This window comes from Sinomonas sp. RB5 (assembly GCF_054063535.1).
Map to the genome: position 1 here is coordinate 388,296 of NZ_JBSSGJ010000002.1, position 56,742 is coordinate 445,037.

The window sequence follows — 56,742 nt, forward strand, 5'->3', positions numbered from 1 at the left end:
GGGTGCCTCGGTGAGGAGGCCCGCGGAATTCACGAGGACGTCCACCGTGCCGAACTGCTCGCGCACCGAGGAGAAGGCACTGCGCACGCTCGCCTCGTCTGAGACGTCGACCCGGATCACGTCCGCGCCATCGCTCCGGTCCAGGACCACTACGCGGTCCCCGTGCGCGCGGAAGGCCTCGGCAATGGCCCTGCCGATCCCGCTCGCGCCCCCGGTCACGACCACCGTCCGACCCGAGGCCCGGGACGGGATGTCCGCGCTCATGCGCGCATCTTGACGGTCAGTCCACCGTCCACCACGAGAGCCTGGCCGGTGATGTAGGTGGCCGCAGACGAGGTGAGGAAGCCGATGACCTCGGCGACCTCCTCTGGGCGCCCCACGCGGCCCCAGGGGATATCGTCCCCGGCCCGGCGCAGGCCCTCGGGGCCCAGCGAATTGACGGGGTCGAGGGATTGCGGCGTCTCGATGAGGCCAGGGATGACCGCATTGGCGCGGATCTGCCGCGGGCCGAGCTCGACCGCCACGCTCCGGACGAGCCCGAGGACGCCAGCCTTGGCCGCGGCGTAGTGCGCGTGTTCCTCCCACCCGTACACGCCGCCCGCGATGGAGGAGACGGCGACCATGGCCCCGCCGCCGGCCATCCTGGACGCGCCTGCGCGGAGGGTGCGCAGGACCCCGGTGAGGTCCACGTCGAGCATGTCGTGCCAGCGCTCATCGGAGAGCTCGCCGAGCGGGGCGTTGCGGAGGATGCCCGCGTTCGCCACTGCGTAGTCGAGCCGGCCGTACTCGTCCAGGGCGCGTTCGGCGAAGGCCTCCACGGACTCGGTGGCACGCACGTCGACCTCGTGGATCACCGCTTCTCCCCCTGCGTCCTTGACCTGTCGGAGGGTCTCCTCGGGGTCGTGGGGGTCTCCGGGGAACGTGCCGATCACGGTGCGGACACCGCGGGCCGCGTAGTGGACGGCGAGCGCCCGGCCGATCCCGCTGGCGGCGCCCGTGACGATTGCTGCCTTGGTCTCACTCATGGGGGTGGTCCTCCAGCAGGGCCTCGACAGGCGGCTTGGCGGCGATCATGAGGATGCCGGAGAGCAGCGTGCCGAGCGCGCCCACCCAGAGTGCGGCGGTCCCCGTTCCGGCGCCGGCCGCGAGGGCCGTGAAGAGCGCGCCGCCGATGATCGTGCCGGGCTGGCTCATCGCACCGATGAAGGTGGTCCCGGTGGCACGGCAGCTGACGGGGTAGCACTCGGCCATGAAGTACTGGATGGCAGCGTACGGACCGACCAGGAAGAAGAGCCCGGCACCGTAGGTGACGATGATCAGGAACGGGCTCGAGGCGATCGGGCTGAGCATGACCGCAAAGGAGAGGCCCGAGATGATCCAGCCGATGATGATCGTCTTCTTCCGGCCGATCTTGTCACCGAGCCAGCCATGGAACACATACCCGAAGTAGGCGAGCAGGTTGATGACGATCAGCATCCAGAATGCGTCCGAGAGCTCGACTCCCTTGGCGTTCTTCAGCACCGAGCTGCCGAGGACGCTGAAGATCGCGATGCCGAAGAAGTTGATGATCCAGGCCAGGGAGAACACGATCGTGTTCCGGCGCAGATGGGGCTCCCAGATGCGCTTGAGCGGGGCAGCCGAGGAGTGCTCGACACCGTAGGCTGCGGCGAGGGCGTGCGCCTGGTCGGACTGGCCGCCCTTCTCGAGTTCGGTGAGCTTGTGGTGCAGCTCGAACTGGGGGGTCTCCTTGAGCTTGCGCGCAATGAGCCACACGATGATCGCCGCGGGAACTGCTGCCATCACGTAGAGGCTCCGCCATCCCAGAGAGGGAAGGAACGCGAGCGCGAGGGCGCTGGCCAGGAGGAAGCCGAGGGGCCAGCCGCCCTGGATGAAGGAGTAGTGGAATCCGGGGCGCTTGCGCTTCTTCTCGTCCTCGGTGACCTGGTAGACCTCATTCATGTAGGTCGCGTTGACGGCCTGCTCGGAGAAGCCGAGGCCCCCGAAGGAGCGGACCACGGTGAGCAGGACGCTGCTGACGGCGCCCAGCCCGGCGGGGAGCGCCGCGGTCAGGGTGGAGACGACGGCGGTGCCGCCGATCGTCGTCATCATGCCCTTGCGGCGGCCGAGACGGTCGATGACGGGCCCGAGGCCGAACGCCACGATGGCCGTGCCCACGGCGATCCAGGTATTGATCGCGTACGCCTCGGACTCGCTCCAGCCGAAGGATTCCTGCATTGCCGGCAGGAGGGTGCCGAAGAGTCCGTAGTCGAAGACCGCCACGGTCCAGGCGAGCAGGGCCAGGATCGTGGCGATGCGGGTGGCGCCCATGGAGAAGGCCGGGAACCGTCGCTTCTCGTTCGCCGCAGGGGCAGTCAGGTCGAGGGTGGATCGGGTGCTCACTTCGAGGTGTCCTTTCGCGGGCTGCGGGCGAGGAACGAGTCGGCGATCTGGTCGAACTGCATCCAGGTGACGCCCTCGTGGCTGTTGATGTGCTCGATCAGGCGTTCGAGCATGAGGAGGACCTGCGGGCGCCCCGAGACGTCGGGGTGGACGGTCATGGTGAAGACGGCCTGGTCCATCTCGCGGTAGACCCAGTCGAACTGGTCGCGCCACATCTGCTCGATGTCGCGAGGGCTGACGAAGCCGTGGGAGTTGGGCGATGCCTTGATGAACATCATCGGAGGAAGGTCATCGAGGTACCAGTTCGCTGGGATCTCCACGAGGTCGGTCTCCTCGCCCCGCATCAACGGCTCCATCCAGGTCTCGGCGGGCTGGGTGTAGTCGATCTTCTTCCAGCTGTCGCCGACGCGGACGTAATAGGGCTCGAAGTCGCGGTGCATCAGCGAGTGGTCGTACTTGATCCCACGCTCGAGGAGGATCTCGTTGGTCACCGGGGAGAACTCCCACCACGGTGCGACGTAGCCCGTGGGGCGCCGGCCAGAAACCTTCTCGATGAGCTCGATCGAGCGGTCGAGGATCGCCGTCTCCTGCTCCCGGGTCATGGCGATCGGATTCTCGTGCGAGTAGCCGTGGACCCCGATTTCGTGCCCGGCATCGACGATCATGCGGGTGAGGTCCGGGAACGTCTCGATCGAGTGGCCCGGGACGAACCAGGTCGAGGGCAGCGAGTACTTCTCGAAGAGGCGGAGCAGGCGCGGGCCTCCGACCTCACCGCTGAAGAGGCCGCGGGAGATGTCGCAGGGCGAGTCCTCGCCGCCGTAGGAGCCGAGCATTCCGGCGACAGCGTCGACGTCGACGCCGAAGGCAACTTGAATGTCCTTGGTCACGGGTGAGCCTTTCTGAAGGGGGTGGAATCGAACGGGGTGGAACGGTGGCTGTCGGGAGTGCGTGGAGGTCGGGTCAGGCCTCGCCTCCTCTCTCGGCGAAGGCCTCGGCGATGTCCGCGCGCGACCTGCCGAGCCGCAGGAGGAGGGACAGGAGCACGAGCGACTGGGACGGACGGAGGAGGCCCGAGGGGATCGCCCCCGCCGCGAGCAGGTCCTTTCCACCGCCGGCGCCGTACACCGGGACAACGGGGCCTGCGTGCACGCGGGTGCTGGTGACGACGACGGCGCCCCGCGCCGTCGCGTCTGCCACCGCCCGGCACAGCTCGGGATTGGCGTTCCCGCTGCCCGTGCCCTGCAGGACGATCCCCGCAGCGCCGGCCTCGAGGGACGCCCTCAGGTGGGCAGCGTCGGCACCGGGGTAGGACGCGACCAGATCGACGCGGCAGGCGCGGCCTGCGTCAGGGGCAGGCAGCGGCATCGGCTCCCGCAGCTGGCGCGCCGCCTCCTCGAGGACGACGCCGCCGTCATCCCTGACGCTTCCGGCGAGTCCGAAGTCCGGGTTGCTGAAGGCCTGCCGGCGCACAGTCTCGGTCTTGCGCACTCCGCGCGCAGGGAAGACCTCCCCTGCGAAACAGAGCAGCGCTCCGTGCCCCCGGGCCTCTGCCGATCCCGCAAGCGCGATGGCGCGGGCGAGGTTGCCGGGGCCGTCCGGTGCCTCCGAGTCTGCAGCGCGCTGGGCGCCCGTGAAGACAACCGGACGCGGATCGCGGTGCACGAGGTCTGCGAGGAAGGCGGTCTCTTCCATGGTGTCTGTGCCATGGGTCACGACGACGCCCACCACAGCCGGATCGGCCAGGACCTCCTGGATCCGGGCGCACACCAAGAGCATGTCGTCGATGTCGAGGGCATACGAGCCGAGGCGCAGGACGTCGATCACGCGGACCGGGAAGGCCTGCTCGCCGCCGACGCTGCGGAGCAGGTCGTCCGCACCGTCGGACGCGACGGCGGCCCCGCCGAGGTCCTCCCGCATGCGGGAGGAGATCGTCCCGCCGGTCGCGAGCAGCACTACGTGCTCCTCACTCTGGCTCGTTGTCATGTCGTACTCCTGCTCCTGCAGCCTGCGCTTCCCCAACCGGCACCCAATCGATTGGGTTGTGCCGAGACTAGCGAGGCAATGTTTCATCAAGCTGACGGGGTTGGTTTCCGGACCGTTACGTTCCGAAGGGGGCGAAGTCCGGAGATCGCGTTTACCCAATCGATTGGGTACGCTGGATCCGACTTTACGATGTGGTCGGGATCACGGTCAAGGGTTTTGCGGGACCTTCCTTCCGCCACCTCGTTCGTTGTCGATGGAGAATGAGAAGGCGAACGCGAGAGAGCTGAGGCATGGAGAACAACACCAGCGAGAGGGCGGTGACCCTCAAGGACCTGGCACGCGAGCTGGGCATCCATCCCTCGACCGTGTCCCGGGTCCTCCACTCGGACCCGGCATCGGCGAGGGGGGCGGCGTCGGAGGCGACCGCCCAGCGGATCCGGGACCTGGCGGCCGAGGTCGGCTACTCCCCCGATCCACAGGCTACGAGCCTGCGCACGCGGCGCACCCGGCTGCTCGGCGTCGTGGTGCCACGGCTGTCCGACCTCGTGCTCGCCATCATGTACGAGGGGATCGAGGACGCCGCCGCGCGGGTCGGCTACTCCGCCTTCGTCACCAACTCGCGGGATGACGAGCGGGAGCAGCGCCGGAAGGTCGAGATGATGCTCGCGCGGAGGGTCGACGGGCTCATCATCGGCGACTCGCATCTCGACGGTGACGTGCTGCCCGATCTCAGGCGCCGTGCCGTGCCGTTCGTGCTCATGAACCGCCGCCATCCCGGCTTCCCTTCTGCGACCTGTGACGACATCCGAGGTGGGGAGCTCGTCGCCGAGCATCTCTGGGACAAGGGTCATCAGCAGGTGGCCGTCATTGCGGGCGAGCCGTACGCGAGCACAGCTGTTGACCGCACCTCTGCCTTCGTGGAGCGGTGGCGGGAGCTCGGTGGCGACATTGCAGAAGACTCCATCGTCTGGTCGCGGTTCGACACTCAGGGAGGGCGGGAGGCCGCGGAGAAGATCCTCGCATCGGGGAAGGCGCCGACTGCTGTCTTCGCCGTCAATGACTTCGCTGCCATCGGCGCGATGGGCGCACTCCGAGCCCACGGGCTGACCGTGGGCCGTGACTGCGCCGTCGTCGGGTACAACGACACCTCGCTCGCAGCCGAGCTGCCGATCCCGCTCTCGTCCGTCCGCTCCCCCATGGCCGAGATCGGCCGCAACGCGGTCCGGATGCTCCAGGGGGTGCTCCGGGGGGAGGACGTCGAGTCGGTCAGGCTCGAGCCGGCACTCCAAGTGCGCGAGAGCAGCGCCTGATTCCCATGTGGTGGGCCCACCGGCCGGCGGGCCCACCCCGCCCGGGGAACCGCCCGCCCTATGGCATGCCGAGGGCGGCGAGCGCGCGGGCGGTGAAGGCCGAACGTTCCTTGCGCGCCTCGAGGGCCTCATCGAGGGTCACTTCGACGAAGTGCGTCGAGGTCCCTGGGGCGGCGCGGGCCAACAGGTCCATGTCGGCGCTGATCACGGTCGCGACCATCGCGTAGCCGCCTCCCGAGACCGCGTCCCGGTGCAGGATGATCGGCTGGGTCCCGCCCGGGATCTGGATCGAACCGACCGCGTAGCCTGCGTCGACGATGTTCGAGGGGTCAGAGCCCGCCCCGAACGGCTGCTCGCGCTCGCGCCACTCGACGCCGGGGCCGGAGTAGCGGATGCCCATGCGATCGGCCACTGGGGTGACCTTCCACTCGCCCGACAGGAGGCTCTCGCGGCCGGCGGCGGTGAGCCGGTGGTCGTAGAGGCCCATGACAACCCGGACCGTCTGCTCCTTGCCGTAGGCGGGCCGGAACTCTTCAGGAAGGGTCGGGGCGCCCGCGGCGGGGGCGTCCGCCTGGCCGACCGGGACGACGTCGCCCGCCTCCAGCTTGCGGCCGTTCAGGCCCCCGATTCCGCCGAGGATGTACGTGGACCGGCTCCCCAGGACCTCGGGAACGTCGATGCCGCCGGCGAAGGCGATGTAGTAGCGGGTCCCGGCGCGCAGCGGCCCGAAGCTGAGCTCGTCCCCTGCCTCGAGACCCAGGCGCGTCCACTCCGGGCGCTCTTCGCCGTCGACCTTGATGGGAACCGGCGCCCCGGTCACCGCAATGGTCGCAGGGTCGGTGAACCGCAGGACCGGGCCGAGGTAGGTGCACTCGAGGACGGCCTCCTCCGCGGGGTTTCCGACGAGGGCGTTCGCCATGGCTGCCGAATACTGGTCCATCGAGCCGCCCTCGGGAATGCCCACGTTGTAGTACCCGGGGCGCCCCTGGTCCTGGATCGTGGTGGACAGGCCGGGGCTCTTGACCTCACATGCCATCGAGGGCCTCCATCAGTTCTCGGTTGTAGCGCTCCGGGTCTTCGAGGGCCTTGTTCAGCTCGAAGACAACAGGTGCCTGCCTGTAGCGGAAGGTTCCGTTCTCGACCTCGGCCTGGATCGCGGCGTACTCCTGCTCGGTGACCGGCTTGAACTTGACGATGTCGCCGGGTCGGAAGAAGACCATGAAGTCCTTGAAGTCGGCGAGGGTCTGTGCCGGGTCGTAGATCGGGGCCGCGGCGACGCCGAACATCTGGTATCCACCGGCGCCCCGGACCGAGTAGATGGCGCCGAAGCAGCCGCCGTGGCCTACAGTCAGCCGGGGGGTGTCGGTGCGGGGGCTCAGGTACTTCGGGACCTCGAGCTGCTTCTGCCGCTCCACGAGCTGGAACAGGAACGGCAGGCCGGCCACGAACCCGACCATGGAGACCAGCCACGGCTGCTCGTGGTGCCGCCGGATGAATTCGGCGGCGTCCGTGAGCCCGTTGACCTTGGCGGCGTAGTCGAGGTCGGTGCCTGAAGGCTCTTGGTGGAACCCTTCGCGGAACCGCTGGGCGACCTCGGCGGTGAACGGGTCGTCGTACCAGACCGGCACCTCGACGATGCGGGTCGCGAGCGTCTCGGCGCCCCCGCCCGCCGCGTCCTGCTCGAACCCGCGGACGGTCGCCTCGAGGACCGAGGGAGCGAGGACGTCCGGGTTGAAGCGGATGAGGAGGGATGCGTTGGCCGGGCAGATGTCGGTCACGCCCTCCAGGGCCGCCCCTGAGAGCTTGGAGGCCAGGGTCATGACCTTGAAGTTCGCGGCAAGGCTCATGGCCTCGTCCACTTCGACGAAGAGGAACTCGTCGCCGCCCCAGGTGTAGCGGGCCTCGCGTTCGAGGGCCGGGGTGCTCATGATGCCTCCAGCATGTCGGGAGCTGTCTCGATGAACTTGGAATGGTGGGCCACGTCCGCGAACTCCGGGCGGGACAGGAGCTTGGAGTGCATGGGGATGGTGGTCTTGATGCCCTCGATCTCGGTCTCCGCCAGGGCCTGTAGCGCGGCGGTGATCGCGGCCGGGCGATCGTCAGCGTGGACGATGAGCTTGGCGAGCATCGAGTCGTAGAAGGGCGTCACCACGGATCCTTCGCCGACGCCGCTGTCGACGCGGATGCCGGGCCCCTGCGGCCACGCGAGGCGCACGATCCGCCCCGGGCTGGGGAAGAAGTTGTTGTCCGGGTCCTCCGCATTGATCCGGCACTCGATGGCGTGCCCTCGGAAGGCGACGTCTTCCTGGGAGAGGGACATCACCCCGTCGTACGCGATCAACAGCTGTTCCCGCACGAGGTCCACCCCCGTGATCTGCTCCGTGATGGGGTGCTCGACCTGGATGCGGGTGTTCATCTCGATGAAGGCCGCTTCCTGCCGGACGGGGTCGTAGAGGAATTCGACGGTGCCGGCGCCGCGGTAGCCGCACTGGCGGGCGAGTTCGACGGAGGACTCCCGCATCCTCTGCCGGACGCTGTCGGGCAGGTCGGGTGCGGGGGCCTCCTCGATGACCTTCTGGGAGCGGCGCTGCATGGAGCAGTCGCGGTCGCCCAGATGGATGAAGCTGCTCCCGTCCCCGAGGATCTGGACCTCGACGTGCCGAGCGGACTCGACGAAGCGTTCGAGGTAGACGGCCGGGTCGCCGAAGACGGCCGCCGCCTCGCCCCGTGCCATGTCGATCGTGCGCAGGAGCTCCGACTCGTCGTGGACGAAGCGGATGCCGCGGCCGCCGCCCCCGGCGGATGCCTTCACGACCAGGGGGTAGCCGATCGCCCTGGCGATCTCGAGGGCGTCGGCCTCGGGGTCCAGAGGACCGTCGGTGCCCTTGAGCACCGGAACGCCGGCCCGGCGTGCCGCCTCGCGGGCCTCCGCCTTGTTCCCCATCATCTCGATGGCCTCGGCTGGCGGCCCCACCCAGATCAGCCCCGCGGCGTCCACTGTGCGGGCGAACGCCGCGTTCTCGGAGAGGAAGCCGTACCCGGGGTGGACGGCGTCGCAGCCCAGCTCCAGGGCGCCGCCGATGACGGCGTCGTGATTGAGGTAGCTCGCTGCCGCCGGTGCGGGGCCGAGGACCACGTTCTCGTCGGCGGCCTGGGCGGCGAGGGAGCCGAGGTCCGCCTCGCTCACGCCCACAGCCGTGGCGATGCCCATCTCCTTGGCGGTCCGGGCGATGCGCACGGCGATCTCGCCCCGGTTGGCGATGAAGAGCTTCCTCATGCCTGCCCCTCGCGCACCACCACGAGGGTGTCCCCGGGGTTGACCATCGCACCGTCGGCGGCCTCGAAGGACTCGATGACACCGGCGGTGTCCGACTGGACCTCGGTGAACTGCTTCATGATCTCGACGATGCCGATCGTCTGGCCGGACTCGATAGTGTCTCCGACCTCGACGAAGGGTTCCTTGCCGGGCCCGGGCTTGCGGTAGAAGATCCCGGGCAGCGGAGAGATGACGTTTGCCATGGTGTTCCTGCTTCCTGCCGAGCCGAGGGCTCAGCGGTTGGTGAGGACGTCGCGGACCGCCGAGGCGACCGCAACAGAGTTGGGGGCGTCCGAGTGGACGCAGATGCTGCGGAACTCGATGCTGAGGGGCGAGCCGTCGACGGCGTGGACCGGCTCACCGACGATGGCCCGCCGCACCCGGTCTGCGGCGGCCGCGGGATCGGTCGGCTCGGGGCGACGCTGGATGAGGAGCTGGCCCTGCGGGCCGTAGTTGAGGTCGACGTAGAGCTCTGGGACGAAGTCGACGTCCATCGCGCGGCACACCGATTCGTGCGCGGTGCCGGCGAGGCCGTAGAACGGAACGCCGAACTGCCTCGCGACTCCTGCCGCCGCAACCATGAGTTCCTCATCGCCGGCGAGCATCCCGTACAGCGCGCCGTGGGGCTTGAGGTGATGGAGCTCGAGTCCGTGCTTGGCCAGGAAGGCGGTCAGGGCGCCCACCTGGTAGAGGATCACCGATTCGGCCTCGTCCGGGGTGAGCGCCATGCGGCGCCGACCGAATCCGGTCGGATCCGGGAGGCCGGGGTGGGCTCCCACGGCCACGCCATTCTCGGCCGCAAGGCCCACGGTGCGATTCATGACGTCGGGATCCCCGGCGTGGAATCCGCAGGCGACGTTCGCGACGTCGATCAGCTTCATGAGCTCGGCGTCGTTGCCGAACTCGTGGAGCCCGAAGCCCTCGCCTAGGTCCGAGTTGAGGAGCACACGTGACTGCGTGCTGGAGGTCACAGTTTCTGGCATGCCCATCACCGTAGCCAATCGATTGTGTCGCGTGGAATTGTGCCACGTGCTGAAAGGCACGCCGTCAATTATGCTCAGTGCACTACTGCTTCCCACCTCCGATCGGACGCCCATGCTCCTTCGCGACCTCAGCGACCTCCCGGGGCTCGACATCCGCCTACGGGTGGGGGTCTCGGACGAGCGGCTCTCTCGGCCCATCGCATGGTGCGCCCCCACCGAACACATGGACCCCACGCCCTTCCTGTCCGTCAACGCCTTAGTGCTGACCAGCGGGATGGGGCTGAACGTCACGGACTACCGCATTTGGGATGCCTACGTGGAGCGCCTAGTCAGCGTGCCAGTGGCTGGTCTCGTCTTCGGGACTGGGGCCGCGCACCGCCAGCTTCCCGAGGGTCTGGCCAGGGCCTGCGAGTCATACGAGCTCCCCCTTTTTGAATTGCCCCCGGACGTTCCGTTCCTTCTCGTGATGCGGCAGGTTGAGCAGACGCTGGCGACAGAGCGCTACGACGTGCACCGCCGTGGGTGGGATCTAGCCGACGAATGCACCCGTCTGGCCGCCCAGGGGCGCTCGCTCGTCACCGTCGTGGACCGAGTGGCGGAATCCATCGGGGCCCGAGTCGCGGTGACAGACGAGAGCGGAGCGGAGCTCGTCAGCGCCGGGAAGGCGCCGCCCGGTGCACCGCGTTCTGCGCTCCGGCTCCCCAGCGGCGAACCGCACTCCTTCAGGCTCCAAGTGGAGGGTGTGAGCAGCAATGTACTGCTCCAGCCCCTGCTGGGCCCCGTGGCCGCCGTGCTCGCCGTGCAGCTCAGCTACACCCTCGGATCGCGGACACCCCTGCATTCCCGCGAGGCCGTCCGCTTCATGGATGCGCTCTACGACGAACAGCCCATTCCTGAGGCGACGCTCGAACGGCTCGCTGCCGAAGCGGGATTCGGGGCGGGCGAGCCGTGGGGCGCGCTCCTCGTCACCGCGGGGGAGGACATGGACCGATTCCGACTAAGGACGCTGGCATGGCGGGCGCGCGTGCGCCTCGAGGAATGGTTTCGCACCGTCCGCTTCATGGAGGAGCCTACGATGACCACGCTCCTCGTCCAGGAGCCGCTCGAGCGCGTGAACCTCCTTGATCAGGCACGGGCCCTCTTCGCCGACATCCCGCAGCTGTCCGTGGTCCTTACCGAGGCAGACAACTTGGAGGAACTGCCCCTCGCCCTCAAGCTCGCCAGACGCCAGACGGGTACAGCCGGAGTCCGAGTTGCCCCCGCGGCCGATCTCGCCGCCATCGTCCAGAGCCTGCCGCATCGAGGACTCGTCACCATGGCGCGTAGGCTCATCGCTCCGCTGGACTCGGACCCCACCGGAGCCCTGCGCGAAACCCTCGAGTCCTACCTGCGCAATGCAGCCAACTCCCGCAAGGTCTGCGACGACCTCTTCATTCACCGCAACACCTTGGCGTACAGACTGCGCAGGATCGAACACCTCATGGGTCTCGATCTCGCCGACGGTGAAGTCCGGGCCACCTGCCTTCTCGCCCTCCGGGTTCTCAGCGAGGGCTGACGGCGCGGCCGGCGGGCTCACCCGCGGCATGTCGCCGGTCGTCGAAGAACAGGGCCCCTGCCATGCGGCCCTACTTCTTGCGGCTCTGCGCCGTCTTCCGGGCGTTCGCCTTCTCCAGCGCCTCGACCAGCTGGTCCTTGGTCATGCTCGAGCGGCCGGGAACGTCGAGCTTCTTGGCCAGATCGTAGAGGTGCTGCTTCGAGGCATTGGCGTCCACGCCGCCGTGGGTCTCGCGGCGGGTCGACGCGCCGCCCGCGGCCTGCTCGTCGGAGGGGCCCTTGTGCTCCTTGGGCTCCCAGTGGTCGCCCACCTTCTCGTGGGTGTGCTTCAGGGCCGAGTAGGCGACGCGGTGGGCCCTCTCCTCGTCGTGGTAGGTCTCCTCGGCCGAGTCGTGCGCCTTCGCGAAGGTCTGCTGGGCCTTCGTGCCCGAGCGCTCGATGGTCGAGGGGAGTTCGTCCTTCCTCGCCTTTCCGCTCTTGTCCGTCTTGGGCATCGTGTCCTCCTTCGGCTGATGGCAGAGCCAGCTTCACCTGCCCTTTACCCGCGGCGGGAGCGGTCAGACTGCCGCGGTTCCGCGGATGACGGCGGGTGCCCACCCGCCGTCGTCCGCTCCCCCCCGCGAGGATTTCCGCAGAATTGGGACAGAATGATGCTCCTGTGGCTGGTGATGCGGTGCCCTGGATGAGACGATTCCCCTCCCCTGACGATGTTCCGGAAGGCTGCCCACACCATGAAGAAGACGATCCGCCGCCGTGACGTGATCCTCGGCGCCTCGCTGGGGGTGGCCGCCGCGGCCCTGGGCGGCACCGCCGCGAACGCGTCCGCCGGGGCCCTCACGCTCAGCCCCACCTCCGGCCCCACCGGCACGGCCGTCACCGTCACCGGGACCGGCTTCCCGAAGAAGGCCAAGGGCAGCGTCGCCCTCGGCTCGTCGTCCGTGGCCGTGACGACGTCCGGCTCCGGCTACTTCCAGACCACCATCACCGTCCCCGGGGGCCTGTCCGGCACCGCGTACGTCTCCGCCACGGTCGGCTCCTCCTCCGCGCAGGCGCCCTTCACCGTCACGGCCGCCGCCACCGTCCCGGCGCCGAACCTGAACCACCCGCTGCGCTTCGGCGTGGCAACGCCCAGCGGCTACGGCTCCGCCGCCGAGCTGGACCAGGTCGCCACGATCGCCGGGGAGGGCCCGTCGATCGTCCACGCCTACTGCGACTGGACGACTTCGGTGCCCACGAGCGGCCTGGCCTACGTGGCCAGCCGCGGCGCGACCCCGCTGCTGACCTGGGAGCCCTGGAACGCCTCGGTCGGCGGCACCGCCCAGCCAGCCTACGCACTCAGCGCGATCTACGGCGGAACCTACGACTCCTACATCGGCCAGTGGGCGAACAGCCTCAAGGCCTACGGCGGCCAGGTGCTGCTGCGCCTCGCCCACGAGATGAACGGGAACTGGTACCCGTGGTCCGAGCAGGTCAACGGCAACGCCCCCGGCGACTACGTGAAGGCCTTCCAGCACGTGCGCGGCCTCTTCGCCTCCGCCGGGGTGACGAACGTCCAGTGGGTGTGGTGCCCCAACGTCCCCTACACCGGCTCGACCGACCTGGCCGGGCTCTACCCGGGCGACGGGTACGTGGACCTCGTGGGCCTCGACGGCTACAACTGGGGAACCACGCAGTCCTGGGGAAGCACGTGGGTCATGCCGGACGCGCTGTTCGGGCAGGGCCTGTCCGAGCTCGCGGCGATCGCGCCGTCCAAGAGGGTCCTGATCGCCGAGACCGCCTCTGCCGAGCAGGGCGGGGACAAGGCCACCTGGAACCAGGCCCTCATCCAGTACCTTTCCGCGAACTCCAGCATCATGGGCTTCGCCTGGTTCGACCTCAACAAGGAAGTGGACTGGCGGATCGACAGTTCCTCGTCCTCCGCGTCCGCCTTCGCCGCCGCCCTCGCAGCGAGGCCGTAGCGCTCGTCCCACCCACAGGCCCCCTCAGGGGTTGACGCCTCCGCTGAACCGGTTTAGTTTGGACGAACTAAACCGGTTTTGTGGCAGCTGTCACAGAAGGGAGGACCTCGCGGTGGCAGTAACGATCAGTGATGTCGCGGCTGCTGCCGGCGTCAGCAAGGGCGCGGTGTCCCTGGCCCTTAACGGGCAGAAGGGCGTCGGAGAGGAGACCCGGAGCCGGATCCTGGCCGTCGCGCGAGGGCTGGGGTGGACACCGAGCCTGAGGGCCAAGGGATTGGCCTCTTCGCGGTCCTTCGCCATCGGGCTGATCCTCGAGCGCGACCCGCGGCTGCTGGGAACCGACCCGTTCTTCGCCGGCTTCATCGCCGGGATCGAGACCGTGCTCGCGGCCCATGAGTACACCCTGGTCCTGGCAGTGGCGCACGGGGAAGCGGCGGAGGCGGGCTACCGCAAGCTCGCGGCGGGACGGGTGGACGGCTTCATCCTCACCGACCTCCGCACGGACGATCCGCGGGTGGAACTCCTCAAGGGCTTCGGGCTTCCCGCCGTGACCCTCAATCGACCGGTCATCGATTCGCCCTTCCCGGCGGTCTGCATGGACGGAAGCGAGAGCGTCAAGGAGGCCGTGCGCCATCTGGTCAGCCTCGGCCACCGGCGCATCGCCCACGTCGGCGGGCCGCAGGGGTTCGTGCACGGGCGCGGCCGCAGGCTCGCCTGGACCGAGGCGATGGCGGAGGCGGGCCTCGAGCCTGCGCTGTTCCTCGAAGCCGACTTCACGGCGGAGGCAGGCGTGGAAGCCACTGCCCAGCTCCTGGCCCTCGCGGAGCCGCCGACCGCGATCGTCTACGCGAATGACCTCATGGCGACCGCGGGCCAATCGAAGGCCCAGACGCTCGGCTTCTCGGTCCCGGAGGACCTATCGATCGTGGGCTACGACAACGCGGAGTTCGCGCAGTACCTCAATCCCCCTCTGACCACTATCGCTGCCGATCCCATTCCGTGGGGGCACGAGGCCGCGACAGCCCTCCTCTCGCTCATCCACGGCAGCAGTACCGGCGAGGACATCATGATGCCCCCGCCACGCCTCATCGTCCGGGCATCGACGGGACCGGCCCCGGTCACCGCTGACGCCTGAAACCCTTTCCAAGAACTCCATCCCCATCACAAGGAGACGCAATGGTGCGTGCGATCACGCCTGCCCGAATTCTGTCCGCTGCCGCTGTCGCGGTCCTCGGAGCCAGCCTCGCAGCCTGCGGCGGCGGCGGCGCCTCGTCGGCCCAGTCGGCCGCCACGGCCAAGGGCCCCATCAAAATCTGGTACTCGAACAACGCCGCCGAAGTGAAGTGGGGCAAGGAGATGGTCTCCGCCTGGAACGCGGCGCACCCCGATCAGCAGGTCGAGGGGCAGGAGATCCCTGCCGGCAAGAGCTCCGAGGAAGTCATCGGCGCGGCAATCTCTGCCGGGAGCGCGCCGTGCCTGGTGTTCAACACGGCGCCCGCAGCAGTCCCGCAGTTCCAGAAGCAGGGCGGACTCGTCCCGCTGGACTCCTTCCCTGATGCCGCGCAGTACATCAAGGACCGTACCGGGGCGCTGGCGGACCAGTACAAGTCCGCCGACGGCAAGTTCTACCAGCTGCCGTGGAAGTCGAACCCGGTGGTGCTGTTCTACAACAAGGACCTCTTCAAGAAGGCCGGCCTCGACCCCGAGCACCCGCAGCTGGCCACCCAGCAGCAGTTCCTCGACACCGCCCGCGCGCTGGTGAAGTCCGGGGCCGTCAAGACCGCCGTCTGGCCGTCTCCCGCGAGCGACTTCTACCAGTCCTGGTTCGACTTCTACCCGTTCTACGCCGCGGCCACGGGCGGCACCCAGCTGGTCAAGGATGGCAAGGCGACCTTCGACGACGACCAGGGCAAGCAGGTCGCGACCCTGTTCCAGACCCTCTACAAGGAGAACCTGGCCTCGAAGGAGACCTACCAGGGTGACTCCTTCGGAGAAGGCAAGTCCGCGATGGCCCTGGCCGGTCCGTGGGCGATCGAAGCCTACAAGGGCAAGGTCAACTGGGGCGCCGTGCCGATCCCCGCCCCGCAGCAGCAGGACAAGGTCTCGACCTTCTCGGACGCGAAGAACGTTGCCATGTACTCGGCCTGCAAGAACCGGGGCACGGCGTGGGATGTCCTCAAGTTCGCGACCAGCAAGGACGAGGACGGCAAGCTCCTCCAGGAGACCGGCCAGATGCCGATGCGCCAGGGGCTCACCACGGCCTACGCGGACTACTTCGCGAAGAACCCGTCCTACAGCCAGTTCGCCGACCAGGCCTCGCGCACGGTCGAGGTCCCCAATGTCTCCAACTCGGTCCAGGTGTGGCAGACGTTCCGCGACGCCTGGTCGAAGTCCGTGATCTTCGGCAACCAGAGCATCGACGATGCGTTCCATGGCGCCTCGGACAAGATCAACCAGCTCGTGTCGCAGAAGTAGCATGATGACCCACCCTCAGACGACATCCCCTGTGCCGGCGGCCGCGGAGGCGAAGCCCGCCTCCCCGGCCCGGCATGGGGGCGGACGCCCCCGAGCGAGGCTGCTCGGCCAGCACCCGCTCGGAATCCTGTTCTCCCTCCCGTACGTCGTGTACGTGATGGGCGTGCTCGCCGTCCCGTTCGGGTTCGCGGTCTACATCTCGGTCCACCAGTACTACTTCACCGCTCCCGGTGTGGACGTGGACCGGCCGTTCGTGGGACTGGACAACTACGTCAGTGTGCTCTCGGATCCGGCTGTCCAGCAGTCGTTCCTGAACATCCTGGTGTTCCTGGTGATCAACGTCCCGCTGACGGTCGGGCTCTCCCTCATCCTCGCGACCGCCCTGAACCGGGTGCGGTGGCTGCGCACCTTCTTCAGGGTCTGCTACTACGTCCCCTACGTGACCGCGAGCGTCGCCGTCGTCGGCGTGTGGCTGTTCCTGTTCCAGCAGCACGGCCTGGTGAATTCGCTGCTGGGGCCGCTCGCGCCCGCGCCGTCCTGGCTGGTCAACTCGTGGCTCGCGATGCCCACGGTGGCGCTCTTCGTCACCTGGAAGCAGCTGGGGTTCTTCATCCTGCTCTACCTGGCCGCTCTGCAGAACATCCCGAACGAGCTCTACGAATCCGCCGCTGTGGACGGCGGGGGCAGGTGGGTCCAGTTCTGGAACGTCACCGTGCCGGGCGTGCGCTCGGCCAGCGTCCTCGTGGTCATCCTCGCCACCATCACCGGGGCCAACCTCTTCACCGAGCCGTACCTCCTCACCGCGGGCGGCGGCCCGGACGGCGCCTCCTCCTCGCCGGTGTTCCTGATGTACCAGAAGGGAATCCTGCAGGGAAACCCGGACGTCGCCGCCGCCCTCGGGGTGGTGCTCGTCGCCGGGATCCTGGTGGTCACGCTCATCCAGAAGAGGCTCGTCGGGGGGAAGGAAGAATGACCGTGGACACTGACACCACCAGCACCACCGACGCGGCGCCCCGCCGCGGAACGCGCCGCCCCCTCGGCGCCGGGAGCATCATCCTGCTCGCCCTCGGGGCCCTGGCGTTCCTGTTCCCCTTCTACTACATGGTGGTCGGGTCGCTGCAGTCGAGCCCGGACACGAGCGTCGCCGGGGCCTTCCCCCATCCGGGAAACCTCACCGTGCAGAACTACGCCAGCATCAACGACTCGATCAACCTGCTCCGGGCGCTGGTGAACTCGGGGATCTTCACCGGCGGGGTGATCCTGTGCACGGTCGTCTTCGGCATCCTCGCCGGGTACGCGATGGCGCAGATGCGATTCCGGGGACGCGGGTTCGTCTTCGCCCTCATGCTCCTGGTGCAGATGATCCCGTTCCAGCTCCTGCTCATTCCCCTGTACATCATGATCGTGCGCGACTACGGCCTCGGTGACAGCTACCTCGGGATGATCCTGCCCTTCGCGATCAACTCGACCGCCGTGTTCGTCTTCCGCCAGTACTTCCTGCAGGTCCCGGCGTCCCTGTTCGAGGCCGCCCGGATCGATGGCGCCGGCGAGCTGGGCATCCTGTTCAGGATCGCACTGCCGCTGGTCCGTCCCGCGCTGGTCACAGCCGTCCTCCTGACCTTCATCGGCCCCTGGAACGAGTTCCTCTGGCCGTTCCTCGTGACCAAGGACGCCTCGATGCAGCCGCTCGCCGTGTCCCTGGCCAACTACATCTCCACCGTCGCTTCGGCCACATCGAACCCCTTCGGCGCGATCCTGGCGGGTGCCTGCGTGCTCGCCCTGCCCGCCGTGGTGCTGTTCATCGTGTTCCAGAAGCAGTTCACCGCCACCGACCTCGGCTCCAGCATCAAGGGCTGACCCGGAAGGACCCATGCACCCCCTCACCACGGCAGCGCTCCAGGACGGCCTGGCCCGCGCCCTGAGCCACACCAACGCGTCCACCGACGCCCTCTCCACTGACCAGTTCTCCGCCGACTGGGACGACCGCCCCGACTGGGCGATCGGGCCCTTCCGGAAGGACGAGGACCTCACCTTCAGGCCTCAGGGCCAATGGCCGGACCCGACGGGCATCGGCTGGACGAGCGCCTCGATCTTCAATCCGAGCCTGATCGAGCGCGACGGCGTGCTCCACCTCTTCTACCGCGCCTCACCCCGGAAGGAGAGCCTCGAGAGCCGCATCGGCACCGCGGTCCACACTCCGGGCCACGGATGGGCCGAAGGGCAGAACCCGGTCGTCTACCCGACGCTGGACAACGAACTGCTCGGCGTGGAGGACCCCAAGGTCTACTCGGCCGAGGGGCGCTACTACCTCTTCTACAACGGGATCTGGCCACTGGCCGGGACCAGCGAGGCGGAGGCCTACCCCTCCCCGGGATGGCCCCTCGGAGACGTGGGCTGCGACATCAACCTCGCCGTCTCCGACGACCTCGTGCACTGGGAGAAACGCGGACGGATCGTTCCCCACGAGGTCTCCCACCTCTGGGCCAAGGGCGCCGTGATCCCGACCGACGGCACCGGCGAGGCGGTGAAGATCGGGGGCGAATACCTGATGTTCCTCTCGGAGGGGTGCGACGGCAGGGCCGTCGTCGGCCGGTCGAGGGACATGGAGCACTGGGACTTCGCCGAGCAGCCGTATCTGGATATCTCCGCCCTCGGCTCCCTCCACGAAGTCGCCTGCGCAGTGGCCACCGGAGGCAACCTCGTCCTGGACTTCTTCTACGGCGACCACGACGGAAACTTCGCGGCAGCCCAGGCGCTCTACTCGCTCGAGGACCCCTTCACCCAGATCGCCCTCCACCGCGGAGGCTCGCTCGCCTGGGGCGGCCTGATCCGCTACGGCGACCGGTGGACCTTCGCCCAAGGATGGGACGCCCCCGCAGGCCAGCGGGAACTGTACCTCTACCGCTCAGAGAACTGACCACGCTTCTCCCCGACCGCCTCCCCGTACCGAGACTCCTGGAGCACCACGCCATGACCACCACCCAGTTCCCCTATGCCCTCACCCGCGCCGGCGTCATCATGTCCCCCGAGCCCGACAACGAGCTCGAGGCCGAGGGCGTCCTCAACCCGGCCACCGTCCGCGGCGCGGACGGCACCCTGTACCTGCTCCCCCGCCTGGTCGCCGCAGCGAACGTTTCCCGCATCGGCCTGGCCGAGATCAAGGTTGCCGACGGCGTTCCCGTCGACGTGGCGCGCGAGGGCGTCGTCCTTGCCCCGGACCGTTCCTGGGAGCACGGCGCGCAGAACGCGGGCGTCGAGGACCCCCGCGTCACCTTCATCCCCGAGCTCGGGCTGAACGTGATGACCTACGTCGCGTACGGGCCCCTCGGCCCCCGCACCGCCCTCGCCGTCTCCCACGATGAGCGCTCCTGGCGCCGGCTCGGCCCGGTCTCCTTCGAGTACGACGACAGCCTCGACGTCGATCTGGGCCTCTACCCGAACAAGGACGCCGTCTTCTTCCCCGAGGTTGTCCGCGATCCCGACGGGGTGCCCAGCTTCGCCGTCCTGCACCGGCCCTCGTGGGACCTGCAGGACGTCCGTCCCGGCGAGGTGGCCATGCCCCCGGCAGGACTGCCGGATGAGCGGCCGAGCATCTGGATCAGCTTCATCCCCGTCGAGGAGGTCCAGAAGGACATCAGGGCACTCGCACGCTGGCGCGGGCACCGGGTCGTCGCATCGCCCGAGGCGCCGTTCGAGCAGACCAAGATCGGAAGCGGGCCCGCGCCCATCCGGGTCGAGGAAGGCTGGCTGCTGCTCCACCACGGCGTCGTCGGCGAGCTCGTCCCCGGCGTCGCCCAGCAGAAGAACGTCAACTACGCGGCCGGCGCGATGATCCTCGACTCCGAGCAGCCGTGGCGCGTCACGGCGCGCACGGGCGCCCCGCTGCTCTCCGCCGACACCGACGACGAACGCGAGGGGATCGTGCCGAACGTCGTCTTCCCCACCGCGATCGAAGAAGTCGACGGCGCCCTGTTCGTCTTCTACGGCATGGCCGACTCCAAGATCGGCGTCGCCCGCCTTGAACACAGCGTCTCCCGCCGCTGACCCCCCCCCCCGAAGACGTCGGACCGGCCCGTACCCCCCTCGGGCCGGTCCGACCCCTCCATGCCCGCCCGGGACCGCCCGGCCAACCCCGGAGCCTCGAATGCAACGCACCGCTATCTCCCACGGTTGGGCCCTCTCCCACACCGCGGGCCCCCGCTCCTCGTCCGTGGGCAGCCTCAGGGACATCCCCGCCACCGTTCCGGGCACCGTGCACACCGACCTTCTGGCAGCCGGAATCATCGAGGACCCCTACCTCGACGGCAACGAGGCCCTGCAGGCGTGGATAGCCCAGTCCGACTGGCGCTACACGACGTCGTTCGAGTGGGAACCCGGGGACGAGCGGAGCGAGCTCGTCTTCGAGGGCCTGGACACCGTGGCCGCCGTCGCCCTCAACGGACACCCCGTCCTCCACGCGGAGAACATGCATCGCACCCACAGGGTCGATGCCACGGCGCACCTCGTGCCTGGCACCAATCACCTCGCGGTCGAGTTCTCCTCCGCCATCAGAGAGGCCGACCGGCGCTCCCTCGACCTCGGCTCCCGCCCCCACGCCAACCACCATCCGTACAACGCCCTGCGGAAGATGGCATGCAGCTTCGGCTGGGACTGGGGCATCGACACCGCCACGGCAGGGATCTGGAAGCCCGTATACCTGGAGCAGTGGTCCACCGCGCGCCTCGCCTCGGTCCGGCCGGTCGCCACCGTGGACGGCGCCGACGGGGTGGTGGACATCCATCTCGAGCTCGCCCGGGCCTCCGGAGAGGGGCCCCTCGTGGCCACGGCAGCCATCGGCGGCGCCACCGCCCGCACCGTCCTCTCCCCCGGCACATCCTCGGCCGTCCTCTCCGTCCGCCTGCCGTCCGTCAACCTGTGGTGGCCCCGGGGCTACGGCGACCAGGCACTCTACCGGCTCGACGTGGAGATCGGCCCCGCGGACGGCCGCACCGCGGTTGCCCTGGACTCCTGGAGCCGGGACATCGGCTTCCGCACCGTGGACCTGGCCATGCCCGAGGACGGCGGGGGCACCGGCTTCGGCCTCGAGGTCAACGGCCGGCCCGTGTTCGTCAAGGGTGCCAACTGGATCCCGGACGACGCCTTCCCGCACCGCGTGGACCGCGCCCGCTACGCCCGGCGCATCGGCCAGGCCGCCGCAGCCGGCCTGAATCTGCTGCGCGTGTGGGGCGGGGGGATCTACGAGTCCGAGGACTTCTACTCTCTGTGCGACGAGCACGGCATCCTCACCTGGCAGGACTTCCTCCTGGCCTGCGCCGCCTACTCCGAGGAGGAACCGCTCCGCTCGGAGATCGAGGCGGAGGCGCGCGAGGCCGTCGCCCGGCTCGCCGTGCACCCCTCGCTGGCCGTCCTCAATGGGAACAACGAGAACCTCTGGGGCTACACGGACTGGGACTGGCAGGCCCTCCTCGAGGGCCGGTCCTGGGGCACGGACTACTACTGCACCGTCCTGCCCGGCATCGCGGCCGAACTTGCCCCGCACGTGGTCTACACACCGGGCTCGCCCTTCACGCCCGCCGCCTCTGGCTTCGACCCCCAGACGGACCCCAACGATCCGTCCAGGGGGACCATGCACATCTGGGACCTCTGGAACCAGAAGGACTACCTCCACTACCGCGACTACCGGCCCCGCTTCGTCGCCGAATTCGGTTGGCAGGGCCCCCCGGCCTGGTCCACGCTCACCCGCGCGCTCAGCGACGACCCGCTCACCCCCGAGTCCCCCGGGATGCTCTCGCATCAGAAGGCCGCAGACGGGAACACCAAGCTCGTCCGCGGGCTCGTGCCCCACCTGCCCCTCCCCCATGAGATGCACGACTGGCACTGGGCGATGCAGCTGAACCAGGCCAACGCCGTCAGGACCGGCATCGAATGGTTCCGGTCCCTCGCACCGCACTGCACGGGATCGATCGTCTGGCAGCTCAACGACTGCTGGCCGGTCACCTCGTGGGCCGCGATCGACGGCGACGGCCACCCGAAGCCGCTCTATGCCGCTCTCCGGGCGGCGAATGCGGACAGGCTCCTGACCATCCAGCCAACGGACCCCGCATCGACCCGATCACCGCTCGAGGCGGACGCCGTCAACGACACGGACCAGGCCTGGGAGGGCGAGCTCCGGATCGAACGCCGCACGCTCTCGGGCCGGGTCCTCAGCGATGTGGCCGTGGGTCTGCGTGTTCCGCCCAGATCGGTCGTCAGAACGCCGCTCCCGGAGGACCTCAGCCTGCCGGAGGACCCCGCCTCGGAGATGCTGGTCGCCGTCCTGGCCGGAACCCGAACGTTCTGGCACTTCGCCGAATACCGCGGCCAGGCCCTCGACGCGGCCGACTTCCTGGCCGAGGCGGAACCGTGCGACGGCGGGATCCTGCTCCGGATCACTGCCCGCACCCTCCTGCGTGACGTCACGGTCCTCGCGGACAAGCTCGACGCGGACGCCACCGTCGACCCGGCACTCGTGACGCTCCTGCCCGCAGAATCCGCTGAATTCCGGATCAGGACCGCGCTGCCGCTCACCCTCTCCGAGCTGAGCGACCGCCGCGTCCTCCGAAGCGCCAACCAGCTCGTCTCAGCGGCCCTCGGTCCCCACGCATCCCAGGGCGCCACCGCCCGCGGCCGGTGAATGCCGAGTCCAGCATCTGGGGCCTGATTCTTCAGGCGGACGACGGCAGGGTCGGGTCGCGAGGACCGAACAATGAAGCGAGGATGCATCGAACTGTGATTCGGGCGCGCTGGGCGTCGGGAGTTGTACGAATCACATGCGCCCTATAGATTGTCGACAATAGAACGAATCAACAAGCGAGGTGGCGCGTGCTGTTCAGCGGCGAGGAGTACAACACTCGGGTTTCGGCCGTGCGGGCCCGGATGAGGGCCCAGGGGCTATCTGCCCTGCTCCTCACGGACCCCGCCAACATCTACTACCTGACGGGCTACAACGCTTGGTCGTTCTACACGCCCCAATTGGTCTTCGTCCCGTCGGACGGTCCCATGCTCCTCTTCACCCGCGCGATGGATGCAGGCGGAGCATTCAGAACCGCATGGCTGGCCCAAGACTGCATCCTCGGATATCCCGAGCACTACGTGCACCGCCCCACCGTGCATCCGTTCGACTGGGTCGCGTCCGCACTCCGGGAGCGGGGCCTCGTCGCCGCCGCTGCCGGCGGATGTGTCGGCCTTGAGATGGACTCGCACTTCTTCTCGCCCAAGGCCTACCGGGCCCTCGTCCATGCGCTGCCCGAGTGGACCTTGGTGGACAGCTTCGAGCTGGTCAACTGGGTCCGCTCCGTGAAGTCGCCGGCGGAGATCGAGCTCATGAGAAAGGCGGCAAGCGTGTGCGGGGCCGCGATGCAGGCCGCCGTCGACGCAATCGATGTCGGCGTCCGGCAGTGTGACGCCGCGGCCGCGATCAGCCACGCGCAGATCACGGGAAGCGACGGAGTGGGCGGCGACTATCCCGCCATCGTTCCCATGCTGCCGACCGGCGAGGCCGCCGACACTCCCCACCTGACGTGGAGCGAGGATCGGTTCGAGCAGGGCCAGGCAGTCGTCATCGAACTCGCTGGGGCCCACCACCGCTACCACGCCCCGCTCGCGCGCACAGTCTCCCTCGGGAAGGCCCCCGATCGACTCCTCAAGCTCGCTGACGCAGTGGCAGAGGGCGTCGCTTCAGTGCTCGACGAGGTGCGTCCGGGAGTCCCGGTCCGCGATCTCGCCCATACTTGGAACCGGACGCTCGCCAAGCATGGCCTCGAGAAGCCCTCCCGCATCGGCTACTCCATCGGCGTCGGCTACCCACCCGACTGGGGCGAGCGCACGATCTCGATCCGGACCGAGGACGAGACCGTCCTCGCCGAGAACATGACCTTTCACCTCATCGGGGGCATGTGGATGGACCACTACGGCTACGAGCTCTCGGAGTCCATCCGCGTGGCACCGGATGGTGTGGAAACCTTCACGCGCTTCCCCCGCGAGATCCTTCAGAAGGGACGCTGAGTCATGTCCATCGAGAACGTCGCCCTCCGGTCGCGCGAGCGGCTCCCGCTCGCTGACCGCGCCGGCAGCCTTGTGGGCTCGGTCATCGACTCGAGCACGTCGCTGCTGGCGTCGATACAGCACGACGTCGTCCGCTTCGCGATGGGCTCCCCCGCCAATGAGGCGGTCCCGCTGGACGAGTTCCGCGAGATCGCGAGTCAGACCCTGACCCACGGCGCCCTGACCTACGGCGCCACAGAGGGGGAGCCCGAGCTCCTCAAGGTCCTCGTCGAATACCTCTCGACGACGAGCGACCCCACCGAGGAGGAGCGTGTCACGATCACGGCGGGCGGCATGCAGGGTCTGGATCTCGCCTGCAAGATCTTCATCGACCCCGGCGACCTGGTCGTGGTCGAGAGCCCTACGTACACCAACGGCAGCGCGACCGCCCTGAGCTATGGAGCCCAGCTCCTCGAGGCTCCACTCGACGCGAACGGCCTCGTCGTCGAAGCGCTGCCAGAACTGGTCGCCGCGGCTGGCCGGACCCCCAAGGCCATCTACACCATCCCCAACTTCCAGAACCCCTCCGGCACCACGCTCTCCCTCGAGCGCCGCGAACTGCTCCTCGAGCTCGCCCACCAGTGGAACGCGGTCATCATCGACGACGACCCCTACGGACTCCTCCGATTCCAGGGCGAAGACCTGCCGAGCCTCCAAGCGCTCAGTCCCGGAGACCCGCTCCTCTTCTCCGTCCGCACGTTCTCGAAGATCCTCGCACCCGGCCTGCGGGTCGGCTGGGTCGATACCCATCCCGCGCTGCGGCAGCTCGTCATCAATGCCAAGCAGGCCATGGACACGTGCACCAACGTCCCGGCCCAGCACATCGTGGCCGAGTTCATCCGCCGCGGGCGCCTGGACAGCCACCTCGGCCATCTGCGTGAGGAGTACCGCCGACGGCGCGATGCCATGCAGTCCAGCATCAGTCGCCATCTGGGCGACCGAGTCACGACGACGAACCCGGAAGGCGGCTTCTTCCTCTGGCTCACGCTGCAGGGCGACGATGCGCGGATCTCAGCGCGCCAGCTCTTCGAGACCGGCCTCGCCGAGGGCGTCGCATTCATCCCCGGGCCTGCCCTCTCGGCCGGGGGAAGGTTCGACGACGCCCTGCGCCTCTGCTTCGCCACGAGCACCCCTGAGCGCACTGACGAGGGGATTCGACGGCTCCGTCGCGCCATGGATATCGAGCTCGAGAGGCTGGAGGGCCGGCCATGACAGTTACGGCGTCCATCGAGGACGAGGTCCTTGCTCTGATCACCGAAGCCGACCTTGTCTCGCTGGCCGCTGCGCTCATCGCGGCAGGTGGAGAAAACCCGGGCGGGACCGAGGAGGCCACGGTCAAGGTCCTCGAGGCCTTCTGCCTTGGGGCCGGTCTCGAGACCCAGTCGGAACCGGTGGCACCGAATCGGCCGAACTTCACGGCGGTGCTCCGGGGCGGCGGCCAGCCGGGCCTGCTCTTCCTCGGGCATTCAGATGTAGTGCCCGCGGGCACAGGCTGGGAACGCGCGCCGTTCGAGCCCTACGAGCACAACGGACGCCTGTACGGCAGGGGTTCGACGGACATGAAGGGCGGACTGGCGGCCGTTGCAGTGGCACTTAAAGCGCTCAAGGAGGCGGGCGTCGACCTCCCCTCGGACGTGACGCTGGCCTGCACTGTGGACGAGGAGGACCTCGGTCTCGGAATCCGCGCCTACACGCGCTCCCACGCTGGTGCCCGGTTCTCGGGCTGCGTCGTCGCGGAGCCCACGGACCTCGCCACGGTCATCGGGTGCCGCGGCGACAGCTATCTCGACATCAAGGTGGTCGGGAAGTCGGCCCATTCAGGCCGGCCGGAGGACGGCCGGAACGCGATCGACGCCGCGTCCAAGATCATCACACTGGTCCGCGAAGACCACCGACGCCTCCGAGAGGATAGGGATCCCCTGCTCGGCGCGGGAAGCTGGAACGTCGGGCTCATCGGCGGAGGCAGCGGAACGTCCATGGTAGCGGGGGAATGCAGCCTCTCCCTTGACCGCCGGCTCATGCCCGACGACGATCCGCACGCCATTCTGGCGGCACTCCGGCAGCGCATCAGTGCGGCAGGCATCGACCAGGACGGGATCACCGTGAGCGCCGAGGTCTCCATGGAGATGCCCGGCTTCCGCACCCCCGAAGACCACCCCCTCGTGGCCGCAGCGGTCCAGGCCCTTGCCGACTCGGGCTTCTCGAGCCAGATCGGCGGCTGGACTGCGGCCTGCGATGGCGGTTTCATCGCGCGCGACCTGGGTGTGCCGACCATTGTCATGGGGCCCGGCGGCCTCAACGACCAGGCGCATCAGGTCAACGAATCGGTCAGCATCGCAGAGCTCATGACCGCGGCCCGCGCCTACGCGCTCATGTGCCTTCGGCACCAGTCGGGCGTCTAGTATTCCGTCTTCCCCATCACCGACGAAGAAGGGCAGCGGCCGGAAACGGCCGCTGCCCTTCTTTCTGTGACTTCTCTTCCCCGCCCATCCTTCGGACGAGGGAGCCCTCAGCGCTGCAGAACAGCCCTGAGGAACGTCCGCGTCCTCTCCTCCAAAGGGTTCTTGAAGATCTGCTCAGGCGGCCCGCTCTCCACGGCCCTTCCGTGGTCGAACATCACCACCCTGTCCGAGATCTCCTCGGCGAAGCGCATCTCGTGGGTGACCATGAGCATCGTCATGTCCGTGCTCTGAGCCAGATTCCGGATGACGTTGAGCACTTCACCGATGAGCTCCGGGTCGAGCGCAGAGGTGGGCTCGTCGAACAGCATGACCTTGGGCCGCATAGCGAGCGCCCGGGCGATTGCCACGCGCTGCTGCTGGCCTCCCGAGAGCTGGGGAGGCGTGTGGTTCATATGCTTGCCCAAGCCGACGAGATTGAGCAGGTCCTCCGCCCTGTCCCGCGCTTCCCTCTTGTCCATCCCGAGAACATGGACGGGCGCCTCGACGACGTTTTCGAGCGCCGTCATGTGGGGGAAGAGGTTGAACTGCTGGAACACCATGCCGATCTTCCGTCGCGTCTGGCGCAACTGACGCGTTTCCTTCGGCTTCTCCCCCGCCGCAACATTCCAGAGCACGTCGCCGTCGACGCGGACGAGGCCCTCGCTCGGGCTCTCTAGGGTCATCAGGATGCGGAGGATCGTCGTCTTCCCCGAGCCCGACGGGCCGATGATGGACACCTTCTCCCCCGGCTGGACATCGAAATTGAGGGATTTCAGGACGTGATTCGAGCCCCAGCTCTTGCTCACGTTCTCGAACGCAATGATGGGACGTGGGTTCGCGGGCTCCGGGCCGGGGAAGGCACCAGCCCGGGAGGGAATCGGCTCAGTGCTGGGGCGCATAGCGCCGCTCCAATCTGTTGACGAGACGTGATGAGGGGTAGCTGATGATCAGGAACAGGATTGCGGCGATCGTGAGGGGCTCCAGGTAGCGGAAGTTCGAGCTACCGATGGACTGGGCCGCTCCGAGTAGCTCGACCACGGTGATCGCGGAGAGCACCGCCGAGTCCTTGAACATCTGGATCAGGTAGTTGCCCAGCATGGGAACCACCGTCCTGAGCGCCTGGGGAAGGATGATGCGCCCCCACACCCTCGTCGGCGGAAGCCCAAGTGCCGTGCATGCTTCCCACTGCCCGATGTGTACCCCTTGAATGCCGCTGCGGTAGACCTCTGCCATGTAGGCGCTGTAGTTGATGCCGATCACGATCACCCCGGTCGTGAAGGCATCGGCGCTGAGCCCGTAGTCGGGCAGGACGAAGAATGCACAGTAGGCCTGGACGAGCAACGGTGTGCCACGGATGAAGACAACGGCGAACGTCACTACCTGGGACACGACGGGAATGGCCAGCCTGCGCAGGACCGCCAGCGCCAGACCGAGGAGCGCAGCAATGACGGTCCCCAGCAGGGTGATCTCCACCGTGACGACGAGTCCCTGAAGCAGCTCGGGGATGATCGAGACGGCGAAGGAGTTGTCCCAGATCATGCGGTCCCCGCCTTCATGAAGCGACGCTCAGCGCGCCATGCCGCCTTCGCCTTGTGGTCAAGGGCGAAACGCCGCTCGAGCGCCCCGGTCAGCAGCGTCACGACCGATGAGAGCAGGAAGTACATCACCAGGATGGTGAGGAAGATCGCCGTCGTCTGGCCCGTCGTGTTCCTGATCATCTGCGCGCGGAACGTGAGGTCTGCGACCGTCACGAGCGACACCAGCGAGGTGTTCTTCAACAGATCGACCATGACGTTCCCGAAGGGCGGGAGCATCGCAGGGATAGCCTGCGGGATGATGACCCGCCGCAGGCGGAGCGCTGGCCCCATTCCCAGGGCGGTGCACGCCTCGGTCTGCCCTTTGGGACGGCTCGCGATCGCACCCCGCACCACCTCGGCAGCATAGGCCCCCTCGTTGAACCCGAGCGCCAGAACCGCGGCCGTCATGGGGTAGAGCTGAATCCCGAAGAAGGGCAATGCGAAGAAGAACCAGAACATCTGCACGAGCAGCGATGTCCCGCGGAAGACCTCGATGAAGGCCCCAGCGGGCCACCGGATGAACCAGTGGGCGGAGAGCCTGGCCAGGCCTGCCGCGAAGGCAACGGCAACGCATACGATCCCGCCGAGCACGGTGACGAGCACCGTGGTCCAGAGCCCCTGCCACAGCAGGGGGGCAAATTCGACTACTGCGGACACGGGCTGTCCCCTTCCGATCGGCGCACCAGGGTCAGCCCGCGGTCTGGCATAGCTCCTGTGCCGTCACTCCCTGGACCACTGAGGGGTCGAAGCCCCACTTCTTGAGGATGTTCGCGAACTCGCCGGTCTGCTTGAAGGCAGCGAGCTCTTTGTTGTAGGCGTCGTGGAAGGCCGCGTCAGATTTCCGGAAGGCTGCCCCCGACCCTGTGCGGGGGGCGTCCTTGAGCGGGTCCGTGACGTCGAAGCTCGTGTCGTCCTTGGCAAGGGCGCGCAGCGACAGGGTAGGCAGCAGGAAGGCATCGGCCCGGCCGGCTTTGACGGCCTCGATGCCACTGCGACCGTCAGTGACCTTCACCTGCTGCGAATCCGGCACCTTCGCCGTCTTCAGAATGCCCTCTTCGAACCCGCCTGGAAGCACGGCGATGTGCAGGCCCGAGTTCGACGTGATAGAGGCGATCGAGGTGATGCCCTTGGGGTTGCCCTTCGGCGTCGCGAAAGACTCCGTGGACACGATCACGGGCTCGGAGTAGTCCACCTGCCCGCACCGCGACTGCTTCATGAAGAGCCCGGCGGCGATCACGTCCCAGCGGTTGGCGTTGAGGCCGGGGATCATCGACGCGTAGGGGGTGACGACCCCCTGGATGTCCTTGATGCCAAGACGCTGGCAGACCGCACGCAGCACGTCGGGCTCGCAGCCGCTCACCGTCCCGTCGGTGCTGACCTGCGTGTAGGGCGGCTCGTTCGCGATCGCCACGCGGAGGAATCCCTGCGCCTTGGCGGTATCAAGCAGGTTGCCCGCCGGGGCAGACGCAGCCGCCCCTGCCGGGACGCTCGAACATCCCGTGGCCCAGCCGGCAATAGCTGCTCCGACGGCAGCGACCCCGGCGCTGCGCAGGACGGTCCTCCGCGAAAAGTCAATCATGTCTACTCCTTCTCAGCCGGGCTAGCCGGCAGGGCCCAGTGAAGCCGCCTCCTGTGACTTGCATTACAAACCTAGAAGTGATCTGTAGCATTGTCAACAATGAGACTTCCAAACGTTCAGGACATTCGCGGTCACCCTGGCTGCACAGCAGCACGAAAAGGCAACGGCGAGTGCGGCCACGACGCGCCGTGGCCGCACTCGCCTGATGATGCTGGCGCGGGACCTGATCTAGCTGGACTGCATCCGGATGCTCGCGTCCTTCGTGCCGAGGAGCGCCTGCGGCTTAGTCTCCGGCAGCTCTGTGCCCCGGAGCGAAGCCCCTACGGTTTCGCGCATGAAGCGGACTGAAATCAGCCCCACAACGCAGGCCAGCATCATGGAGAACGCCGGGAAGAGCGGATTGTGGAGGGCGTCGATCCCGGCCTGGTTGTACAGCGGGGCCGTTCCGCCGAAGAGGGACGTCGAGATGTTGTACGTGATTGCGAAGCCGGCGTAGCGGACGTGCGCGGGGAACATGGCGGGGAAGGTGGCCGAGATCGTGGCCAGCTGCGGGATGAAGAGGAGGCCGAGGACCGCGAAGCCGACCAGGGCCCACCAGAAGCCATGCGCCATGAGCATGAACATCGGGATCGCCATCACGAACAGGCCGATTAGGGACGCATACCACATCGGCTTTCGGCCGACCCGGTCCGACAGTGCGCCGGCGAAGGGGATGACGAGCATCATGACGAACTGTGCGACGAACATGATGACCAGCACCGTCTGGTTCGGGAGGCCTGCCTCGCCCTCGAGGTACGTGGGCATGTAGGTGAGGAGGGTGTAGTCCACGACGTTGAGTGCGATCACCAGGCCACCGAGCGTCAGCATGCTGGGCCAGTACTTGAGCATGAGGTCTTTGAGGCCCATCGCCGCCGACTTCTCCGCCTTTCCGGCCGTCTCAAGCTCTTCGAAGATGGGCGTCTCCGCGAGGCGTGTCCGCAGATAGAGACCGACAGCGCCGAGCGGGACCGCGAGCAGGAACGGCACGCGCCAGCCCCAGTCCGCCATCCCTTGGCTGCCTACGAAGGTCTCACCCAGGAGAACGACAAGCGACCCGAAGGCGAAGCCGGCCAAGGTTCCGAACTCGAGGAAGCTGCCGAGGAACCCACGCCTGTGGTCGGGCGCGTATTCGGCCATGAAGGTCGCCGCCCCCCCGTACTCACCGCCAGTCGAGAAGCCCTGGATGGCGCGCAGCGCCACGAGCAGGACCGGGGCCATAAACCCGATGGTTCCGACGGTCGGCAGGAGTCCGATGCAGCACGTCGCACCAGCCATGAGGATGATCGTGAGGGCGAGGACGCGTTTGCGGCCGAGGCGATCGCCCAGGGGCCCCCAGAAGAGGCCTCCGAGAGGGCGGATCAGGAACGAGAACGCGAACGTGCTGAGCGCCAGAAGCGTCCCGCCCTGGCCTGGGAAGAAGTTGTGCGTGATGTAGGTGACCGAAACGGCATAGACGCCGTAGTCGAACCATTCGGTCGCATTGCCGATGGCCGAGGCTGCCACCGCCCGGCGGACTGTCCGGGCGTCGGGCTCGATACGAGAGGTCATGGTGACTCCAGGTGGAACTAGGTGGGCATGGGTGTCAGCGATGGCGGACCGCGGGCGAAGCCGCGAGATGGGTGGGCCGGTCCGCACCCCAGTCGGCGGCCTGCTCGTAGGCACGGGCCGCACGCAGCACTCTTCGGTCTGCGTGCCGCGGCCCGATGATCTGCAGCCCCGCTGGCAGCCCGGCTCGGGTGAAACCGCAGGGCACACTCATCGCCGGTTGCTGGGTCATGTTGAACGGATAGGTATAGGGCGTCCAGCTGGTCCAGTGGCGTGAGTGCCAGCCTTCGGGGACGTCTCGTCCCCGCGGGAACGCGGGAATCGGAAGCGTCGGGGTGAGCAGGAGGTCGTACTCCTGATGGAAGTGGCCCATCTTCACGCCGAGGTCCATCCGGACAGCGGTGGCATCCAGATAGTCGGACGCCGTGAGCTCCCCCTCCTCCTCAATACTCTGACGGAGGCCCGGGTCGACCCGTTCGGCAGCCTCCGGACCGTAGGCCTCAAGCACCTTTGCCGCCCCTGCGAACCAGAGGACGTGGAATGCCTCGACCGGATCCGCGATCCCCGGGTCGACCTCATCGACGTCAGCGCCGAGCTCCTCGAACACCATCGCAGCGGCACGTGCCAGCTGGTCGATCTCCGGATCGTTCTGGCCGAACCCAAGCGTGGGCGAGAAGGCAATGCGGAGCCCGCGGACTCCGTCCTCGAGCCCGTCCAAGAAGGATCGGGACGGGGTGGGGAGCGCTGACCAGTCCCGGGAATCGAATCTGGTGATGACATCGAGGAGGAGCGCACTGTCGGCAACTGTCCGGGTCATGGGGCCGGCGTGGGCCAGCGTGCCAAACGGGCTGGCGGGGAACATCGGCACTAGGCCGTAGGTCGGCTTGAGCGCCACAGTCCCAGTGAAGGCTGCGGGGATGCGGACCGAGCCGCCCCCATCAGTTCCCACTGACCACGGGCCCATGCCGAGGCCGACAGCGGCCGCGCTGCCGCCACTGGACCCGCCGGAGGTGAGCCCCGGCTCCCAAGGGTTCCCTGTGGACCCATGGCGGAGGGAGTCGGTGACGCCCTTCCAGGCGAACTCCGGCGTCGTTGTCTTGCCGATCAGGATGGCGCCCGTCTCGCGCAGGCGTGCCACACACGGCGCATCCTCTTCCCACCGCCGGTTGGAATCAATGAGGGTCGTTCCTCTCAGTGTCGGCCATCCGCGGGTATAGAAGATGTCCTTGATGGAGGTCGGAATGCCGTCTCCGGGGCCGAGCGGCTTGCCCGATCGCCAGCGCTCCTCCGACTCTGCCGCGGCTCGGAGGGCCTCCTCGCGGTGGACGGAGACGAAGGCGTTCACCTCCCCGTCCCGCTCTTCGATCGCCGCCAGCGCCGCCCGTGTCGCTTCGACGGGCGAGATCTGCCCGCTCCGGTAGCCGTCGCGCAACTCGACGGCGGTCGCCTGATCAAGATCGTTCATGTCGCCCTCCTCTCTGCCCCGGCGCATGCCGGGCGCGGTACCGAGCATTCCCTTAATCTGTAGGATTGTAGACAACCCTACCGCCTTCTGTGAGCCCTGTCACCCGAAAGGATGCAACCCAAGGCGAGCAATCGTCCACGTGTTATGATTGTCGACAATCGCCCCGTCGGGGGGGCTCAACCGACAGAGGAGGGCGCATGGCGCACCAGTTGCTCAAGCCGGTCGTACAGGAGACAACTCCTGCTCTCATCGCCCGCCAGCTGCGCCGCGCCATCGGACAGGGCGAGCTTGCTCCCGGCGAACAGCTCAACGAAGCCGAGCTCAGCCGCCATCTGGGCGTCAGCCGCGGTCCGCTCAGGGAAGCGATGCAGCGCCTCACCCAGGAGGGGCTCCTCGTGAGCATCCGCAACCGCGGAGTTTTCGTCATCGAAGTCACTGACGATGACGTCCGTGACATGTATCTTGCCCGCGCCGCGGTCGAGCGCGCAGCTGCCGCGCGCATCATCCAGCTCGGGCCCGCGGCTGGCGGGCAGCGGCTGCTCGATGTCGCCGAGACCATGCGTCAGGCCGCCGCAGCGGACGACGCCGATGCTCTCACCGAAGCGGACGTTGAGTTCCACGCCCTTCTGGTCGCTCTCGCGCAGAGCCCGCGCCTCTCGCGGATGCACAACACGCTCATGGTCGAGACCCGCATGTGCATCACGGCGCTCGAGAACCGGTACTCCTCGCACGACATCCGGTACGAGGAGCACCACGCGATCGCCAACGCTATCCGCGACGGCAAGGCTGACGAAGCCGACCGGCTGCTCGTCGAGCACATGGACGACGCTGTCGCCCGGCTCGCGGAAGCGCCAGAGCCAGAGCCAGAGCCAGCCTGACGCCAGCAGACCTCGCAGGAGAGAGGGGGGAGGGCTGCCGCCGGAATCCGGCGGCAGACCTCCCCCCTCTCTCCTGGCTCTCGCATCACACGCGCGGAACAGCCATGTACTTGTACTCAAGGAACTCGTCGATTCCGACGCGGCCGCCCTCGCGCCCAAGGCCGGATGCCTTGACCCCACCGAAGGGAGCAGCGGGATTCGAGACGATGCCCGTGTTGAGTCCGACCATGCCCACCTCGAGGGCCTCTCCCACCCTGAAGCCACGGTCGACGTCCTGGGTGAAGAGGTAGCCGACAAGCCCCCACGGGGTGTCGTTCGCGATGCGGAGGGCTTCGTCCTCAGTGTCGAACGGGACGACCGGTGCCACCGGACCGAAGATCTCCTCGGTCATGAGGTCTGCCTCAGGTGAGACATCGGCCAGCACGGTGGGCGAGTAGAAGTAGCCGCGCCCCTCGGGCCGGCGCCCGCCGCACACGACTGTCGCCCCCTTGGCGAGTGCATCCTCGACGAGCTCCTGAACCTTCCGCAGCGCCTTCTCCTCCACGAGGGGGCCGACGTCCGTCCCCGGCTCGGCGCCGTCGCCAACCGAAAGGGCGCTGAGGCGGGCCGCGAGCCTGCGCGCGAACTCATCGGCGACCGGGCGCTGCACCAGCAGGCGATTGGCGGCCGTGCACGCTTCCCCCATGTTGCGCATCTTGGCGGCAACGGCGCCCTCGACCGCGCGATCGAGGTCTGCATCCTCGAAGACGATGAACGGGGCGTTGCCTCCGAGCTCCATCGAGGAGCGCATGACGTGCTGGGCGGCCTGCTCGAGCAGTCGCACGCCGACCGCGGTCGAGCCCGTGAAGCTGACCTTGCGGGCGATACCGCTCGACATCCAGGGTGAGACGACGTCCGAGGCCTTGGTGGTGCAAACGACGTTGAGGACGCCCTTGGGAAGCCCGGCCTCGACGAGGATGTCGACAAGGGCGAGGGAGGACAGCGGGGTGAGGTTGGCTGGCTTGAACACCATAGTGCAGCCAGCGGCAATCGCAGGGCCGATCTTGCGGGTGCCCATCGCGAGCGGGAAGTTCCACGGGGTGACGAGTACGCACGGGCCGACGGGCTCGCGCGAAACCAGGATGCGATTCTTGCCGTCGCCGGTGGTGGTCACGTCGCCGCCGATGCGGACCGCCTCCTCGGAGAACCAGCGGAAGAACTCCGCCGCATACGCGACCTCGCCCTTCGCCTCGAGGAGGGGCTTGCCCATCTCGGCGGTCATGATGAGCGCGAGCTCCTCTTGGCGGGCCATGATGAGGTCGTAGGCCCGGCGCAGGATTTCGCTTCGCTCGCGCGGCGCAGTCTTTGCCCACTCCTTCTGGACGCGCCCGGCCGTCTCAATGGCGCGTGTCGCGTCCTCGGGTCCGCCATCGGCAACCGTGGCGATGACCTCCTCGGTTGCCGGGTTCACCACGTCGAAGCGCGCGCCGGACGCGGCCTCGCTCCATGTTCCGTCGATGAACATGCCGGTGTTGATCTTGGCGATCGCCTCGCGTGCCTTCTCTGAGGTACGGAGGTCGCTGAGGTTGGTGGTCATGACAGTTCCTCTGCTTCTTGGGTGGGGCGTTCTGCGATGGTTGCGGGGACCGTATGCGGTGTCCCCGGGTCGAGGACTTGGGCTAGGTGAAGGCCCGGTCGCGCGGGATCGAGCTGGTGGACCTGTCGAGCGCAAGAGAAGCCGTCCGTGAGCACGGCAACGGTGGTGTCGGTGGCGCGCAGAGCGGGAGCGAGGGCGTTCTCCGCGACCTGCATGCTCACGTCGTAGTGCTCCTTCTCGAAGCCGAAGTTGCCGGCCACTCCGCAGCAGCCGTTCGCGTCGACGACGACGTGCACCCCGGCGGCGGCGAGCACAGAACGCTGCGCAACCGCGCCGAATACGGAGTACTCGTGGCAGTGCGCCTGCAGCACGGCCTTCTCCGGCACCGAGCTGGCCGGCCTCGGTTGCCAGCCGGACGCTACGCATTCGGCCATGTAGGAGGCGAAGCTCCGCACCCGGGCCGCAACCCGCTTGGCCTGGTCCGTGTGCACGAGCTCCGGGAGGTCCTTCCGGAGGGCGGCGGCGCAGCTCGGCTCGATGACGACGATCGGCCGGTCCGTGCCGTCGTCCAGCAACTCGGCGGCCTGTGAGAGCAGTCGTTTCGCCGTGCCCAGCTGTCCCGTGGAAATCCAGCTGAGACCGCAGCAGGCGTCTGCTGAGCAGACTGCGGGTTGGCCCGCTCCGGCGAGGACGCGGGCAGCCGCGCCAGCGACCTCGGGGCGGAAGCCGCGCGTGAACGTGTCGACGAACAGGACTACAGAGTCCTCGTCCCCGTCGGCTGCCGGAAGGAGTCCGGCAGCATCGACTTCGCGCCGCCACTCGCCCGCACCCGCGAACCGTGGAAGGGCACGCTTCGTGGTCAGGCCACCGGCCGCCGCTGCGGCCTTTCCCAGCGGCGTCGCGAGGACGGCGTTGACGAGGCCCTGAAGGCGTCCGGTGACCTTGAGCCAGCGGGGCAGCCAACCGAGGGAGAAGTGCGAAAGGGGGCGCAGGCGGCCACGGTAGTAGTGGTCGAAGAACTCCGACTTGTACGTGGCCATGTCGACCCCTGCCGGGCAGTCGGTCGAGCAGGCCTTGCACGAGAGGCACAGGTCGAGCACCTCTCTGACCTCCTCCGACTTCCAGCCTTCGTTGACGGTGCGGGCTCCCCGCACCATCTCCTGCAGCACGCGAGCGCGCCCCCGTGTGGAGTCCTTCTCGTCGCGGGTGGCGCGGTAGCTCGGGCACATGACCCCTCCCCCGTCCGCCCGGCAGCGTCCGACGCCGATGCAGCCTTGGACAGCGTGCACCCAGGGATCGATGGGCGCGGCCGAAGAGGACGGACGAAGGTCGAAGCTCGTGCGCCACTCCCGCTCTGGCACGCCCTCGAGGGCAAGGTGGGAATCGATCGGGTCGGGGTCCGTCATGGTGCCCGGATTCAGGATGCCGGCGGGATCCCAGAGAAGCCTGGACCGGGCGAAGGCAGCCATGACCTCCGGTGAGTACATCAGGGGCAGTAGCTCCGAGCGGGCTCGGCCGTCTCCGTGCTCGCCGGAGAGCGACCCGCCGTGGCGGACCACGAGTTCAGCCGCTCGGCGAGTGAACTTCCTGAAGACTTCCCGACCTTCCTCCGTGCGCAGGTCGTAGGTGATGCGGATGTGCATGCAGCCGGCCCCGAAGTGCCCGTACATGACACCCGTCAGCTCGTGCTCGGCCAGTAGCCCCCTCAGATCAGCGAGGTAGTCGGCGAGACGCTCGGGGGCCACCGCGGAATCTTCCCAGCCTGGCCAGGACTCGCCGCCGCTCGCGAGGCGCGAGGAGAGGCCTGCGCCATCCTCGCGCACTCTCCAGAGGGAGGCGCGCGCGGCAGGATCGGGCACCGGCTGCCCTTCGACAAGGCGCCCGTTCTCCCGGAGACGTGCCACGAGCCGTTCTGCCTGCGCGCGGACCGATGCCGCGTCGTCGCCGTCGAGGTCGACGAAGAGCCAGGCGCGGCCCTCGGGGAGGCCCAGGACTGACTCGGGTCCGCGGCGGTGCCGCATGGTCTCGACGATCGCCTCGTCTGTGCCTTCGACGGCAGCCGGGGAGAACTCGAGGATCGTGGGGATGTCGCGAGCGGCGTCGACGACGTCCTCGTAGCCGAGGCAGACGAGAAGGGCATTCGCGGGCTTCGGGACGAGCTTCATGCGGGCGCCGACGACGACCGCCCACGTCCCCTCCGAGCCGACGACGGTACGCGCGACGTTGAACTTCCTCTCGGGCAGCAGGTTCTCCAAGTGATACCCGGAGACCTGGCGGGGTATCTGGCCAAGCTCGCGGCGGAGAACTCCGAGGTTCTCCTGCGCAAGCTGCTTCAGCGATGCAGAGAGCTCGGCAGCCCGGGCGGCCGAGTAGTCGTCGGAAGGATCCATCGGCCGCAGTCCGGTTTCGGTCGCGGTGAGCCGAGCGCCGTCCGACGTCACGAGGTCTATCTCGGACACGTGGTCTGACGTGCGGCCGTGGCGGACGGAGTGGTTCCCGCAGGCGTCATTGCCGATCGCGCCGCCGACCGTCGCCCGGTTCTTGGACGACGGGTCGGGCGCGAAGGTCTGCCGGCCGTCAGTGAACCGCTCCACTTCTCGGGAGAGCGCAGCAAGGACCACACCCGGCTCGACGTCGACTGTCCCTGCTGCCTCGTCGACCACGCCGATGCGGCTCATGTGACGGGAGAAGTCGAGGACGAGCCCCGGACCGACGGCGTTGCCCGCCATGGAGGTCCCGCCGCCACGGGAGATGAGGGGCGTGCCGGTCTTCCGGCACACCGTCACCGCGGCTACGACGTCGTCGACCGTGCGGGGGAAGATGACAGCGAGCGGCTCGATCCGATAGTTCGAGGCGTCGTAGGCGTATTCCGCCCGGCGCCGCGGCGACGAGTCTGCCGGAATCCCTGCCTTCGCCAGTTCGCCCAGGAGCGAAGTTCCGGTGCGAGTCTCCAGCATTCGGGCCTCAGGACTGGGCGGCTGCGGGAACCGCGCCGGTGACTGCGGCGACCGCGGCTTCGAAGCGCTGGAGGCCGAGGGCGATCTCGCCCTGGGTGACAACCAGCGCGGGAATGAGCCGGACGACGTTGCCGGACGGGCCGCACGTGAGTGTGAGGAGTCCTTGGCCTGTCGTAGCCTGCTGGACCGCGGCCGCCGTGGCGGCGTCGGCGGACCCGTCCTCGAGCGTGAACTCGATGCCCTGCATGAGGCCGAGGCCACGCACGTTCCCGATCGCGGAGAAGCGGCCCTTGATCTCCTTGAGGCCAGCCTGGAGCTCGTCACCGCGGACACGGGCGTTCTCGACGAGGCCCTCCTCCTCCACGACCTGCAGCGTGGCAACCGCGGCTGCAGCGGACACAGCGTTGCCGCCGTAGGTCCCGCCCTGGGAGCCGGGCCATGCCTTGGCCATGGTCGCTGTGGGAGCGGCAATCGCAGAGATCGGGAAGCCCGAGGCGATGCCCTTCGCGGTGATGAGGATGTCCGGGGTGGCAGAGGAGTGCTGGTGGCCCCAGAACTTTCCGGTCCGCCCGACGCCGGCCTGCACCTCGTCGAAGATGAGCTGGATCCCGTGGCGGTCGGCGCGCTCGCGCAGGCCCTCCATGAACGCGGGGGGTGTAGGCAGGTAGCCGCCATCGCCCAGGACGGGCTCGATGAGGAAGGCTGCGGTGTCGTTCGGGGCCGTACGGGTCTGGAAGAGGTAGTCAAGCTCCTTGAGTGCGAACTCAACAGCGGTCGCTTCGTCCCAGCCGTAGCGGAAGGCGTACGGGAACGGGGCCATGTGGACGCCGGGCATCAGCGGTGAGAAGCCGGCCGAGAAGCGGGTCCCCGCCGTCGTCAGGGAAGCGGCCGCGACGGTGCGGCCGTGGAAACCGCCTTGGAAGACGATGATGTTGGGGCGTCCGGTCGCCATGCGGGCAAGACGGATCGCAGCCTCGACGGCTTCAGAGCCGGAGTTCGCGTAGAAGACCGAGTCGAGGCCAGCCGGAAGGACGTCTCCGAGCATCTCCGTCAACTGCAGGAGCGGCTTGTGCAGGACCGTCGTGTACTGGGCATGGATGATCTTGCCGACCTGCTCGCGGGCCGCCTCCACGATGCGCGGGTGGCAGTGGCCGGTGCTCGTCACACCGATCCCGGTGGTGAAGTCAAGGTACTCGTTGCCGTCGGTGCCGTGGATCCAGCTGCCGAGCGCGTGGTCCACGACGACCGGCGTGGCTTGCTTGAGGATGGGGCTGAGACTCGTCATGGCACCCATTCTTCAGACACGATTGCATGATTGTCAACAATAGTCAGGACCCGTATCGTAGTTCTCATGAACTCGCTGAACCGCTCCTCCTCGGGGCCGGGCCGGCCCAAGGCCGTCATCCTGACCTCGCCCACGACGACGCCCCCCTACAACGTGGGCGAGCTTGAGGAGAAGGCCCAGGTGGTCTGGGCCACCGCCGAGACGCTCGCCGATGCCCTGCCCGGTGCCGAGATCCTGTTCGTCTGGGACTTCTTCTCCACGGCATTGCGCGACGCATGGGAGCATGCTGACTCCCTCCGCTGGATCCACGTGGCCGCGGCAGGGGTCGACACGCTCCTCTTCGACGCACTCCGCGGATCAGAGATCATCGTGACCAACGCACGGGGCGCCTTCGACAGGCCCATCGCCGAATTCGTGCTGGCGTCGATCCTCGCCCACGACAAGCGCCTGCACGAGAGCGACGACCTCCAGAGACGGGGCCTGTGGCGCCACCGGGAGGGCGGGCTGACAGCCGGCCGCCACGCGCTCGTGGTAGGCACAGGCGGCATCGGGCGGGCAACCGGCCGACTCCTCCGCGCCGTAGGCATGGAGGTCCTCGGCGCAGGCAGGTCGGAGCGAGAGGAGGACCCCGACTTCGGGACGGTGGTCTCCGCCGAGCAGCTTGCCCAGCACGCGCCCTGGGCGGACCACCTCGTCCTCATCGCGCCGCTCACCGAGCAGACACGGGGCATCGTCAATTCCGAGGTCCTGGCCGCCATGAAGCCCGAGGCGCACCTCATCAACGTCGCACGAGGACCCCTCGTCGACGAGGCAGCGCTCCTCGAGGCCCTCCGCGCGGGAACTATTGCCGCGGCTTCACTGGACGTCTTCACCGAGGAGCCGCTTCCGGCGGCCCATCCGTTCTGGAAGATGTCCAACGTGCACATCTCTGCGCACATGAGCGGAGACGTCGTCGGCTGGCGGCACACGCTCGCGGACCAGTTCGCGGACAACCTTTCCCGGTGGTGCGGCGGAGCTGAGCTGATGAACGCCGTCGACAAGGAACTCGGCTATGCGCGGGGACGCTGACGCGTGACGAGGCGCGCCCGGGCAGGCGGCAGGCCTGGAAGCGCAGGAAGAGGCGGGACAGCGCAAGCCGTCCCGCCTCTTGTCATGGGACGCTTATTGCTCCCCTGCGCGCTCGATCACGAGACGCTCCCCGCGGGCGCCTCCCATCCAGATGTCCTGGCTGGCGGCGGCGAGCTCATCCAGTCCTTCAACGATGGTGCCGTAGACGTTTCCCGGGACCCACCCGACATCGCCATTGAGAAGCAGGTTGTTGCGCCCGTAGAAGTAGGCAAGGTCAATGAGGAGCCGACTTTCGTTCGTCCCCGATTCCGCCTCATAGCCGTAGGCCGGGTTATTGAGCACGCCCTCGAAGGTGAAGTAGCAGAGGTCGCCGGGGATCGGGGTGATTGTCTGGTTTTCCGGCCCCGGCTCCTCCGCGGAGAAGGGCGCGACGAGGGTGTAGACCTCGTTGCGGGCGAACTTCCCGTGGAAGACGTCGCCTTTGAGCGGCAGCGCCTGCCAGACGGCTTCGGCGGTCCGCGGTGCCTCCTCGTCGAGAAGGCGGGCACGTGCGGTGACGCCGCGCCGTTCCAGGGTGATCGTGATGTAGCGGGCCATCATTCTCCTTCGGACTGGGGCGGCAAAACCACCCTAGGATTGTCTACAATCCAACTGTAGACTTTATGGGTCGACAGCAAAACCCAGTCGGAGGAATTTCATGAGCACCGTCGCCATCCTCTACCCAGGCCACAGCGCCGAGGACGAGTTCACCCAGCTCGAGGGCCTCGTGCCCGGAGCCTGCTTTCCGGTCATCCACACGTGGGAAGGCAGTACCGACCATGACGTCGCGGCACTCCTCAAGCTGGGATGCCGCGACCTCCTCGAACCACCGGCGAAGGAAGCGGGCCGGGCAGGGGCAGATGCTGTCATGTGGGCCTGCACCTCGGGCAGCTTCGTCTACGGCTGGGAGGGCTGCGCAGAGCAGGCCCGCTGGGTCGCGGACGCGAGCGGCGCGCCCTCGTCCTCGACCTCTCTCGCCTTCGCCGCAGCGGTGCGGCATCTGGGACTCTCGCGGGTCTCAGTCGCCGCAACATACCCCGAAGACGTCGCTTCGCACTTCGTCGAATTCCTCGGTGGGGCCGGGATCACTGTGACGGCCCTGTCCACCTACGACGTCCCGAGCGGCGAAGACGCGGGCCTTCTCGGCAGCGACTGGGTCCTCGGGGTGGCGAAGGCAGCTGATGTCTCGGGAGCCCAAGCGCTCCTAATTCCGGACACCGCGCTGCATACTCTCGCGATCATCGGCCACCTCGAAGAGGCAATCGGCATGCCCGTGCTCACAGCCAATCAGGTGACCGCTTGGCACGGACTGCAGCTCGCCGGCCATCCCGCGACAGCCCAGGGCCTGGGCACCCTCTTCGAGGCCCACTGACGGCGGACCGCACGGGAGCCGGACACAACGCAGCGGCCCCGGTGTCGACGGCCGGCCCCAGAGGGGCCGGCCGCCCTCGCCTCATGCCGCCGCAGTCCTGCTCGCCTCCGCAAGCATTGCTCCTCCCGAAAGCGAAAGGCCCAAGCGGCGCAGCCCAGCCCACGCTGTCACCTGGTTCGCCGTGAGGACCGGCTTCCCCAACTCATGCTCGAGGGGCTCGATGAGGTCGAATGTGGGCAGATTCGTGCAGGCAACGAAGACGGCCTCCGCCTGGTCGGAGTCTGCCTGCCGAACGAGGTCGGCCGTAACGCGGTACGGAACACGCCAGATGAACCTGTCGAGCCCCAGCCCCACACACCCCGTGACCTCCCGCCTCTCCTCAGCCAGGAAATCCTCGAGCCGGACCGTCAGTTCGGGTACGTAGGGAGTTGCGATGGCAAGTCGGGTCACGTCGAGAAGGTCGAGGGCTTCGATCAGGGCTTCAGACGTCGTCACAGCAGGTGCTCCCACCTCCTCGCCGATGGCCCGGGAAATCCGGCGAGCTCCTCGCACCCCGTTCACGAAGCTTCCCGATGTACAGGCATAGACCGCAGCCTCGGGGGAGATGGCCTTGAGGCATCGGGCCGTCGCGCGGATCTCGTCGTCGTCTCCAATCGCAGATGCCATGGAGGCGTCGACGACGAGCGGATGGAAGGGCGTACGAGCGAAGGCGGGGGTCACGTCCTCCGGCATCCATCGCCACAGCTCGCGGTCAAGAGCCATGTCATAGGGGCTCACGACACCGAGGAAGCGGGGATCCGCTGGGCCATCAGGTTCGAGTTCTGTTGTGCTGATCACGCCTCATCTTCCCATAACGTATGATCGTCAACAATAATCAGCACAAAGGAGTTGCTGTGACCTACGTTCCCCATGAATTCGGAGCTCCCCAGCGGCTCTCGCGACTCAGCGCCTACGCTCAAACGCTCCCGCCCGTCCCGAACCCGGCGGGCAACTATGCCACCGTCACCCGAGCGGGCGCGCTCCTCTTTACCTCGGGCCATACCCATGCAGTCGGGGGCGCGCTCCGTTTCCGCGGCGCCATCGGGGACAACGGGGGGCCAACTCTCGATGACGCGAGGGAATGCGCCCGCCTCGCCGTGCGGAACTGCCTCGCAAGTCTGGCCAACCATCTCGGCGGGCTCGAAGAGATCGGCCGCGTGGTCCAGATGACGGGGTACGTGGCCGCCCATCCCGGGTTCGAGGACCATCCGCGTGTGCTGGATGCGGCCTCGGACGAGCTGGGGTCGGTCTTCGGAGAGGCCGGGCTGCCAGCAAGGGCCGCCGTCGGAGTAGCCAGCCTGCCCGGACAGGCGGTAGTCGAAATCAGTCTCACCGTCACTGTGCGAGAGCACTCATAACGAGGAGGAAGAAACGTGAAGTCCTTGACGGTTCTGCGTGCCCGCAGGACGGCCGCGCAGGGTTGGACCCCTGCGCCGGGTGCTGAAGTCGAGATACGCCAGTGGGGGAACCCGTTGCGCAAGGGGGTCGTGGAAACGGTCATGCCGGATGGCCGCGGATTCTGGCTCGCAGCAGAGGACGCATGGCCAAGGCTCTTGATCCATCTGGGCTCCGACGACATGGAGATCTGGATCCGGCAGCCAACACATCGCACCCCGCACCGGGTCGCATGAGGACCATAGCCGCCGGGTGGAAGAAGGATGATGGGCAAGAGCTTCGTCCCGGCGAGGATGTCGCCAGTTCGGGCCGGACTCAGGGTGCGGCCCGAACAGGAGAGCACTGCCCTTCGAGCGGCTGGTGGACCGACGCTGCTCGCACCAGTGTGCCGACGACGGTCTACGTTGCGGAGGGCAGCTTGATGCCAGCCAGTCGGGGAGAGCCTACGACGTGGACTTCCCTCCCTCTCGGGCTGGGCCTGCGGCGGGGTCGGAACCCCTCCTGAAGGGGCGACCGTGCCGATTCGCGTGCGTTGGAAACTCACACGGCGCGGAGGTACCTGTGCCCGCGGACGAGCTCGACCAGGGCTGACTCGGCGGCCTTGGTCCGGGCGAGCCGTTGGTGCTCGGAGGGCACCGCTATCCAGTAGGTGCGCTGGATGGTGGTGCCCTCGATGATGCGCACCAGCCGCTGGTCCCCTGCCGCCACGAAGTCCGGCAGGACGGCGACCCCGAGACCGGCGATGGCGGCCATCCACTGGCCCGTGACGTTGTTGGTCTGCACGGCCGGCCGCACTCCCGGCAGCGTCTCGTCGAGGAACCGCAGGGCCGGGATGTCGAGCAGGGCATCGACGTACCCGATCATCGGATGGCTGGCCAGGTCGGCGAGGTCGGTGGGCCATCCGCGCCGGCTGAGGTAGTCGGGGCTCGCGTAGAAGCTGAGCCCGTAGGTCGCGAGGGGCCTGGATCGGACGCCTCTGGTCGTCGGCTCCTCCAGCGCTATGCCGATGTCGAACTCGCGCGTGGCGAGCAGGCTCAGGCGCGTCTCGGTGACCACCTCGACCGTCAGATCGGGGTAGTCGGCCCGGAGGGGACCGAGCCCGGGCGAGAGCACGAAGGCGCCGAAGCCGTCAGGGGCGGCGATGCGCAGCGTGCCCGAGAGCCGGCCGCGGGCCGAACCGAGCTCCTCGGCCGCCGCAAGGAGCGCTGACTCGATGGCCTCGGCATGAACGAGGAGGCCCTGCCCTGCCTCAGTGAGTTCCCACCCTCCCGGGGTGCGGTCGAACAGGCGGGTGCCGGCAGCCCTCTCGAGCTGGCTCACTCTCCTGCCCACCGTGGTGTGCTCGACCCCCAGCGCCCTGGCGGCCGCCACAAGCCTCTTGGTCCGCACCACTTCCAGGAAGAAACGGAGATCGTCTGCTTGGATCACGCAGCCACCCTACGGCGATGTGTGCATTTGCGCACACGGCTGGGCCGAAATCACCCTTGCCCTCGCCACCGGCTGCACAGAGACTGAAGGCATTCCCCGGTGCCGCGGATCCGCCTGCCGGGAGGTCCAGCCCACTACTGCCGGGAGGCACCGCGATGACGTTCCAGATTTCCCTGCCCCGCCTGATGATCGTGGGCGCCGGCGCGGTCCGCGAGCTAGGGAGCACCGTGCGGGACCTCGGGGCGTCCCGGCCCCTGGTGGTGACCGACCCCTTCATGAAGGACTCCGGAACGGTCGACGCCGCCCTGGCCTCCCTGCGCGATGCGGGGCTGGCCACCGGCCTGTACGCCGAGTGCGTCCCCGACCCCACCACGGACTCCCTGAAGGCCGGCCTCGCCGCGGTTGAGGAGCACCGGGCGGACCTCCTCGTCGGCTTCGGCGGCGGCAGCTCCATCGACACGGCCAAGGCGCTCGGGTTCCTCTCCCAGAACCCCGGCCCGATGCGGGACTACAAGGCGCCCCGGATCAACACCGGCCCCGCCCTGCCCGTCGTCGCCGTCCCGACCACCGCGGGCACCGGCTCCGAGGCCACCCAGTTCACGATCATCAGCGACTCCGAGACGGACGAGAAGATGCTCTGCACGGGCCCGTCGTTCCTGCCGGTCGCAGCGGTGGTGGACTACGAGCTCACGCTGTCCATGCCGGCCCGGCTCAGCGCGGACACCGGCGTGGACGCCCTCACCCACGCGATCGAGGCCTACGTGAGCCGCCGCGCCAACCCCTTCTCGGACGGCTTCGCGCTCTCCGCCATGGCTGCGATCGGCGCGAATCTCCGCGAGGTCTACAAGGACGGCTCGAACCAGGCGGCCCGCGAGGCGATGATGCTCGCCGCCACCCAGGCCGGCATCGCGTTCTCCAACTCGAGCGTGGCCCTCGTGCACGGCATGAGCCGGCCCATCGGTGCGCACTTCCACATCGCCCACGGGCTCGCCAACGCGATGCTCTTCCCGGCCGTCACCGAGTTCTCGGTCTCCGGCGCCGAGGCCCGCTACGCGGACTGCGCGCGGGCCCTCGCCGTCGCGGGAGAGGAGGACGACGACGCCACCGCGGCCCAGGCCCTCGTCGACGAGCTCAAGGCCCTGGCCCGCGACCTCGCGGTGCCCACGCCCGCCTCCCGCGGGATCAGCCGCGAGGACTGGGACCGCGCCGTCCCGGTCATGGCCGAGCAGGCCCTCGCGTCCGGCTCGCCCGGGAACAACCCGGTGGTCCCCACCGCCGAGGAGATCGAGCACCTCTACGCGGCCATCTACGGCTGAACCCCCCAGTCCCTTCCACGTCACATCAGGAGCACATGAGATGACTGTCAAGACCATTCCGCATTTCCTCAACGGCGAGGAGACCCAGGGCGTCGGCGAGCGGACGCAGCCGGTATTCAACCCGGCCACGGGGGAGCAGACGGGCGAGCTGCGCCTCGCCGACGCGGCCGACCTCGAGGCCGCGGTCGCGAACGCCCGCAAGGCCGCCGAGTCCTGGGGGGAGGTCTCCCTGTCCCGGCGGACCGCGGTGCTGTTCAGGTTCCGCGAGCTGGTCGCCGCCCACGTGGAGGACCTCGCGGCCCTGGTCACGGCCGAGCACGGGAAGGTGATCTCCGACGCGAAGGGCGAGATCGGCCGGGGCCTGGAGGTCATCGAGTTCGCCTGCGGCATCCCGCAGCTGCTCAAGGGCGCCTACTCCGACCAGGCCTCCACCGGCATCGACGTCTTCTCCTACCGCCAGCCCGTCGGCGTCGTCGCAGGCATCACCCCGTTCAACTTCCCCGTCATGGTCCCGCTGTGGATGGCCCCGGTCGCGATCGCCACCGGCAACGCCTTCATCCTCAAGCCGAGCGAGCGGGACCCCTCCGCCTCCCTGCTGCTGGCGCGGCTGTGGACCGAGGCCGGCCTGCCGGACGGGGTCTTCCAGGTCCTGCACGGCGGGAAGGAGACCGTCGACGGGCTCCTGACCCACCCCGACGTCGACGCGATCTCCTTCGTCGGCTCGACCCCGATCGCGAAGTACGTCCACGAGACCGCGACCGCGCACGGCAAGCGCGTCCAGGCCCTGGGCGGGGCGAAGAACCACGCGATCATCCTCCCGGACGCGGACATGGACAACGCCGCCGACCACCTCGCCGCCGCCGCGTTCGGCTCCGCCGGGGAGCGGTGCATGGCCATCTCCGTCGCCGTGGCCGTCGGGGAGGCCGCCGACGCCCTCGTGGGCAAGGTCGCCGACCGCGCCCAGGCGGTCAAGGTCGCCGAGGGCACCGAGCCGGACGCGGAGATGGGCCCGATCATCACCGCCGCCTCCAGGGACCGGATGGCCTCCATCGTCACCGCCGCGGCCGACGCCGGCGCCGCCCTGGTCGTGGACGGGCGGGAGTTCACCGTCCCCGGCAAGGAGGGCGGGAACTGGTTCGGGCCCACGGTGATCGACCAGGTCGGCACGGACATGGAGGCCTACACCGAGGAGATCTTCGGCCCGGTCCTGTCCGTGGTCCGGGTGGAGACGGTCGAGGAGGCCATCGAGCTGATCAACGCCAACCCCTACGGCAACGGCACCGCGATCTTCACCTCCTCCGGCTCCAACGCCCGCAAGTTCCACCGCGGCGTGCACGTGGGCATGATCGGGGTCAACGTCCCCATCCCCGTCCCGGTCGCCTACCACTCCTTCGGCGGCTGGAAGAACTCCCTCTTCGGCGACAAGCACATCTACGGCGAAGAAGGCGTCGCCTTCTACACCCGCGCCAAAGTCATCACCCAGCGCTGGCCCGAACCCACCCACGCCTCCGGCGCCACCTACAACTTCCCCTCCAACTAGACCCCAGCCCCTTCCGTCTGAAAGTCACCTCCTGAAGGGCAACGTCCTGACAATGACCTTCAGGAGGTGACTCCCAGACGGGGATAACGGGGAGACGGGGAGACCGAGCGGCTCTACGGCGTCGTCTTGGACTGAGGCGCGCCCCGGCGGAGCGCCTCGGCGAGCACCTGGACGAGGTGGCGCCCCTCGAGCCCGGCGAGGTCGGCCACCTGGGTGCGGCACGAGAACCCGTCGGCCAGGATCGCGCGGTCGGGTGAGGCCTCCGCCCGCGCGAGGATGCCGCCACGGGCAATCTGCTCGGAGACTTCGTAGTGGCCCGCCTCCATGCCGAAGTTCCCGGCGAGCCCGCAGCACCCGGCCGAGACCTCGACGTCGCACCCCATCGCCTCGAGCAGCGCCCGGTCGGCGCGGTAGCCCATCACCGAGTAGTGGTGGCAGTGCGGCTGGACGAGTAGCCTCTCCGCCATGCGCGGCGGCTCCCAGCCGATCCCGGTCAGGAACTCGGCCACGGTCTTCACGGACCGCGCCACCTCGGCGGCGCGCGGGTCGCGCGGGAGGAGCTCCGTGAGGTCCGAGCGCAGCGTCGCGGTGCAGCTCGGCTCGAGCCCCACCACGGTCCGGCCGCCCTGGACGTGCGGGGCGAGCTCGTCCAGCGTCCGGTGCAGGCGCACCTTGGCCGCGTCGAGCTGGCCCGTGGAGATGTAGGTGAGGCCGCAGCACGCCTTTCCGGCCGAGACCTCGACGTCGCATCCCGCGGCCTCGAGCACGGCGATCGCGTCCCGGGGGATCTGCGGGTCGAGGCCGTCGGAGAACGTGTCCACCCACAGGAGCACCTTCGGCGCTCCGGAGGCCGCTCCCGTCGCCTCCGCCGGCGCACGACGCCGCCCGCGCGCCTCCCAGCGGAAGGGCGCCCTGGGCAGGCGCGGCAGGGAGCGGCGCGGATCCGCGCCCATGAGCGTGAGCGCCGCGGCGCGCAGGGCCGGCACCCGGGCGCCCAGGTTCGCGAGCGGTGCGAACGGGGCGGTGAGCCGGAGCCACTGGGGAAGCCGGCCGAGGGTGTAGTGGCTCAGGGGCCTCAGGCGTCGGCGGTACGTCTGGTACAGCGTCTCGGACTTGTACCGGGCCATGTCGATACCCGTGGGGCAGTCGCTCGCGCACGCCTTGCAGCTCAGGCACAGGTCCAGCGCCTCGTGCACCTCCCGCGAGCGCCAGCCGTCCCGCACCAGGCTCCCGTTGAGCATCTCCTGCAGCGCCCGCGCCCGCCCGCGGGTCGAGTCCTTCTCCTCGCGCGTGGCGATGAAGGAGGGGCACATGAACGCGCCCGCGTCCCGCGCGTCGGCGCGGCACTTCCCCACGCCCACGCAGCGGTGCACGGCGGAGGTGACGCTCCCGCCGTCGTCCGCGAAGGCGAAGCCGGACCCCACCCGCAGCTCGACCGCCTGCGGCCGGCGCAGGTCGGCGTCGACCTTCGCGGGCCGCACCACGATGCCCGGGTTCATCAGGTCGTGCGGATCGAACAGGCCCTTGAACTCGGCCATCGCCGCGAGCGCTTCGGCGCTGTACATCGCGCCGAGGAGCTCGGAGCGGGCGCGGCCGTCGCCGTGCTCGCCGGAGAGGGACCCGCCGTGCGCTGCCACGAGCTCCGCGGCCCGTTCGAGGAAGCGGCGGAGGACCGCGCCGTCGTGCTCGAGGGGGAAGTCGAGGCGGAGGTGCACGCAGCCGTCGCCGAAGTGGCCGTAGGCCATGCCGCCCACGCCCTCGCTGTCCATGAGCCCGGCGAGGCCGCGGAGGTAGTCCCCCAGGTACTCGGGCGGGACCGCCGAGTCCTCCCAGCCGCCCCACGCCTGCCGGCCGTCCCGGGTGCGGCCCGCGTGCCCCGAGGCGTCCTCGCGGATGCGCCAGAGCCTGCTCGCCTCCTCGCCCGCTGGGAGGACCTGGACCGCGTCGGTCGCCGCGGCATCGGCGAGGCGGCGGGCGGCGTCGGCGGCGGCGTCGGCCGTCTCCCCGGGCACCTCGGCGATGAGGAGGCAGCCGCCCTCGGGGAGGTCGGGCACGCTGCCGGGCCCCTTGGCGCGCCGGACCGCGTCGAGCAGCCCGGTGTCGAGGGCCTCCAGTGCGAGGGGACGGAAGCGCAGGAGGTTCGGCACGTCGTCGGCCGCGGCGGCGAGGCCCGGATAGCCGAGCACCGCGAGCGCGGGCGCCTCCGCGCGCGGCACGAGCCGGAGCGTGGCCTCGAGGAGCACCCCGCAGGTGCCCTCGGTGCCCACGAGCGCGGCGGCGAGGTTGGCGCCGTTCTCCGGCAGGAGATGCTCGAGGGAGTAGCCGGAGACCTGGCGGCGGAACCGGCCGAACTCCGTGCGCAGCAGCGCGCGCCACCGGTCGACGAGCGCGGCGAGGCCCGGGACGGCGTCGAGCGCCCCCGCACCGGAGCCCACCGTGAGCACCTCCCCCGCCGGGGTGAGCCACGTCAGCGAGAGCACGTTGTCCGCGGTCCTGCCGTAGGACATGGCGTGGGCCCCGCACGCGTTGTTGCCGATCATCCCGCCGAGCGTGCAGCGGGTGCCGCTCGCCGGGTCGGGGCCGAAGCGCAGTCCGTGCGGGGCGCACGCGTCCTGGAGGTCCTTGAGGACCACGCCGGGCTCGACCACCGCCGTCCCCGCCTCCGGGTCGAGGCTCACGATCCGGTTCAGGTACCGCGACGTGTCGATGACCAGGCCGGGACCTACGGAGTTGCCGGCCATCGAGGTGCCGCCGCCGCGCATGGTGACCGGCACGCCGTGCCGACGGGCGGCAGCCACCGCCTCGATGACGTCCTCGCGGCTGCGCGGGTGCACCACGGCGGCCGGCACCACGCGGTAGTTCGACGCGTCCGAGGTGTAGAGCGCCCGGGTCAGGGAGGAGTCGTCCACGTCGCCGCGGAGGCTGCGGCGCAGTTCCTCGACGAGGGGACGGAGGCCCTCAGGGGTGTGGGCGCTGCTGCGGGGACGCTGCGTGGTCGACGTCATGGTCCAGTCCTACCCCGGATCGGGCGCGGTCAACGGCGGCGGCCACCCTCGCTCGGGTTCGATGTGCCGTCCTGCCCACATAGCCTCACCCCGGGCGGCCCGCCGCGGGACGGCACGCCGCGATCACGCCGTGCAGGGGCCTGAAAGTGGGCAGGAACGCATGCGCCGCCTCAGCCGGCGAGCCCCTTCTCCTTGAGCCACGCGTCCGCGGCGGCCTTGGGGTCCTGCTTGGCGCTGCCCGAGACCTCGTCGTTGAGCTTGACGAGGTCCGCGGTGGTGAGCGCGGCCTGGACCTTGTTCAGCACGCCCTTCGCCTTGTCCGTAATCCTGTCGGTGCGCACGAGCGGGACCACCTGCTGGGCGGCGAAGTTGTTCTGCGGGTCCTCGAGGGTCACGAGGTGGTTCTGGGCGATGAGCGGCGAGGTCGTGAACACGTCCGCGGCCTGGATCTGGTTGTCCAGGAGCGCCTTGATGGTCACCGGGCCGCCGCCGTCGCTGAGCGGGACGAACTGCTTGGGCGTGCAGCCGTACTTGGCCTTGAGCCCGGGCAGTCCCTGCGGGCGGTCCTTCGCCTCGGGGGGCATGCCGAGGGAGATCTGGTCGCAGACCTTCCCGAGGTCCGCGAGCGTCTTGAGGCTGTACTTGTCCGCGGTGGCCTGGGTGACCACGATCGAGTCCTTGTCCTCGGCGTTGGCCGGGTCCAGGACGGCGAGGCCCTTGGGCGTGGCCGCGGGGAGCGCCTTCATGACGTCCGCGGCGCTGACGGCGGTGGCGTTCTTGTCGAAGTAGCGCAGGAGGTTGCCCGAGTAGTCCGGCACGGCGTCGATCGAGCCGTCCTGGAGCGCCTTGACGTAGACCTCGCGGGAGCCGATCCCCGTCTTCGTGGTCGCCTGCACGCCGGCGCCGTTGAGCGCCCCGGCGTAGATGTCGGCAAGGATCTCGCTCTCGGTGAAGTTCGCGGAGCCCACCACGATCGCACCGCCCGCGCTGGCCTGGCCCGAGGCCGGCGCCGTGGAGAGCGGATTCGACCCGCCGCCGCACGCCGAGAGGGTGAGCGCGACGACGGGGACGGCGGCCAGGGCCGCCCTGCGGGCAAGGCGTCGGTAGATGGTCACGGGCGGGTTCCTCCTGCGGTCGGTCGGTGACGTGCCGTGGCCCCGGACCGGTGCTCGCACCCGGGTCGAAGGCCATCATGCCTCCTGATTCGGAGCAGACAGGGGAACGGATGGCCACGGGCGCGGCGCGGCAGCGGCGCAGCCGGCCCTCGGAAGGGCCGCCCTACGCGGCGGGCCCGGACTCGACGGCCAGTCCGGCGAGCCGCCACTCGAGCATCCCGTCCTCGAGGCGGCGCGCGGTCACGCCGCGGGCGCGGAGGAGGTCCACAGCGTCGTAGGCCATGACGCAGTAGGCGCCGCGGCAGTAGGCCACGACCTCCGAGTCGGCGGGCAGCTCGGCCAGGCGCGCCTCGAGCTCGTCGAGGGGAATCGAGACGGCGTCGGGGAGGTGCCCGGCCGCGAACTCCTCGGCGGGCCGGACGTCCAGGACGGTCACGGTCCCGGCGGCGGCCCGCTCGGCGAGCTCCTCCCGCGTGAGCCCTTCCTCGGAGGCCCGCTCCCCCGCGAGGCGGAGGTAGGCGACCCGGCGCGGCTCGACGTCCGCCACGCGCTCCTGGGCGACGCCCCGGAGCAGCGCGTACAGGCGCAGGACGTCGGGGCCCGCCACCGTGTAGAAGATGCGCGTGCCCGAGCGGCGGGTGGTGACGAGCCCAGCCTGCCGCAGCGTCTGCAAGTGGACGGATGCCGTGGACAGGCCCAGTCCCGCAGCCTCGGCGAGGGCCTCGACGCTCCGCTCGCCCTGGGTGAGGAGGTCGAGCAGCTCGAGCCGCTTGCCGTTCGCGAGGGCCTTGCCCACGCGCGCGAACTCCTCGAAGAGCGCCGCCTTGTCCTCGCGCCCTGCAGCCGCCGACCCTTCAGCCATCCATTCCTCCAAAGATCCGTGTAATACTGGATCAAATCCTATTCCATGTTTCTTTGGAGAACCAGTGAAGACCACCGTTCCCCCGGTCCTCGGGCTGCGGCAGAACCTCGCCCAGTTCATGCTGCTGGTCGCCGTCAACGCCCTCGTGGGCGGGACGCTCGGGCAGGAGCGCACCGTCCTGCCGCTGCTGGCCACGCGCGAGTTCCGGCTCGACCTCTACACGAGCGCCCTGACGTACATCCTGGCGTTCGGCGTGTCCAAGGCCGCGATGAACTACTTCGCCGGCACCCTCTCGGACCGGTTCGGGCGCAAGCCCGTGCTCGTGGCGGGCTGGCTCGTGGCGATCCCCGTGCCGCTCATGCTCATCGTCGGGCCCCAGTGGGGCTGGATCGTGGCCGCGAACGTGCTCCTCGGCATCAGCCAGGGCCTGACCTGGTCCACCACCGTGGTCATGAAGATGGACCTCGTGGGCCCGCGGCAGCGCGGCCTCGCGATGGGGTTCAACGAGGCGGCGGGCTACCTCGGCGTCGCCGTGACCGCCCTCGCCACCGGCTGGATCGCCGCGCAGTACGGCCTGCGGCCGGGACCGTTCCTGCTCGGCGCCGCCTACATCGCGCTCGGGCTGGGCCTGTCCGTCCTGACGGTGCGGGAGACGCACCACCATGCGAGGCTCGAGGCGGCCCAGCACGTCTCGGCCCGGGCCACGGCCCACGGCGGCCTCACCACGGGCGAGGTCTTCCGGCTCACGAGCTTCACCGACCGCTCGCTCTCCTCCGTGAGCCAGGCCGGAATGGTGAACAACCTCAACGACGGTCTCGCGTGGGGCCTCTTCCCGGTCCTGTTCGCCTCGGCGGGGCTGAGCCTGGGCCAGATCGGCATCCTCGCGGCCGTCTACCCCGCAGTGTGGGGCGCGGGCCAGCTCGTGACCGGGGCGGCCTCGGACAGGTACGGGCGCAAGTGGCTCATCGCCGGCGGCATGGTGGTGCAGGCGGTCGCCCTGGGGATGGTCGCGGCGGGCCACGGCTTCGGGATCTGGCTCGCCGCCGCGGTCCTGCTCGGGGCCGGCACCGCGATGGTGTACCCGACGCTGCTCGCGGCGATCGGCGACGTCGCGCACCCCGCCTGGCGCGCCCGCTCCGTGGGCATCTACCGCCTCTGGCGCGACGGCGGCTTCGCCGTGGGGGCACTCCTCTCCGGCGTCCTCGCGGACCTCTACGGGCTGCCGACGGCGATCGCGGCCGTCGCCGTCCTCACCGCCCTCTCCGGGGTGGTCGTCGCGGTGCGCATGCGCGGCACGGACCACGCGGCGGCGTAGCGCCCCTGCAGAAGGAGGCGGCCGACGGCGGGTGCCCACCCGCCGTCGACCGCCTCCTCTGGCTGCGCCCGCTCCGGCCGCTCAGGCCACCTGCGCCTCGAGGCCCACGGCCTGGATCGCCTTGGCTGCGGCGGTCTCGTCGTTGTCGGACGTGTCGCCGCTGATGCCCACGGCTCCGTGCACGTCCCCGTCGCCGTTGCGGATGATCACGCCGCCGGGCACCGGGACGAGCCGGCCGCCCAGGGCCGCCGCCGCGGCCGTGACGAAGTAGGCCTGCTGCTCGGCGCGCTCCATGATGGCCCGTGAGCCCATGCCCAGGGCGAGGGCGCCGTATGCCTTGCCGTGGGCGATCTCGAAGCGGTTGTTCGAGGCGCCGTCCTCCCGCGCCGCGGCCACCACATGGCCACCGGCGTCGAGCACCACGACGGTCAGCGGCTTGAAGCCCTGCTGCCGGCCGACCGCGAGCGCCTCGTCGACGATTGTGCGGGCAGCTGCGAGTCCGATGCTCATGAGGCGCTCCTGACGAGGCCCTCGGCCTGCTTCTGCGCCTCGCGGCGGCGGTGCAGGATCGGCTCGGTGTAGCCGGAGGGCTGGCTGGCGCCCTCGAGCACGAGCTCGCGGGCGGCGAGGAAGGCCTCCGAGTCGAACGAGGGCGCCATGGGCACGTAGCCCGGGTCACCGGCGTTCTGCTCGTCGACCACGGCCGCCATGCGCCGCAGCGAGTCTTCCACCTGCTCCTCGGTGATGATGCCGTGCAGGAGCCAGTTGGAGATGTGCTGGGAGCTGATGCGGCACGTGGCGCGGTCCTCCATCAGGGGCGTGCCCTCGATGTCCGGGACCTTGGAGCAGCCCACCCCGGCGCTCACCCAGCGCACCACGTAGCCCAGGGTGCTCTGGATGTTGTTGTCCAGCTCGTTGCGGCGGGCCTCCTCGTCCCAGCCGCTCGGGTCCCCGAGCGGGATGGTGAGCAGCTGGCGCAGCGTGGACCGGCGGCCGGTGCCGAGCTCGGCCTGCCGGGCGTCCACGTCGACCTGGTGGTAGTGGATCGCGTGCAGGGTCGCCGCGGTGGGCGAGGGGACCCAGGCGCAGTTGGCGCCGGCAAGCGGGTGCGCGACCTTCTGCTCGAGCATGTCCTTGAGGTTGTCCGGGGCGGCCCACATGCCCTTGCCGATCTGGGCCCGGCCGCGGAAGCCGCACTCGAGCCCGATGTCCACGTTCGAGTCCTCGTAGGCCTTGATCCAGCTGGTGGAGCGCATGTCCGCCTTGCGGACCATCGGCCCGGCGAGCATCGAGGTGTGGATCTCGTCGCCGGTGCGGTCGAGGAAGCCGGTGTTGATGAAGACCACCCGGTGGCGGGCCTGAAAGATGCAGGCCTTGAGGTTCGCCGAGGTGCGGCGCTCCTCGTCCATGATCCCGATCTTGAGCGTGCGCGGCTCGAGGCCGAGCACCGACTCGGCGCCGGCGAGGAGGGCGCAGGCCACGGCGACCTCCTCCGGTCCGTGCATCTTGGGCTTGACGATGTAGACCGACCCGGCGCGGGAGTTGCCGCCCGCGTGCGGGCCCCGAAGGTCGTGCACCGAGCCGAGGCCCGTGAAGAGCGCGTCCAGGACCTCCTCGGGGACCGGGTTGCCGGCGGCATCGAGCACGGCGTCGCTCGTCATGAGGTGGCCCACCTGGCGGATGAGCAGGAGCGAGCGCCCCGGGAGGGTCAGCTCGGAGCCGTCGGGCGCGGTGTAGACCCGGTCCGGGTTGAGGCGGCGGCTGAAGGTGCGGCCGCCCTTGCTCACGTCCGCGGTGAGCGTGCCCTGCATCAGCCGGAGCCAGTTGCGGTAGCCGGAGACCTTGTCCTCGGCGTCCACGGCGGCCACCGAGTCCTCGAGGTCCATGATCGTGGTGAGCGCGGCCTCGAGCACCACGTCCTTCACGCCCGCGGCGTCGGTGGACCCGATGGGGTGGCTGCGGTCGATCTGGATCTCGAGGTGGAGCCCGTGGTGGGCGAGCAGGATGGCCTCGGGCGCGGTGGCCTCGCCGCGGTGCCCCACGAACTGCGCGGGCTCCGCGAGCCCGGTCTCGCCCTGGGCCGTCTCGGCCACGAGGGCCCCGGCCTCGATCCGGTAGGCGGTCACGTCCGCGTGGGAGCTGTGGGCGAGGGGCACAGCCTCGTCGAGGAGCTGCCGGGCCTTGGCGATCACGGCCCCGCCGCGGACGGGGTTGTAGTCCCCGCCCCGCTCGCGGCCCTCGGCCTCGTCGATCACATCGGTGCCGTAGAACGCGTCGTAGAGGGAGCCCCACCGGGCATTCGCCGCGTTCGCCGCGAAACGGGCGTTGAGGAGCGGCACCACGAGCTGCGGGCCCGAGATGCTGGCGATCTCCGGGTCTACCCGCTCGGTCGAGATGCTGAAGTCCCCGGGCTCGTCCACGAGGTAGCCGATCGAGCGCAGGAACGCCTCGTAGGCGTCCTGGTCGATCCCGCCCTCGCCGGCAGAGCGGTGGAACTCGTCGATCTGCGCCTGGATCCGGTCCCGGGTGGCGAGCAGCTCCGCCACGCGCGGAGAGAACTCCTCGATGAGCGCCGCGGCGCCGGACCAGAAGGCATCCTCCTCGATGCCCGTGCCGGGAAGGGCCTCGTCGCGGACGAACGCATGGAGCGCCTCCGCGACCCGCAGCCCGTGGAGGTCGATTCGGTCGGTCATGATGACTCCTCGCAATGAAAGCGCTGTTTCGCAATGCGGAAAATGTATCTCGATCCCCACGAAGGTAGCCAGCGCGACGGCCCGCTGTCAACGCCGCTCCGCCGCCTGGTCCCCCAGAACGGACCGTGGACTGACCACTGTGGACCGACCAT

At 69.0% G+C, this 56,742-nt stretch carries 48 protein-coding genes (1 of these 48 cut by a window edge); 20 read left to right on the forward strand and 28 right to left on the reverse strand.

Annotation, left to right across the window (positions count from 1 at the left end):
• The 5 genes from ACVWWH_RS04510 to ACVWWH_RS04530 form a co-directional block, all read right to left on the reverse strand.
• Positions 1-264 carry the 5' portion of an SDR family NAD(P)-dependent oxidoreductase gene (locus ACVWWH_RS04510; protein ID WP_457315781.1) on the reverse strand. The gene continues 456 nt to the left of window position 1, outside the view, so only the first 264 of its 720 coding nucleotides appear in the window; the start codon lies at positions 262-264; its stop codon lies beyond the left edge, outside the window.
• Positions 261-1,025: an SDR family NAD(P)-dependent oxidoreductase gene (locus ACVWWH_RS04515; RefSeq protein WP_066501536.1), complete on the reverse strand. Its 765-nt coding sequence runs from the start codon at positions 1,023-1,025 to the stop codon at positions 261-263. Before ACVWWH_RS04515 ends, ACVWWH_RS04510 begins: the two co-directional genes overlap by 4 nt.
• The gene (locus ACVWWH_RS04520; protein WP_066501537.1) at positions 1,018-2,400 is read right to left on the reverse strand and encodes an MFS transporter; all 1,383 of its coding nucleotides are present in this window, start codon (positions 2,398-2,400) and stop codon (positions 1,018-1,020) included. Before ACVWWH_RS04520 ends, ACVWWH_RS04515 begins: the two co-directional genes overlap by 8 nt.
• Entirely contained in the window at positions 2,397-3,287 is an 891-nt protein-coding gene (locus tag ACVWWH_RS04525; RefSeq protein ID WP_066501538.1) for a polysaccharide deacetylase family protein, read from the reverse strand. Before ACVWWH_RS04525 ends, ACVWWH_RS04520 begins: the two co-directional genes overlap by 4 nt.
• A gap of 73 nt (positions 3,288-3,360) precedes the next feature.
• Positions 3,361-4,383: an asparaginase gene (locus ACVWWH_RS04530; protein ID WP_457315782.1), complete on the reverse strand. Its 1,023-nt coding sequence runs from the start codon at positions 4,381-4,383 to the stop codon at positions 3,361-3,363.
• A gap of 290 nt (positions 4,384-4,673) precedes the next feature.
• Between ACVWWH_RS04530 and ACVWWH_RS04535 the strand changes: the two genes are divergently transcribed.
• Complete coding sequence (locus ACVWWH_RS04535; RefSeq protein ID WP_066501543.1) at positions 4,674-5,693, forward strand: LacI family DNA-binding transcriptional regulator; 1,020 nt, start codon at positions 4,674-4,676, stop codon at positions 5,691-5,693.
• A gap of 58 nt (positions 5,694-5,751) precedes the next feature.
• Here the strand turns inward: ACVWWH_RS04535 and ACVWWH_RS04540 are convergent, their stop codons facing one another.
• From ACVWWH_RS04540 to pxpA, 5 genes are read right to left on the reverse strand one after another with little or no spacing between them, the layout of a single operon-like run.
• Positions 5,752-6,729 carry a 5-oxoprolinase subunit C family protein gene (locus ACVWWH_RS04540; protein WP_457315783.1) on the reverse strand — a complete coding sequence of 326 codons (978 nt, stop codon included), beginning with the start codon at positions 6,727-6,729 and terminating at the stop codon, positions 5,752-5,754.
• On the reverse strand, positions 6,719-7,621 hold the full coding sequence (locus ACVWWH_RS04545; protein WP_066501547.1) for a 5-oxoprolinase subunit B family protein: 903 nt from the start codon (positions 7,619-7,621) through the stop codon (positions 6,719-6,721). Before ACVWWH_RS04545 ends, ACVWWH_RS04540 begins: the two co-directional genes overlap by 11 nt.
• Positions 7,618-8,970: an acetyl-CoA carboxylase biotin carboxylase subunit gene (locus tag ACVWWH_RS04550; protein ID WP_457315784.1), complete on the reverse strand. Its 1,353-nt coding sequence runs from the start codon at positions 8,968-8,970 to the stop codon at positions 7,618-7,620. The genes ACVWWH_RS04545 and ACVWWH_RS04550 overlap by 4 nt, the downstream gene beginning before the upstream one ends.
• Positions 8,967-9,212 carry an acetyl-CoA carboxylase gene (locus tag ACVWWH_RS04555; RefSeq protein WP_066501551.1) on the reverse strand — a complete coding sequence of 82 codons (246 nt, stop codon included), beginning with the start codon at positions 9,210-9,212 and terminating at the stop codon, positions 8,967-8,969. The genes ACVWWH_RS04550 and ACVWWH_RS04555 overlap by 4 nt, the downstream gene beginning before the upstream one ends.
• Before the next feature lie 30 nt (positions 9,213-9,242).
• On the reverse strand, positions 9,243-9,992 hold the full coding sequence (gene pxpA, locus ACVWWH_RS04560) for a 5-oxoprolinase subunit PxpA (RefSeq protein WP_066502932.1): 750 nt from the start codon (positions 9,990-9,992) through the stop codon (positions 9,243-9,245).
• A gap of 112 nt (positions 9,993-10,104) precedes the next feature.
• Between pxpA and ACVWWH_RS04565 the strand changes: the two genes are divergently transcribed.
• Entirely contained in the window at positions 10,105-11,547 is a 1,443-nt protein-coding gene (locus ACVWWH_RS04565; RefSeq protein WP_457315785.1) for a PucR family transcriptional regulator, read from the forward strand.
• Positions 11,548-11,617: 70 nt separating this feature from the next.
• Here ACVWWH_RS04565 and ACVWWH_RS04570 read toward each other — a convergent pair whose 3' ends face one another.
• The gene (locus tag ACVWWH_RS04570; protein ID WP_457315786.1) at positions 11,618-12,040 is read right to left on the reverse strand and encodes a ChaB family protein; all 423 of its coding nucleotides are present in this window, start codon (positions 12,038-12,040) and stop codon (positions 11,618-11,620) included.
• 237 nt (positions 12,041-12,277) lie between these two features.
• On the opposite strand from ACVWWH_RS04570, the gene ACVWWH_RS04575 reads away from it, so the two are divergent.
• The 11 genes from ACVWWH_RS04575 (at position 12,278) to ACVWWH_RS04625 (ending at position 26,463) form a co-directional block, all read left to right on the forward strand.
• Positions 12,278-13,504, forward strand: coding sequence for a glycoside hydrolase family 26 protein (locus ACVWWH_RS04575; RefSeq protein WP_457315787.1), 1,227 nt, complete (start codon positions 12,278-12,280; stop codon positions 13,502-13,504).
• A gap of 112 nt (positions 13,505-13,616) precedes the next feature.
• A complete protein-coding gene (locus ACVWWH_RS04580) occupies positions 13,617-14,639 on the forward strand; it encodes a LacI family DNA-binding transcriptional regulator (RefSeq protein ID WP_457315788.1) in 1,023 nt (340 codons plus the stop codon).
• A 41-nt stretch (positions 14,640-14,680) separates the two neighbouring features.
• Positions 14,681-15,979, forward strand: coding sequence for an extracellular solute-binding protein (locus ACVWWH_RS04585; protein WP_457315789.1), 1,299 nt, complete (start codon positions 14,681-14,683; stop codon positions 15,977-15,979).
• A gap of 1 nt (position 15,980) precedes the next feature.
• Positions 15,981-16,952: a carbohydrate ABC transporter permease gene (locus ACVWWH_RS04590; RefSeq protein ID WP_457315790.1), complete on the forward strand. Its 972-nt coding sequence runs from the start codon at positions 15,981-15,983 to the stop codon at positions 16,950-16,952.
• A 128-nt stretch (positions 16,953-17,080) separates the two neighbouring features.
• Positions 17,081-17,836 carry a carbohydrate ABC transporter permease gene (locus tag ACVWWH_RS04595; RefSeq protein ID WP_141305407.1) on the forward strand — a complete coding sequence of 252 codons (756 nt, stop codon included), beginning with the start codon at positions 17,081-17,083 and terminating at the stop codon, positions 17,834-17,836.
• A gap of 13 nt (positions 17,837-17,849) precedes the next feature.
• A complete protein-coding gene (locus ACVWWH_RS04600; RefSeq protein WP_066501568.1) occupies positions 17,850-18,896 on the forward strand; it encodes a glycoside hydrolase family 130 protein in 1,047 nt (348 codons plus the stop codon).
• A gap of 53 nt (positions 18,897-18,949) precedes the next feature.
• Positions 18,950-20,023: a glycoside hydrolase family 130 protein gene (locus tag ACVWWH_RS04605; protein ID WP_457315791.1), complete on the forward strand. Its 1,074-nt coding sequence runs from the start codon at positions 18,950-18,952 to the stop codon at positions 20,021-20,023.
• Between the two features lie 100 nt (positions 20,024-20,123).
• On the forward strand, positions 20,124-22,652 hold the full coding sequence (locus ACVWWH_RS04610) for a glycosyl hydrolase 2 galactose-binding domain-containing protein (protein ID WP_457315792.1): 2,529 nt from the start codon (positions 20,124-20,126) through the stop codon (positions 22,650-22,652).
• A gap of 188 nt (positions 22,653-22,840) precedes the next feature.
• Positions 22,841-24,022, forward strand: coding sequence for a M24 family metallopeptidase (locus ACVWWH_RS04615; RefSeq protein ID WP_457315793.1), 1,182 nt, complete (start codon positions 22,841-22,843; stop codon positions 24,020-24,022).
• Between the two features lie 3 nt (positions 24,023-24,025).
• Positions 24,026-25,273, forward strand: coding sequence for an aminotransferase-like domain-containing protein (locus ACVWWH_RS04620; protein WP_457315794.1), 1,248 nt, complete (start codon positions 24,026-24,028; stop codon positions 25,271-25,273).
• Positions 25,270-26,463, forward strand: a complete 1,194-nt coding sequence (locus ACVWWH_RS04625) for a M20 family metallopeptidase (protein WP_457315795.1) — start codon at positions 25,270-25,272, stop codon at positions 26,461-26,463. The genes ACVWWH_RS04620 and ACVWWH_RS04625 overlap by 4 nt, the downstream gene beginning before the upstream one ends.
• A gap of 107 nt (positions 26,464-26,570) precedes the next feature.
• Here the strand turns inward: ACVWWH_RS04625 and ehuA are convergent, their stop codons facing one another.
• From ehuA to ACVWWH_RS04655, 6 genes are all read right to left on the reverse strand, one after another.
• Positions 26,571-27,401, reverse strand: coding sequence for an ectoine/hydroxyectoine ABC transporter ATP-binding protein EhuA (gene ehuA, locus ACVWWH_RS04630; protein ID WP_457315796.1), 831 nt, complete (start codon positions 27,399-27,401; stop codon positions 26,571-26,573).
• Positions 27,385-28,041, reverse strand: coding sequence for an ectoine/hydroxyectoine ABC transporter permease subunit EhuD (gene ehuD, locus ACVWWH_RS04635; protein ID WP_457315797.1), 657 nt, complete (start codon positions 28,039-28,041; stop codon positions 27,385-27,387). The genes ehuA and ehuD overlap by 17 nt, the downstream gene beginning before the upstream one ends.
• Positions 28,038-28,736: an ectoine/hydroxyectoine ABC transporter permease subunit EhuC gene (gene ehuC / locus ACVWWH_RS04640; protein WP_457315798.1), complete on the reverse strand. Its 699-nt coding sequence runs from the start codon at positions 28,734-28,736 to the stop codon at positions 28,038-28,040. Before ehuC ends, ehuD begins: the two co-directional genes overlap by 4 nt.
• Before the next feature lie 31 nt (positions 28,737-28,767).
• Positions 28,768-29,658, reverse strand: coding sequence for an ectoine/hydroxyectoine ABC transporter substrate-binding protein EhuB (gene ehuB, locus ACVWWH_RS04645; protein ID WP_457315799.1), 891 nt, complete (start codon positions 29,656-29,658; stop codon positions 28,768-28,770).
• Between the two features lie 228 nt (positions 29,659-29,886).
• Entirely contained in the window at positions 29,887-31,245 is a 1,359-nt protein-coding gene (locus ACVWWH_RS04650) for an MFS transporter (protein ID WP_457315800.1), read from the reverse strand.
• 34 nt (positions 31,246-31,279) lie between these two features.
• Positions 31,280-32,707, reverse strand: coding sequence for an amidase (locus ACVWWH_RS04655; RefSeq protein WP_457315801.1), 1,428 nt, complete (start codon positions 32,705-32,707; stop codon positions 31,280-31,282).
• 197 nt (positions 32,708-32,904) lie between these two features.
• Between ACVWWH_RS04655 and ACVWWH_RS04660 the strand changes: the two genes are divergently transcribed.
• Complete coding sequence (locus ACVWWH_RS04660; protein WP_457315802.1) at positions 32,905-33,585, forward strand: GntR family transcriptional regulator; 681 nt, start codon at positions 32,905-32,907, stop codon at positions 33,583-33,585.
• Between the two features lie 85 nt (positions 33,586-33,670).
• On the opposite strand, the gene ACVWWH_RS04665 is transcribed toward ACVWWH_RS04660, so the two are convergent.
• From ACVWWH_RS04665 to ACVWWH_RS04675, 3 genes are read right to left on the reverse strand one after another with little or no spacing between them, the layout of a single operon-like run.
• Positions 33,671-35,161: an NAD-dependent succinate-semialdehyde dehydrogenase gene (locus tag ACVWWH_RS04665; RefSeq protein ID WP_457315803.1), complete on the reverse strand. Its 1,491-nt coding sequence runs from the start codon at positions 35,159-35,161 to the stop codon at positions 33,671-33,673.
• Positions 35,158-38,118 (reverse strand): FAD-binding and (Fe-S)-binding domain-containing protein, encoded by a 2,961-nt coding sequence (locus ACVWWH_RS04670; protein ID WP_457315804.1) that lies wholly within the window; start codon positions 38,116-38,118, stop codon positions 35,158-35,160. Before ACVWWH_RS04670 ends, ACVWWH_RS04665 begins: the two co-directional genes overlap by 4 nt.
• Positions 38,119-38,125: 7 nt before the next feature.
• Entirely contained in the window at positions 38,126-39,403 is a 1,278-nt protein-coding gene (locus ACVWWH_RS04675) for an aspartate aminotransferase family protein (RefSeq protein ID WP_457315805.1), read from the reverse strand.
• Between the two features lie 66 nt (positions 39,404-39,469).
• On the opposite strand from ACVWWH_RS04675, the gene ACVWWH_RS04680 reads away from it, so the two are divergent.
• A complete protein-coding gene (locus ACVWWH_RS04680; RefSeq protein ID WP_457315806.1) occupies positions 39,470-40,471 on the forward strand; it encodes a D-2-hydroxyacid dehydrogenase in 1,002 nt (333 codons plus the stop codon).
• Positions 40,472-40,564: 93 nt separating this feature from the next.
• On the opposite strand, the gene ACVWWH_RS04685 is transcribed toward ACVWWH_RS04680, so the two are convergent.
• The gene (locus tag ACVWWH_RS04685; protein ID WP_457315807.1) at positions 40,565-41,068 is read right to left on the reverse strand and encodes a DUF3830 family protein; all 504 of its coding nucleotides are present in this window, start codon (positions 41,066-41,068) and stop codon (positions 40,565-40,567) included.
• A 100-nt stretch (positions 41,069-41,168) separates the two neighbouring features.
• Between ACVWWH_RS04685 and ACVWWH_RS04690 the strand changes: the two genes are divergently transcribed.
• Positions 41,169-41,882, forward strand: coding sequence for a maleate cis-trans isomerase family protein (locus ACVWWH_RS04690; RefSeq protein WP_457315808.1), 714 nt, complete (start codon positions 41,169-41,171; stop codon positions 41,880-41,882).
• A gap of 81 nt (positions 41,883-41,963) precedes the next feature.
• Here the strand turns inward: ACVWWH_RS04690 and ACVWWH_RS04695 are convergent, their stop codons facing one another.
• Positions 41,964-42,719, reverse strand: coding sequence for a maleate cis-trans isomerase family protein (locus ACVWWH_RS04695; protein ID WP_457315809.1), 756 nt, complete (start codon positions 42,717-42,719; stop codon positions 41,964-41,966).
• Positions 42,720-42,775: 56 nt separating this feature from the next.
• On the opposite strand from ACVWWH_RS04695, the gene ACVWWH_RS04700 reads away from it, so the two are divergent.
• Positions 42,776-43,279 carry a RidA family protein gene (locus ACVWWH_RS04700; protein ID WP_457315810.1) on the forward strand — a complete coding sequence of 168 codons (504 nt, stop codon included), beginning with the start codon at positions 42,776-42,778 and terminating at the stop codon, positions 43,277-43,279.
• Between the two features lie 577 nt (positions 43,280-43,856).
• Here the strand turns inward: ACVWWH_RS04700 and ACVWWH_RS04705 are convergent.
• Positions 43,857-44,744: a LysR family transcriptional regulator gene (locus ACVWWH_RS04705; protein WP_066501574.1), complete on the reverse strand. Its 888-nt coding sequence runs from the start codon at positions 44,742-44,744 to the stop codon at positions 43,857-43,859.
• A gap of 155 nt (positions 44,745-44,899) precedes the next feature.
• Between ACVWWH_RS04705 and ACVWWH_RS04710 the strand changes: the two genes are divergently transcribed.
• Positions 44,900-46,060: an iron-containing alcohol dehydrogenase gene (locus tag ACVWWH_RS04710; RefSeq protein ID WP_457315811.1), complete on the forward strand. Its 1,161-nt coding sequence runs from the start codon at positions 44,900-44,902 to the stop codon at positions 46,058-46,060.
• A 40-nt stretch (positions 46,061-46,100) separates the two neighbouring features.
• Positions 46,101-47,600 (forward strand): CoA-acylating methylmalonate-semialdehyde dehydrogenase, encoded by a 1,500-nt coding sequence (locus tag ACVWWH_RS04715; RefSeq protein ID WP_457315812.1) that lies wholly within the window; start codon positions 46,101-46,103, stop codon positions 47,598-47,600.
• Between the two features lie 113 nt (positions 47,601-47,713).
• Here ACVWWH_RS04715 and ACVWWH_RS04720 read toward each other — a convergent pair whose 3' ends face one another.
• The 3 genes from ACVWWH_RS04720 to ACVWWH_RS04730 form a co-directional block, all read right to left on the reverse strand.
• Positions 47,714-50,605, reverse strand: coding sequence for an FAD-binding and (Fe-S)-binding domain-containing protein (locus ACVWWH_RS04720; RefSeq protein ID WP_457315813.1), 2,892 nt, complete (start codon positions 50,603-50,605; stop codon positions 47,714-47,716).
• Positions 50,606-50,775: 170 nt separating this feature from the next.
• Complete coding sequence (locus tag ACVWWH_RS04725; RefSeq protein ID WP_457315814.1) at positions 50,776-51,720, reverse strand: ABC transporter substrate-binding protein; 945 nt, start codon at positions 51,718-51,720, stop codon at positions 50,776-50,778.
• Positions 51,721-51,883: 163 nt separating this feature from the next.
• Entirely contained in the window at positions 51,884-52,582 is a 699-nt protein-coding gene (locus ACVWWH_RS04730) for an ArsR/SmtB family transcription factor (RefSeq protein ID WP_457315815.1), read from the reverse strand.
• A gap of 118 nt (positions 52,583-52,700) precedes the next feature.
• Between ACVWWH_RS04730 and ACVWWH_RS04735 the strand changes: the two genes are divergently transcribed.
• Entirely contained in the window at positions 52,701-53,897 is a 1,197-nt protein-coding gene (locus ACVWWH_RS04735) for an MFS transporter (protein WP_457315839.1), read from the forward strand.
• An 81-nt stretch (positions 53,898-53,978) separates the two neighbouring features.
• Here ACVWWH_RS04735 and ACVWWH_RS04740 read toward each other — a convergent pair whose 3' ends face one another.
• Positions 53,979-54,407, reverse strand: a complete 429-nt coding sequence (locus tag ACVWWH_RS04740) for a GlcG/HbpS family heme-binding protein (protein ID WP_457315816.1) — start codon at positions 54,405-54,407, stop codon at positions 53,979-53,981.
• Positions 54,404-56,590, reverse strand: coding sequence for a malate synthase G (locus ACVWWH_RS04745; protein WP_457315817.1), 2,187 nt, complete (start codon positions 56,588-56,590; stop codon positions 54,404-54,406). The genes ACVWWH_RS04740 and ACVWWH_RS04745 overlap by 4 nt, the downstream gene beginning before the upstream one ends.
• Positions 56,591-56,742 lie beyond the last annotated feature (152 nt).

Excerpts from the sequence above, each read along its gene's own strand:
- ACVWWH_RS04515 (WP_066501536.1), bottom strand. The coding sequence starts at position 1,025 with ATGAGTGAGACCAAGGCAGCAATCGTCACGGGCGCCGCCAGCGGGATC.
- ACVWWH_RS04530 (WP_457315782.1), bottom strand. The coding sequence starts at position 4,383 with ATGACAACGAGCCAGAGTGAGGAGCACGTAGTGCTGCTCGCGACCGGC.
- ACVWWH_RS04535 (WP_066501543.1), top strand. The coding sequence starts at position 4,674 with ATGGAGAACAACACCAGCGAGAGGGCGGTGACCCTCAAGGACCTGGCA.
- ACVWWH_RS04540 (WP_457315783.1), bottom strand. The coding sequence starts at position 6,729 with ATGGCATGTGAGGTCAAGAGCCCCGGCCTGTCCACCACGATCCAGGAC.
- ACVWWH_RS04545 (WP_066501547.1), bottom strand. The coding sequence starts at position 7,621 with ATGAGCACCCCGGCCCTCGAACGCGAGGCCCGCTACACCTGGGGCGGC.
- ACVWWH_RS04550 (WP_457315784.1), bottom strand. The coding sequence starts at position 8,970 with ATGAGGAAGCTCTTCATCGCCAACCGGGGCGAGATCGCCGTGCGCATC.
- ACVWWH_RS04555 (WP_066501551.1), bottom strand. The coding sequence starts at position 9,212 with ATGGCAAACGTCATCTCTCCGCTGCCCGGGATCTTCTACCGCAAGCCC.
- pxpA (WP_066502932.1), bottom strand. The coding sequence starts at position 9,992 with ATGCCAGAAACTGTGACCTCCAGCACGCAGTCACGTGTGCTCCTCAAC.
- ACVWWH_RS04565 (WP_457315785.1), top strand. The coding sequence starts at position 10,105 with ATGCTCCTTCGCGACCTCAGCGACCTCCCGGGGCTCGACATCCGCCTA.
- ACVWWH_RS04570 (WP_457315786.1), bottom strand. The coding sequence starts at position 12,040 with ATGCCCAAGACGGACAAGAGCGGAAAGGCGAGGAAGGACGAACTCCCC.
- ACVWWH_RS04575 (WP_457315787.1), top strand. The coding sequence starts at position 12,278 with ATGAAGAAGACGATCCGCCGCCGTGACGTGATCCTCGGCGCCTCGCTG.
- ACVWWH_RS04585 (WP_457315789.1), top strand. The coding sequence starts at position 14,681 with ATGGTGCGTGCGATCACGCCTGCCCGAATTCTGTCCGCTGCCGCTGTC.
- ACVWWH_RS04590 (WP_457315790.1), top strand. The coding sequence starts at position 15,981 with ATGATGACCCACCCTCAGACGACATCCCCTGTGCCGGCGGCCGCGGAG.
- ACVWWH_RS04595 (WP_141305407.1), top strand. The coding sequence starts at position 17,081 with ATGGTGGTCGGGTCGCTGCAGTCGAGCCCGGACACGAGCGTCGCCGGG.
- ACVWWH_RS04600 (WP_066501568.1), top strand. The coding sequence starts at position 17,850 with ATGCACCCCCTCACCACGGCAGCGCTCCAGGACGGCCTGGCCCGCGCC.
- ACVWWH_RS04605 (WP_457315791.1), top strand. The coding sequence starts at position 18,950 with ATGACCACCACCCAGTTCCCCTATGCCCTCACCCGCGCCGGCGTCATC.
- ACVWWH_RS04610 (WP_457315792.1), top strand. The coding sequence starts at position 20,124 with ATGCAACGCACCGCTATCTCCCACGGTTGGGCCCTCTCCCACACCGCG.
- ACVWWH_RS04620 (WP_457315794.1), top strand. The coding sequence starts at position 24,026 with ATGTCCATCGAGAACGTCGCCCTCCGGTCGCGCGAGCGGCTCCCGCTC.
- ACVWWH_RS04625 (WP_457315795.1), top strand. The coding sequence starts at position 25,270 with ATGACAGTTACGGCGTCCATCGAGGACGAGGTCCTTGCTCTGATCACC.
- ehuA (WP_457315796.1), bottom strand. The coding sequence starts at position 27,401 with ATGCGCCCCAGCACTGAGCCGATTCCCTCCCGGGCTGGTGCCTTCCCC.
- ehuD (WP_457315797.1), bottom strand. The coding sequence starts at position 28,041 with ATGATCTGGGACAACTCCTTCGCCGTCTCGATCATCCCCGAGCTGCTT.
- ehuB (WP_457315799.1), bottom strand. The coding sequence starts at position 29,658 with ATGATTGACTTTTCGCGGAGGACCGTCCTGCGCAGCGCCGGGGTCGCT.
- ACVWWH_RS04650 (WP_457315800.1), bottom strand. The coding sequence starts at position 31,245 with ATGACCTCTCGTATCGAGCCCGACGCCCGGACAGTCCGCCGGGCGGTG.
- ACVWWH_RS04655 (WP_457315801.1), bottom strand. The coding sequence starts at position 32,707 with ATGAACGATCTTGATCAGGCGACCGCCGTCGAGTTGCGCGACGGCTAC.
- ACVWWH_RS04660 (WP_457315802.1), top strand. The coding sequence starts at position 32,905 with ATGGCGCACCAGTTGCTCAAGCCGGTCGTACAGGAGACAACTCCTGCT.
- ACVWWH_RS04665 (WP_457315803.1), bottom strand. The coding sequence starts at position 35,161 with ATGACCACCAACCTCAGCGACCTCCGTACCTCAGAGAAGGCACGCGAG.
- ACVWWH_RS04670 (WP_457315804.1), bottom strand. The coding sequence starts at position 38,118 with ATGCTGGAGACTCGCACCGGAACTTCGCTCCTGGGCGAACTGGCGAAG.
- ACVWWH_RS04675 (WP_457315805.1), bottom strand. The coding sequence starts at position 39,403 with ATGACGAGTCTCAGCCCCATCCTCAAGCAAGCCACGCCGGTCGTCGTG.
- ACVWWH_RS04680 (WP_457315806.1), top strand. The coding sequence starts at position 39,470 with ATGAACTCGCTGAACCGCTCCTCCTCGGGGCCGGGCCGGCCCAAGGCC.
- ACVWWH_RS04685 (WP_457315807.1), bottom strand. The coding sequence starts at position 41,068 with ATGGCCCGCTACATCACGATCACCCTGGAACGGCGCGGCGTCACCGCA.
- ACVWWH_RS04690 (WP_457315808.1), top strand. The coding sequence starts at position 41,169 with ATGAGCACCGTCGCCATCCTCTACCCAGGCCACAGCGCCGAGGACGAG.
- ACVWWH_RS04710 (WP_457315811.1), top strand. The coding sequence starts at position 44,900 with ATGACGTTCCAGATTTCCCTGCCCCGCCTGATGATCGTGGGCGCCGGC.
- ACVWWH_RS04715 (WP_457315812.1), top strand. The coding sequence starts at position 46,101 with ATGACTGTCAAGACCATTCCGCATTTCCTCAACGGCGAGGAGACCCAG.
- ACVWWH_RS04720 (WP_457315813.1), bottom strand. The coding sequence starts at position 50,605 with ATGACGTCGACCACGCAGCGTCCCCGCAGCAGCGCCCACACCCCTGAG.
- ACVWWH_RS04730 (WP_457315815.1), bottom strand. The coding sequence starts at position 52,582 with ATGGCTGAAGGGTCGGCGGCTGCAGGGCGCGAGGACAAGGCGGCGCTC.
- ACVWWH_RS04735 (WP_457315839.1), top strand. The coding sequence starts at position 52,701 with ATGCTGCTGGTCGCCGTCAACGCCCTCGTGGGCGGGACGCTCGGGCAG.
- ACVWWH_RS04740 (WP_457315816.1), bottom strand. The coding sequence starts at position 54,407 with ATGAGCATCGGACTCGCAGCTGCCCGCACAATCGTCGACGAGGCGCTC.
- ACVWWH_RS04745 (WP_457315817.1), bottom strand. The coding sequence starts at position 56,590 with ATGACCGACCGAATCGACCTCCACGGGCTGCGGGTCGCGGAGGCGCTC.